Source organism: Demetria terragena DSM 11295 (assembly GCF_000376825.1).
GTDB classification, from domain to species: domain Bacteria; phylum Actinomycetota; class Actinomycetes; order Actinomycetales; family Dermatophilaceae; genus Demetria; species Demetria terragena.
In genome coordinates, this window is sequence record NZ_AQXW01000004.1 from 1,941,249 (window position 1) to 1,998,919 (window position 57,671).

The window sequence follows — 57,671 nt, forward strand, 5'->3', positions numbered from 1 at the left end:
AACGTCCTCGGCGGAACCGCCGGCCATCATGCCGTAGCCATTTTCTAGGCCCCAGATGCCACCGGAGACACCGACGTCGAGATAGTTAATGTCGTGCTTGGCCAGCAGGTCGGCATTGATCTGATCGTCAGTGAACTTGCTGTTACCGCCATCAATGACCAGGTCGCCCGCGGACAGCAGGTCGGCGAGCTCAGCGACGGTCTGTCGGGTTGGGTCTCCGTGCGGCACCATGACCCACACAATGCGCGGGGCTTCCAAGGCCGCGACCAAAGCCTGCAGGGACTCCACATCACTGACCTGCGGATCGCGGTCGTAGCCGACCACGTCGTGACCTGCGCGGCGGATGCGCTCGCGCATGTTTCCGCCCATTTTTCCGAGACCGATCAAACCCAACTTCATGTCTAGCTCCTTGCTGTGGTGACCCGCGCGGGTGGGACGGAAACGAGAGACGTCAGCTGGCGAACCGTACGGGCATCAGCACATAGCGATAGCTGTCATCAGATTCGCCATCACGTTCCTGCTGACCCGAAATCACCGCCGGACGACCAGCGGGTTGAGTGAAAGACAACCGGGTAAACGGCTTACCCAAGACGCCCAGACCGTCCAGCATGAACTGCGGATTGAAAGCAATCTCAACTTCGGGTCCGGTCAACTGACATTCGAGCGCTTCGCTGGCCTGCGCGTCATCTCCGGTGCCGGCCTCGATGGCCACAACGTCATCAGCGAACCGCAGCCGAACGGGCGTATTGCGCTCGGCAACCAGGGATACCCGCTTGACCGCCTCGGTCAGGCGGGCCGTGTCAACCACGGCGACCGTGTCAACGCTCGCGGGGAACAGTGAGGTGACCTTGGGGTACTCGCCATCGAGGAGGCGCGTGGTGGCACGGCGCTGACCGGCCTCGAAGCCCACCAGGCCATCTCCACCGGCTGCCGTCCCCAGCGCAATCTCAACCGAACCGGCGGCGCCGAGTGCCTTAGCGGTGTCAGACAAGGTGCGAGCGGGAATCAGGGCCGCATGGCTTGCGTCTGTTGCACCGGGATTCCAGGTGAGTTCACGCATGGCCAGGCGGTAGCGATCAGTGGCCAGCAGGGTGACCTTCTCACCCTCAATCTCGACCCGGACACCGGTGAGAATGGGCAAGGTGTCACCGCGATCCGCGGCAATGGAGACCTGAGCTACTGCTTCGGTAAACAGATGTCCATCGATCGACCCGGACGCTTCCGGGGAAGTCGGCAGGGTGGGGTAGTCGTCGGTCGGCATCTGCTGCAGGCTGAACCGGCTCGAACCACAGGTCACCTGGACTTTGGAACCCTCGCCGGAGATGTCGACTGGTTGGGCCGGCAGGGAGCGTGAGATGTCGGCCAGCAGGCGGCCCAGGACAAGAACAGTTCCGGGCTCCTCAACCTGAGCATCGACCCGCACCCGGGCAGAAACTTCGTAGTCGAAGGCGCTGAGGGTCAATCCATCCTCAGTCGCTTCGAGTAGGACGCCTGCCAAGACGGGCACCGGGGGTCGCGGGGATAGTCCGCGTACGACCCAGGTGACGGCTTCGGCCAAGACGTCGCGTTCGACCCGCAGCTTCACGTTCAAACCGTCCTCTGTCACGTTCACGATGGTTGGGGGCAGGCAGGTTGTCGGATAACGCACCCGCCCGTTGCCTGACTGGAAGTCCAGTGCAGGTCCCTGTGACCCTACCTGTCGTCCACCGGGTCATGACAAGGAACCACGGTCTGGAATAGGTGGCCGGTCGTGGCAGCACAGATGTACGTGGGACGGAAACAACCTTGGATAACTAGTTAGTCGTGGTAGTCGGCACTGTGGAAACTGTGGATAACCTCGGCCCGCAGCGAGATACAGGCATTGTCTGCTGTGGACGGGTGGGGGACAGCGGCTGTGGACGACTCGGTCGCCCTGGGGATGAATGTGGTGGTCCACATTGAGCCCACAGGCTCGTGCACATGCACGCGGCCCGCGTGCACAGGTTGTCCACCGGCTGTCCCCAATGAAAGTGGTGTGACAGAAGTGATGAGGGTGAGCCAGGGTTGGTCGTGAGACGGTTCCCCACAGTCGTTATCCACACCTGTGGATAACGAAGTGAAGTGGTAGTTAGCGATGGCGTTCCACGTCCAGGTCGCCATCGGGAAGGGCAGGGGAAAGCCCGGAAACGCCCGCTTATCCCCAGATGGTGAAAGTTATCCACAGAAGGTGTGGACAACCTCCAAGATCATGATGCGGCAGACGCGGCGTCGCGGCGGATCTGACCAGTGAGTTCGGTGATCTGGTCGTAGACAGGCTGCTTGCTGCCCATCAGGCCCTTGATCTTGCGCTCAGCGTGCATCACCGTTGTGTGATCGCGGCCGCCGAACTGTTGCCCAATCTTCGGCAAGGACAACTCAGTGAGCTCACGACAGAGGTACATCGCGATCTGCCGGGCGTTGACCAACGTGCGGGACCGGGAGGAGCCACAGAGTTCCTCAATACTCACGCCGAAGTAGTCAGCGGTCTTCGACATGATCTGCGTGGTGGTGATCTGCCCGGCACGTGGCGAAGGCTCGACATCCTTGAGGGCTTTGACGCTGGCGCTGAGGTCGACGGCCTGACCGGCAAGCGAGGCATACGCGGTCACCCGGATGAGTGCGCCTTCGAGTTCGCGGATGTTGCTCGGGAACTTGGATGCAATGAGCTCGAGTACGTCATCAGGAACCTTCATCTGCTCTGCGCCGGCCTTCTTGCGCAGGATTGCGATTCGCGTCTCGAGGTCGGGTGGGGTCACGTCAGTTTGGAGGCCCCACAAGAACCGTGAGCGAAGTCGTTCGGCAAAGCCCGACAGGTCCTTGGGACCTTGATCGCTGGTGAGCACGATCTGCTTGTCGTTGTTGTGCAGGGCATTGAACGTATGGAAGAACTCCTCCTGCGTTCCATCCTTGCCCTGCATGAACTGGATGTCGTCGATGAGGAGCAGATCGACATCATCGCGGTAGCGCTTCTGAAAGCTGGCAGCTCGACCATCCTTGACCGAGTTTATGAAGTCGTTGGTGAACTCCTCTGAGTTCACGTACCGCACCCGCATGTGCGGGTAAAGGTTGCGCACATAGTGGCCAACGGCATGCAAGAGATGAGTCTTACCCAGTCCGCTCCCGCCGTACACGAACAGCGGGTTGTAGGACTTCGCCGGGAGCTCGGCCACCGCGAACGCTGCCGCGTGCGCGAAGCGGTTGCCGGCGCCGATGACGAAGGTGTCGAAGGTGTATTTGGGGTTGAGCCGAGAATCCCCGGTGTCTGCGGGCAGGGTGGTGACCGGTGGGCGTGGCACCTGATCGGTGGAGTCATCGGTCTCGACGGTCAGCGGCAGGGTGTGGGCATCCACATCGCCGTCGGCATCGGGAAGCTCATCGAGCTCGTCCGCGGAGTGCCGCAACTGCGGGTCAACTGTGACGGCCAGCCGAATCTCGAGGCCCAACTGCTCGCCCAAGTGGGTACTCACCGGATCGCGAAGAGCGTGCTCGATGGCGTCTTTCGTGTGATCGAACGGCACCGCGAGAAGCGCGGTGTGGTCAACCAGACCAACCAGGCGAGTCAGGCGAAGAATCGCTCGGTCGCGAGCGCTGATTCCTGCCTCGTCCAGAGCGAGCATCGTGGAGTGCCATACATGTGCGAGGTCTGGCTGCTCATTGCTCACGCGGTCTAGATCCTTGGGTCGAAGCGGAACTGATCAAGTGACGGTGACCGACGGAGGGCACACTGCCGTCCACAGACCTTATCCACAGGCTGTGCATGACGGGCGTGGGGAGTGTGAGGACGGTGTGAGTCAAAAGCCGGAAGAGGTCGACGCTAACAAGGTGGTCGGCCCTGAGGCAACAAGGTGGGAAGGATTCTCGACGCTCGTCGGCGTGTCGGCGCGACATCGTCCGATTTTTGCGCTCGAGTAGACAGGTTTGGTCAGGGACCGAAGGTGTGGGCGCGAGTTTGACCTTGGCTTCCAGCGACCCGTACTCTGGCGGAGCCGTACGTGTCGCGGCCGCTCTCGCATGCTCATGTGACTGACCGGGGTCCAACCTGAGGAGTTTTTCTTCAGTGGTGACGCCCTAAGGAAGCCCGTGGGCCTACGACTGCGGCTGCGCTCGATCCACACGGTGTCTCGGCGCTTGACGCCGACCTGAGCCGACGAACCTTTTCGGAGAATAACGTGAGTAAGCGCACCTTCCAGCCCAACAACCGCCGCCGTGCGAAGAAGCACGGATTCCGTCTGCGCATGCGGACTCGCGCGGGCCGCGCAGTGCTGGCCTCGCGCCGGTCCAAGGGCCGCTCAAGCTTGTCGGCCTGAGGTCCGACCGGCACCGCCGGTCGGCGTCGCCTGTTGTGCTACCCGTCGCGCACCGATTGCGCCGCCCGGACCAGTTCCGCACGGTGCTCAGAGGTCGTGACGGAAATCAGCGACTGTCCGGTGGTCGTGCCGGTGGTGATCTCATGACGGTGCATGCCGTGCGCCACCCATCGGCATCCCCTGAGCCCTCCCCGCCGCGGGTGGGCTTTGTCGTGTCCAAGGGCGTCGGAAATTCGGTGGTGCGTCACCGCACTCAGCGTCGGTTGCGTCATCTGATGCTCCGTCGACTGCCGGAACTCGCGGATCGAACCGACATTGTGCTGCGTGCTCACCCGTCGGCTGCGAACGCGAGTTCGGCCGACCTCGACCACGAACTCGATCGTCTCCTGACTCGCGTCTTAGACCGCATGGCTCGGGGCGGTGGCCCGCATGCGTAGCGCCAAGGCTGAGCGATCAACAGAGCAGGACGACGTGGTCGGACTATCGCGCCTGCTGATTACTCCGCTGGTGGTGATCGTGCGGTTCTATCAGAAGTGGATCTCTCCGATGACGCCGCCAACGTGTCGTTTCACGCCAAGTTGCTCCGCCTACGCGCTGACAGCCTTGCGCCGTCATGGTCTTCTTCGGGGAACGTGGCTCGCGATCCGCAGAGTTCTGCGCTGTCATCCCTGGAACCCTGGTGGCGTTGACCACGTTCCACCACGTACGGGGCATCGTTCATCGACCCCAACCACGTCCCCTGGCTCGACGATCGAGTCTGCTCAGCCTGTCTTGAGGAACACATAAATGGGCTTTATCGACACCGTGCTTTTCCCGCTCGAATGGTTTGTTGCGGTCGTGATGGTCGGCTTCCACAGCCTAGTGACCGCGCTCGGGATGCCGACTGATTCGGGTTGGTCCTGGGCGCTCGCGATCGTTGGTCTGGTCGTGGTGCTGCGCGTTCTGTTGATCCCGCTGTTTGTGAAGCAGATCAAGAGTTCCCGGCGGATGCAGCTGATCCAGCCGGAGATGCAGAAGATCCAGAAGAAGTACAAGGGCAAGAAGGATGCCGAGTCTCGTCAGAAGATGACTGAGGAGACGATGGAGCTCTACAAGCGGACGGGCACCAACCCGATGGGATCGTGCCTGCCGATCCTCTTGCAGGCTCCGTTCTTCTTCGCCCTGTTCCGGGTGCTCAACACCCTGCCCGCCATGGCCAGTGGTAGCCGAGAAGGCATTGGCCCCCTCACCCAGGAACTCGCCGCGTCGGCGGAGAATTCGACGCTGTTTGGGGCCCAACTGTCGAGCACCTTCATGAACAGTGAAGGAGCCGCGACCAAGATCGTCACGATGGTTCTCATCATCTTGATGTCGCTGTCGATGTTCCTGACGCAGCGCCAGTTGATGACCAAGAACATGCCCGCCGCGGCGCTCGACAACCCGATGGCGAAGCAGCAGAAGATCATCATGTATGTGATGCCGCTGGTCTTCTTCATCACCGGCCCGAACTTCCCAATCGGTGTGCTGATCTACTGGTTGGTCACCAATGTGTGGTCCATGGGCCAGCAGTTCTACGTCATTCGCCGGATGCCGGCTCCCGGTTCGGCAGCGGAGAAGGCGTTGGAAGAGCGGAACCGCGCCAAGGGCAAGATCACCAAGAAGGAATCCATCCCCGGTTTGACGGATGAGGCCGACGCGGAGCCGGTCGCGGCACCGGGTAGAGCCACGGCGACAGGCGTCACTGCGGGTAAAACCTCGGGACAACGCGTCCAGCCCAAGCGCAACAACAATAAGAAGAAACGAAAGCGCTAGATCCACGATCTTTGCCGATGTCGGTGCCTCGAGCCCGACTGACTTTCCCTGGAGAGAACATGACTGACCAGATGGAATTGGACCAGGCGCAGCCCGATGATGCGTCCACCCCGGAAAACGTCACGCCGGGAGAAGACGGGCCCGCAGCGGGCTCGAACTCCTTGGAACACGAGGGCGAGATCGCGGCGGACTTCCTTGAAACCCTGCTCGACATCACGGACCTCGACGGGGACCTTGACGTCGATATCGACGGAGATCGTGCGGCGGTAGCCATCGTCGATAGCGAGGATGGCCGGGTTCCGCGCCGTCTCGTCGGAAGCAATGGTGAGGTCCTGGAAGCACTACAGGAACTGACGCGCCTTGCTGTGCACGCAGAGACGGGCGAGCGCTCGCGCCTGATGTTGGACGTCGCCGGCTATCGGGCACAACTCCGTACTCAGTTGGTCGAACAGGCTGAGGAGACCGTTGCCGAGGTCAAGAAATCGGGGCAGCCGATTCCCATGGATCCGATGTCGGCCTTTGAACGCAAGGTCGTCCACGACGCCGTTCTCGCGGCCGGATTGAAATCCGAGTCTGAGGGTTCCGACCCGAACCGCCACGTCGTCGTCCTGCCGCACTGAGACCACGTTTCACGTGGAACACGTCGACCGATCCATGGATGAGCCGTGTCCTGACCGCGTGACGGAGCTGTTTGGGGATCGATCGGATCTCGCGTACTCGTACGCGCGGCACCTCGCCACGACGGGTGTCGACCATGGTCTTCTCGGACCACGCGAGATACCGCGGATGTGGGACCGCCACCTCTTGAATTGTGCGGTCATGGCACCGGCACTGCCTCAGGGCGCCACCGTGGCTGATATTGGTTCCGGCGCTGGCTTGCCGGGTCTGGTCTTGGCGATTGCCAGACCGGACATCGCGATGACGCTGGTGGAACCACTGCAACGACGAACGCGATGGCTCACGGACGTCGTGGCCGACTTGGGTTTGGAGGTCGAGGTTCGTCAGGCGAAAGCCGAAACGCTGTGGGACGTGCTAAGTGTCGACGTCGTCACCGCACGGGCTGTAGCATCCCTCGGCGAGCTCGCGAGAATGTCTCTTCCACTGCTGTCGGTGGGAGGGTTGATGATTGCGATGAAGGGTGATCGAGCGAGCGATGAGGTGGCTGCGGATCGCGAGACCCTGACCTCGCTCGGCGTGTCGAGTATCGACGTGACAACGTGGGGCCACGGAGTCACGAGCGAGCCAACCACAACAGTCATGATGACCTTAGGAAGCGAAGCGCCTCGGTGGCGCAACCCGGTCGGCGATGGTCCGGCTCGTACGGCCGCGCGGAAGAAAGAACGCCGTAAGACGAGGTCCGCACAGCGACGGCAGACGGATCAAGGGTGAGACGGGAATGAACATGGTGAGTGCCACCCCTGTGGGTTGGCCGGGTCGTGCCTTGACTGAGGCGATGGCCATCAAATCTGGCACGCCAATCGGTTGGCAAAGTGTGAACGCGCCGACCTCCGCGTTTCACGTTCCACGTGAAACCGACGAGACCTCACCCGTAGAGGCCTTACCTGTAGCGGCACCCACGGTCGCGTCGACGAACGCGCGTCTCCCGCAGCCAACCCAGCCCAGGGTTTTGACGGTTGCCAATCAGAAGGGCGGCGTCGGAAAGACCACAACAACGGTCAACGTGGCGGCATCGCTGGCATTGGCCGGATTGCGGGTCTTGGTGATTGACACCGACCCGCAGGGCAATGCGAGTACGGCTCTGGGTATTGATCACCACAGTGAGGTGCCCTCAATCTATGACGTGCTCGTCAGCGATCTTCCGCTTGCTGAAGTCGTTCAAGAATGTCCCGACATTTCGGGGCTATTCTGCGCACCAGCCACGATTGACCTGGCCGGTGCCGAGATTGAACTGGTCTCATTGGTGGCTCGCGAGCAGCGTCTTGCTCGCGCCCTGCGCCAGGTCCTCGATGGCGAATCACGGGCCTACGACTATGTCTTCATTGATTGTCCGCCCAGCCTCGGACTGCTGACAGTGAATGCCTTTGTGGCAGCCCAAGAGGTCCTCATCCCGATCCAGTGCGAGTACTACGCACTTGAGGGGCTGAGCCAGCTACTCAAAAATGTCGAGATGATCCGGACCCACCTCAACCCAGACCTGCGGGTTTCGACCATTCTGATGACGATGTACGACGGCCGGACGAAACTGTCGGCGCAGGTGGCGGACGAGGTGCGTACTCACTTCCCCGAACTTGTCTTGCAGTCGACCGTTCCACGCAGTGTCCGGATCTCCGAGGCGCCCAGTCATGGGCTGACCGTCATGAGCTATGACCCCAGCAGTACGGGTGCGTTGTCCTACGCCAACGCGGCTCGAGAGTTGACCGAACGCCAGTCATGACCGACTGCGGATGAGCCATCCGGCCCGACTAGGCTCACTCCGACGGTGGTACGGGGCGACGTGACGGCATAACGAAGGATAAGAACGTGGCAGATAAGCGACGAGGACTCGGCAAGGGCCTTGGTGCACTGATCCCCAATGGACCGACCGGCGTTCCCGGGGCGGCTCGTCCCAGCGACGTCTTTTTCGCCGAACGTCCTGGTGAAGTCGCCGTGGACGAGCTGCAAGGTTTCACGGGAAACAATGAACCGAGTGCGCTTGAACCGGTTCCGGGCGCCACCTTCGCCGAGCTGCCAGTAGGTTCGATTCGACCCAACCCTCGACAGCCACGGCAGGTGTTCGACGAGGACGACCTGGCGGAACTCGTTCACAGCGTCCGAGAGATCGGCATTCTCCAGCCAATTGTGGTGCGCCCGGTGGAAGCCGAAGACGCCGAGTACGAATTGGTCATGGGTGAGCGACGCTGGCGCGCTACTCAAGAGGCGGGTCTCGCGACCGTTCCCGCCATTGTTCGGAGCACTGCGGATGAGGACCTCCTACGCGACGCGCTGCTGGAAAACCTGCACCGCGCACAACTGAACCCGCTGGAAGAGGCGGCGGCCTATGGGCAACTCCTCGAAGACTTTGGCTGTACCCACGACGTCCTCGCGGATCGCATCGGCCGGTCGCGCCCACAGGTGTCGAACACGCTGCGCTTGTTGAAGTTGCCTCCGCTGGTGCAACGACGAGTCGCCGCTGGTGTGTTGAGCGCCGGTCACGCTCGCGCACTCCTTGGCCTGGGTGATGCCGCGGCGATGGAGCGCTTGGCACAACGGATCGTGGCTGAGGGTCTGTCCGTGCGGTCGGTGGAAGAGATCGTGGCACTCGGCGGAGACGATGATTCGCCGCTACCCCAGCGCCGCCAACGCGCGCGCGCTGATCATCCTGAACTCGACGATCTCGCCTCGACACTGTCTGATCGTCTCGACACTCGCGTCGCCGTGAGTATGGGAAAGAACAAGGGCAAGATCACCGTGGAGTTTGCCTCACATGATGATTTGCAGCGGGTGCTCGACTTGCTTGGTCTACCCACCCAAGCGCATCAGTAAATGACTAGACCATCGCGAAACCTGTTGGGGATAAACAGGATTCGATGATCTAAGAAGAAAGTCCCCGGTCGATGTGCGACCGGGGACTTTTGTGGTGTGGAGGACCGTTAGCCGATGAAGTCGGACAGTTCCTTCACCAGTCGTGGCTTAGGGTAGGCGCCGACGATGCTCTTGACGACCTCGCCATTGACGTAGACGTTCATTGCCGGGATGCCAGTGATGCCGTACTTCTGCGACGTGGCCGGGTTTTCGTCAGTGTTGAGCTTGACGATCTCGAGCTGTTCGCCGTGCTCGGCGGCAATCTCCTCAAGGATGGGTGCCACCTGACGGCACGGGCCGCACCATTCTGCCCAGAAATCGACGAGTACGGGCTTGCCGCTCTTGAGGACATCCTCGTCAAAGCTGGCGTCGGTGACATTCTTCAGGTCGCTCATGGGAACCCTTTCAGGTGAGTGGGAGCTTGCAGGGGTAGGAGGTTAGGCGGAGGCGCCGACAGGAGCGGCGGCTTCAACCTGGTGGTGGGCGAGCCATCGCTCGGCGTCCAGACTTGCGGAACATCCGGTGCCGGCAGCGGTGATGGCTTGGCGGTAGGTGTGATCGACTAGGTCACCGCAGGCAAAGACTCCGGGCTGCGAGGTATTGGTTGAGCGTCCCTCGACCAGAACATAACCCTCCTCGTCGAGGTCGACCTGTCCCGTGACGAGCTCACTGCGGGGTACGTGCCCGATCGCGATGAACAGGCCGGAGACCGCCACGTCGCGGGTTTCGCCAGTTTCGGTGTCGCTGAGTGTGATTCCGGTGAGTTTGGCGTCACCGTGGATCGCGCTGACCTGGCTGTTCCACGCGAAGATGATTTTCTCGTTGGCAAGGGCCCGATCGGCCATGATCTTGGATGCGCGGAGCTCGTCGCGGCGATGGATGACGGTGACCGAGCGGGCAAAGCGGGTCAGGAACATCGCTTCCTCGAGGGCGGAGTCACCGCCGCCGACGACCGCGATGTCCTGATTCCGGAAAAATGCCCCGTCACAGGTGGCGCACCAGGAAACTCCGTGGCCTGACAGTTCCTGCTCGCGGGGGAGACCAAGCTCTTTGTAGGCCGATCCCATGGCCAGGATGACCGACCTGGCGTGGTGTGTCTCGCCCGATCCGGTCACAACGGTTTTGATGGGCCCCGACAGATCGACAGACTCGATGTCGTCCCGAACCAACTCGGCACCGAATCGCTCGGCCTGGCCGCGCATCTGTTCCATCAGCGCCGGTCCCATGATGCCGTCTTGGTATCCCGGGTAGTTCTCGACATCGGTGGTGTTCATGAGCGCACCACCCGCGGTCACCGAGCCTTCAAAAATCAGCGGCTCCAGGCTGGCGCGTGCCGCATAGATCGCAGCGGTATAGCCGGCTGGTCCGGAGCCAATGATGATCAGGTTGCGCACCGGAGCAGTCACGGTGTTCCTTCCAGGATGATGATCGGGGCGGTGATGGCCGGGTTTCGGTCATCACCTGACTCAACGCATCCTAGGCTCCGGAGATTCCGCCACTGACGGGTGCCCGGCGATCAAGCCACCGTGGTTGGCCCGGCGATCCGTCCATCAGCGTTTTCGCAGGTCCTCGCGACGACCCAGGCCCTGCTTTTACCGTCCTCGGTCACCACGACGATGACGGCAGGCTTGCCTTCAAATGTCGCGACGTCGACCGCGATCTTGTCCGGGATCGAGTTCCCAGTCATGCTGCGCAAGCAGGTCACCACGCCGTCGGGCGTGGTGAGCGTGGTCTTCTTCAGACTGCTCGCCGCGGGTGCGCTTGACGGCTTGGCATTTTTCAGGGAAGCCGCTTGAGTCGCCAAACCAGACTTGGTGTAGTCGCGACCTGAAGTCTGGATAGTGAATCGGTCCTGCGCGTCCGAGGCGTTTGGACCACTCGAGGTCGGGGCGTTGGCTACCGGTGCCGAAGAACTCCCGCTCAGGGCCTGATACCCGGCGAGTGCACCGATGCCAATGGCCGCGGCAGCACCAACGGCGGCCAAGGGCCGTAACCACGTCGGCCCGCGACGACCAGGGTGGGCAGAGGATGAACCTGCTGAATCCGCATGGGATCGAGCCACGAGCGGGCTGACGTTCGACTGATCACCCGAGCGTTGCTGTTGCTCGCGTTGTAGAGCGGCAGTGATGTCGTTCATCACGTGATCGGGCATGGGTCCCGGGTCGGGGAGCGAGGCCAGGAGCTCACGCACGCCCGTGGGGTCCTGCTCGTCATCGGACGAGCTCCCCGTCGGGGTGTTAGGCGTGTTCACCGTTGAACCTTCCATTGGGCTGACCAGACACGAGCAGTGGCCGGTAGGACCGTCCGCCGTGGGTTCGGACACTGCGGACGAGACAGTTCTCTGACGCGGTGAACACCGAGTTGGTTCCCTCGTGTTTCCACATCTTGATTTTTGTTCTCCCGGACCCCTGTCGAGCCGAACGTATGGGGCCGTCTGCGGGCTGAGATGGTGGGACGGTTGGCGCAGGTTCCGCCGTTGGCGGGTGTTCAGTCATGGGGGCGGGGCTCAGCCGGGCAGGGGGTAACTGTCGCCGTGTTTGTCCCGCAACAACTCGGCCAGAGCCGTTCGACCGCGCGCACAGCGGGATTTGACGGTGCCTTCGGCGACCTCGAGAACCTGGGCGGCTTCGGCCACGCTCAGGCCTTGCATGTCGACCATGGTCAAGGCGAGCCGCTGGGCTTCGGGGATCTTGCTGAGCGCCTGCTGGACATCCAATCGGATGTCGACGGCACTGTGGTGGTCATGCCGGTCGGCCAGGTCGTAGTCGGGCAACTCGCTGGTGGGCTTGATCCGCCGCAGTCGGTCTAGGCAGGCATTGACGATGATGCGGTGTAGCCAGGTGGTGACTTGGGCGTCTCCACGGAAGCTATCTGCCCGGCGAAATGCGGAAATAAAGCCGTCCTGGACGGCATCGGCAGCGAGTTCAGGGTCGCGACACGTACGTAGCGCGACGGCCCACATTCGATCCTTATGCCGCGCGAAAAGTTCTCCGAACGCGTCCGCATCGCCGGCGCAGTGTTGCGCCAGCAGATCGCGATCGGAGCGCTCATCGCTCATGAGAAGACGGAGACCTCGCCAATCCGGGCGCGGTTCTGGCCGGAGTCCTGGGTGCCGAGCTTGGAGACGCGAACAATGACGTACTGCACCTTCGGGGCGCTGGTCGCAGAGACAGTCTGCTTGCCATCGCCTGAGAAAGTGCCCATCTCGTCGCCTTCCGTGGGGTTGTCCGCGGTGAGGACCGTCGCATCAATGGCGGCGCCGTTGACGTCTACGGTCACTTTACTGACCTTGGTGGGCTTTCCGAGGTTGAGCACGAGGCCCGGTCCCCCGTCGGAGAAGTCCTGGCTCCGGTAGTAGCGGGTTTCCCACACGGTCTCTGGGTCGTCGTCGATCACGTTCTCGGCTTCCCAGCCATGCTCGTTGCCGGTGCCACCGGGGGCAAAGGTGCTGACGCTGGCCACGTCGACTTCCTTGGCGGGGGTTGTCTTGGCCGAAGGAGTCCCGGACTGTGCCGACTTAGTCGCTGTCGAGGGCTGCGCGGCCTGGTCGGTGTCTTCCGAGGGACTGAACAGGCCACGGAGGCCAAGGAAACCCAGGAATAGGGCGAGCACCACGACCGCGGCAACAATCGCCAAGGCCAGGCGACTGGAGCGACTGTCTGGTTCTTCGGTGCCATGGGCCAGGAGCGGCAACGGTGGCTCGAGGTCTTCTTCGTGGTACGGGTCCGCGTTGTAGTGCTCGGGCTCGCTCTGCGAAATCGGATAGGCGGACGTCTCGTCCTGATCGAACTGTGGACGCCGACCGATCATTGTCGGTTCGTCGTCCTGGTCCAGGGAGCCGGGGTCGGTCGAATCATGGTCGGTTTGTCCGATGGCGTCCTTGGAGGCGATCGAGGCTCCGGTCATGCTCGTCCCGGTCGCGAGGCGGCGGCCATCACGGGAGGGTTCTCCGGCTTCGGTAGAACGCCCGCCGGCACCGTGGACTCGCTCGGCCGACCAGGGCGAGAGTTGGCGTGCCAACTCGCCCGGCGTGCGTGGACCTTCATCGGCGCTCAGCACCGTGCGGCACAACGTGTCTAAGTCACCAGGAACGCGACCGACGAGTTCGCTAGGCGCCGGAAGTTGGCCGTCGGCGCGGCGGTCGACGGATTCCACGCCAGGCATATCGGACTCGCCGGGCCAGCGCGCGGTGAGGCCGGCATACGCGACTCGCACGAGCGCTCGTACGTCCTGACGGGAGGCGCTATCTCCGTCGTCGTCATCGCGGCCCATGAGGGCAGCGGCGACGGCGACGCCACTGACTTGCACAGCGCCATCGGAGGAACGCAGCACCTCGTGCGGGCTCAAGGTTTGGTGGTGAAGGCCACGCTGCCGCGCGGTTTCGAGCGCGACGGCGGCTTCACCAACGATCCGTCGGACTTCCTCCGCGGGCAAGGTGCCCTCGCGGAGCAAGGCCGCGACGGAGTGGGAGTGGTGGGTGGCCTCGGTGATGACGTAGGACACGGTGGGTTCTGACTCGGTGCCAACATCGAGTACCTGTGCCAGTCGACGATCTTCGACGCCCGCAATGCGTCGTGCTGAGTCCAGAGCGGCAGAGGCGTGGGGGTGATCGGCGGCAAAGACAGTCACCGTCGTTTCGCGCCCTAGGGTGCCGTCGCTGGCCACCCACTGCTCGACACCGTTCCTGCTGGACAGCGCCTGCTGCAAGGTATAGCGACCGCCCAGGACAGTGCCGCGGCTGATGCCGTCCACGCACAACTCCTTCACTGATGGATGACGTTCATCGGGCACTGCAGGCCCGCGCTGACCCCATGCCGTCCGCGCCATCCTAGGTGAGACAAAGGACGACTCCGGGACGGCACGCGGTCAGCGCCCTCCTCGGCCTGGAAGGCGGCGAACGACGGGCCGCACCAAGTCCTCGATCTCGCTGACTCGCATGATGCGCGCGCACCAGACGTAGATGAGCAGGAATATCGGACCGGCGATGAGCACGACCAGGACGGAGCCCGGCTTGCCGTCGGCGCCAGCGGCGCGCATCAGCGCGACGATCCCGAAGGCGAAGCCCGCTGCGATGAGCGAGGCGACCAGGAGTCGCACATAGGTGCGGACCACGTCGCCAATCATGATTCGGCCGGTCCGACGTTGCAGCCAACGCAACCCGATGATGCCTTGAGCGGTGTTGCTGAGGGTGAGGGATAAGCCGATGCCGACACCGACGTAGTGGTCGGGAAGCACCAGACAAGACAGGGTGATGACCGCGGCGAGGCTGCTGGTGATCACTTGCATCCAGAACGGCGTCTTGGCGTCTTCATAGGCATAGAAGGCGCGCTGCACCATGACGCAGAGGCCATATGTCGTCAGACCCAACAGCATCGGAACCATGATCGAGCCGATGGCCCATACGCTGCCGGCGCCATAGAGCATCGTGATGAGCGGTACGGCTAGGACGATGCCGCCGACGGCGCAGGGAATGGTTGCCACCCCAATGAGGCGCAGGCCTTCGCGCATATCCCGGCGAACCAGCGGGTGATTCTGAGCATTCGCGGCTTTGGACATGCGCGTGAAGAGTGCGGTGACCAAGGACACGGTGAGCAGCGAGTGCGGCAGCATGAACAGCAGGTACGCGTACTCCTGGGCGCCCTTACCGGGCTCCCCTGCCGCCTGGGTGTTGAGCACGTTGGTCGTGATGACCAGGCCGAGCTGCTGCAACACCACCGCGGCAAAGGCCCAGAGCGCGATCTTGGACGTTGAGCGGAGACCGACGCCGCGCCACCGGAAGTTGGGGGTGAAGCGGTAGCCGTCCTTGGCCAGCACCGGGATGAGGCATAGCGCTTGCAACACGATGCCGAGGGTCGCCGAACCCGCCAATACCCAGACCATCGAAGCGGTCCAGTCCTCAAGCGGCGCCTCGTGCGGCATGGCCATCAGGAAGTAGACGAGCCCAGCGATTGCGACCACATTGGCGAGCGCCGGTGCCCACATGAAGGCGCCGAAGCGGCCGCGGGCGTTGAGCACCTGGCCCAGAAGTGCGTAGACCCCGTAGAAGAAAATCTGTGGAAGGCAGATCAGGGCGAACGAGGTACCGAGTGCGAGCCGGGAGTCACTGGCGGACAGGTCATACAGGCGATAGAGCAGTGGGGCTGCGAGCACACAGACCGCTGTCAGGACACCAAGAATGGTGAAGGCAAGCGTCAGGAGCCGGTCGGTATAGCCCTTGCCACCATCCTCATGCCGCAGTGCCTTAGTGATCTGTGGGACGAGGACCGCGTTGATCACGCCGCCGGCCAGCAGCAGATAGATGATGTTGGGCAAGGTGTTGGCCGTCGACCAGGCGTTGGCAGCGGCAGTTGTGGCGCCGATGGCCGTGACTTGCAGAACGCCACGGGCCAGTCCAAGGACACGAGAGACGAGGGTTCCGGCGGCCATGAGCGCGCTAGCTCGGGCCAGCCCACGGCGGTCGTCGGATGATGCCCGAGTGGGGGCATCCTGCTCGGCGGGTGCTGCGTCCTGCGCTAGGTCGGGTCCGGTCTCGGGGGCTTCGCTGGCGGCCTGTGCGACCTCATCAACGGTGGCGAACGAGTCGCTGTGTCCGGCGTACCACTCATCGCTGAGTCGGTTGGGCAACGCGGTATGCCACTGCGTGCCGATGTCGGTGGCGTCCTCGACGCCGTGGGCCACCTCCCGGGTTGCGGTGTCCACGGCAATCCACTCCGAGAACTGTGCCCCCAGGGACTCGGCGATGTCGTGCTGAGCCGAGGGAAATGTGGGTGGCTGAGGGGAGTAGAGCTGACCCAGGCTTGGCTTGGGCGGGTCGCTAGTCATCGTCACTCTCTGGCGGCTGGTCCGGTATGGGACCCGGCTCCGGATCGCGGCGCGGAGTGCGCAGGCTGCGATAAATGCCGACCACGAGGATAGGTCCGGCGACGGCTCCCAGGACCCAGTAAAGCCATGAACCGGTGGGACGCACGGTGAATTGCAGTTGTGTCGGCGCGTCGTCGGCGGGGCCCAGTGGCATTCCGGACGGAGTGCTCAGCGTGGCGTCGACGTTGACTTTCCCGGAGGACAGCGCCTTGAAGTCCACGCGAACGGTGTCGCGGGTGTCAGCGCCAAGAGTGAGCGGTTCAGGTTGATCCGGGACTTCGAGAATCGCCAGCCGTGGCTCCAGCGTGAGACGCACATTGCGGAGCCCGCGGTTGAGACCGTTGACGACCGTGACGCCGATTTCGCTCTCATCGGTGAAGAAGTTGATCGAACCGGGACGTACGGAGATCTTGGCGGGCATCTCGCGCAGTGCGGTACCGAGCCGGTTCAGGGCGGTCTGGTGGGCGGTGTTCTGCCCGCGCCAGCGCACGGAGGAGAGCTCGTCGTAGGCCGCCGACCAACCCGCTACGACGTCGCCGGAGTCCACGAGGATCGTGCCCATGTCGTTGAGGAGCCGCCGGTCAGAGGCCGCACGGTCCAAGGAGTCGCGGGTGATCGGGCTCGCGGGGGCATCGCGGCTGGGGTTGGGCGACTGAAGGCGCGCCGACGTCGGGGCGCGGGCAGTTTGGCGGAGTGGCGCCGCCGCGGATGCACCCTTCAACCACGGCACATCCACGGACGCGCGGATGAGGGAGGACACCGCCTCGGGGGCCGCCTGGTCGAGGCGTGGCGCAAGGGCGAGAAGGTCGCGATTCTGGGTGCTTGATCGGGCCATCGCCAACGTTGTGGCGAGGTAGCGCTGAACGCGTTGACCGTCACCGCCTTCGCCGTCGCGGTCAAGCAAGCGGGACACCCGCTGGTCGTAGCCCAGTACGGGGGTTCCATTGGTGAGGCGATGGGCCACGCCAGCGCGGTCGTCGGCGACTTGGCTGCTGGGGAGAAGGGTGGCCGGGGCATCGCTGTTGCGGGCGCCGCGCCAGGCGCCGGTGATGCTGGTGAGCTCTGCTTTCGTCGGCTGGGTTGCGGGCCAATTGACCACGATGTTGCTCATGGAGGCGTTGGCCGGGCTGAGCTTTCGATCCAGGAGGCGGCGTACAGATTGCTCCCCACCCGCTTTCTGGAGGGCGACGACGTCAGGATCGCCGTACGGCAGCCACCACAGCGATTGGGCTTCGCCGCGGTTCACCAGGCGTTGTCGCAGGTCGGTCACCAAGGTGTTGACGGAGGTGTCGTCGGCCGGAGGCATGGTCGGCAGCGAGCTGGAGGACGAGGACGGCGAGGAGGACGGTGGGCTCGTGTCGGACTCGGTCGGGGTACCTGATTCAGATCCTCCGCTGGGATCCGGCGTACTCGAGGGCGTCGGAGAGCCGGTGCCCGTGGCGTCCGTGCCCGGCGAGGTGGCGCCGGAATCCGTCGGATCTGACTCCTGGGGCTCCGACGCGGAGGGCGTCGGCGTGGCGGAGGGTGTCGGCGTTTCGGTGGGATTGCCCTCGGGCTCGGAATCTGCGGCGGGCAGGTCCGGATCCGGAGACATCGGCGGTTCCACCATGCTCGGGTCGACCAGCCAGGTCACCGGCAAGCCCCGAAGATCGCGCATCAATCGGTCAACAGCCGACCCGGGTCCGATCGCCCGACGCCAGGCGGCGAGCCGAGTGGCGCCGGTACTGCTGAACAGGTTGGGGTCGGCGGGAAGAGTCAACGGCACGACCCAGCCGACGGTCACGGTGGACGGCGGCGTCTTTCCTGCGCCATCCCACGGAATGACCGTCGGGAGGGTCATCTTGGCGGGCGCGCCAGCGGCGTTACCGTCGGTGACGCTCAGCGTGGCCGCGAGATTGGTCTGCGCGGACACCTCACTGGGCAACTGATCGGCCTGAATCGACAGCTGGAAGGGCACGGACTTGCCAGGCTCGAGCGGCCGGTCGAGGACGGCCTGCCCGACCTCATCCGTCGCTGCGGATCCGGACCCCGACATCCAGTCGTCAACGTCGGATCGGGTCGTGAGCCGGGCGTCATCAAGGCGCAGCCGAACCACCGGTTGCGCAATCGCGTCGTTGCCACCGTTGGTGATGCGCCCGATGATCACTAGCGAGGTGTCGGGCTTGGCGACCGCCGGGGAGACCGAGCTCACGGTGATGGAGGAGGTGACGTCCTCCGCTGTGGCCGGGGTCGTACTGGCTTGGCTGAGCGGGATCGAGAACCCGAGGACCAGGATCAACGTCGCGAGGACGGACAGCAACGCGGCGCCCGTGCGTGGCGCGCCTCCGAATCTGGTGCGCACAGGGGTCAGGCGGTCCCGGCCAGGCATACCCAGGCCGTTCGCGCGATGCGCCGCTCGTTGGGGAAGGTCAACTGGCGTTGAACGGTGTCCAGGCGGAACCACTGGGCGTCGATGGCCTCATGGTCGGGGTCACCTTCAACACTGATCTCGCCGCCCAAAGCCTCCAGGAGGTAGTGATGGACCATTTTGTGGATGCGGTACTCGGGAGTGGTGAACCAATAGTCAATCGTGCCGAGCGTGACCAGGGCTCGGCCGTGAATGCCGGTTTCTTCGGCCACTTCACGTACCGCGGTCTCGACCAGGGTCTCCCCGGATTCGACGTGCCCCTTGGGCAGACACCACTCGAGGCGACCGGCCCGATTGCGCCGCGCGATGAGCGCGATGTAGGCGACGCCGTGGCGTACATCGATCACCACACCACCGGCGGACCGTTCCTCCACAGCAGCCAACCGCCGCGAGGCGCGGTGGCGAGGCAGTTGGAGGGTCATTCCGACACTGTAGCCAGCGAGTCTGATGGGCGTGCTGTGTCTGCGGGGTCCTGTCCCACCCACCGATAACCGGGTGGCACGGACCGGGTCGTTCACGGCCTACCCTGTCCGGGTGCCTGATCGTCCCGACGCTCTGACGTTGTTGCAACGCGCAACGGCTCATCTCGCCCCGCATTTGCCCGTGCTCACCGACCTTGGTGAGCGGTTCACCGCTGCCGGGCACGAGCTCGCGCTGGTGGGCGGACCGGTGCGCGACGCTCTCCTCGGCCGCGCGATCGTCGATCTGGACCTCACCACCTCGGCTACTCCGGATGAGATCTTGGCGTTGCTGGAGGAGTGGGGCAGCGCGACCTGGGATGTCGGCCGCGAGTTTGGGACGATCGGCGCCCGACTTCGCGACGTCGTGGTTGAGGTGACGACCTACCGGGCCGATGCCTATGACCCGAGTTCCCGCAAGCCGGTCGTCGCCTTCGGCGACAACCTGGATGACGATCTCGCCCGGCGCGACTTTGCGATCAATGCGATGGCGATGCGGATCCCCGACCTGACGTTTGTCGACCCCTTCGACGGGTTGGGCGACCTCCTGGAGCGGAGGCTGCGTACCCCATCGACTCCGGAGATCTCGTTCTCCGATGACCCGCTGCGGATGATGCGCGCGGCACGGTTCGTGGCCTCGCTCGGGTTTGTGGTGACCGAGGACGTTCAGGCCGCCATGTCCGATATGGCCGACCGGATCGCCATCGTGTCAGCTGAACGAGTTCGCGACGAGATCACGAAGTTGATGCTCGCGTCCCGCCCGGTTGATGGGTTGCGCCTGCTGGTCGACACCGGCCTTGCCGCTCACGTCCTGCCGGAGTTGCCCGCGCTGCAACTCGAGGTCGATGAGCACCACCGGCATAAGGATGTCTACGAGCACTCCCTCATCGTGCTGGAGCAAGCCATCGCGCTCGAGGGTCCGCGCGAGGTCCGGGAGGTGGGCGAGGTCGAGCCGATCGAGGGTCCGGATCTCGTCCTTCGCCTCGCGGCGCTGCTGCATGACATCGGTAAGCCCGCCACCCGGCGTTTCGAGGCCGGTGGCGGGGTGTCCTTCCACCATCACGAAGTGGTGGGCGCAAAGATGACCCGCAAGCGCCTGCGGGAGTTGCGTTTCGACAAGGAGACGATCAAGGCGGTCACCCGGCTCGTCGAACTGCACCTAAGATTCCACGGCTACGGCGGCGGCGAATGGACCGACTCGGCCGTCCGGCGATACATCACCGATGCGGGACCGCTGCTGGGTCGGCTGCACCTACTGACTCGTTCAGACTGCACGACGCGCAACCGTAAGAAGGCTGAGCGCCTCGCGCGCACCTACGACGATCTCGAGCGCCGGATCGCCACGTTGCTGGAGGCTGAGGAGCTGGGCAAGGTGCGCCCGGAACTCAATGGCAACCAGATCGGTGAGGTTTTGGGCATCGCACCGGGGCCGGTGCTCGGGCGGGCATACCAGCATCTGCTGCAGGTGCGCCTGGACGAGGGCCCGATTGGCGAGGACGCCGCCACCGAGCGGTTGCTTGCCTGGTGGGCCGACCAACCCGAGGCTACTCGGTGATCAAGCCCTGCTTCGTGAGCCAATCGAACGCCACGTCCCCGGGCTCCCGACCATCGACATCGATCTGTCGATTGAGCTCGAGCAAGACATTGTTGGTCAGTTTGGCTGCGACGGGAGCGAATAGCTCCTTGATCTGCGGATAGGCCTCAAGCGTCTTGTTCGCGACGACCAGGGATGCGTTGTACTTGGGGAAGTAACTCTTGTCATCCTCAAGGACCTTCAAGTTGAGCGCCTTGATCCGACCGTCCGTCGTGAAGACTTCACCGAAGGTGCAGAGCCCGTTGCCGGTTGCGGCGTAGATGGCGCCGGTGTCGAGCGTCTTGACTTGGTTCTTCTTAATCGTGCTGCCCAGCGGGAGGCCGTACTTCTTGAGCATGGGCTCGAAGCCGTCGTTGCGGCTGGCGAACTCAGACTCCACGCAGAACGTGCGCTCGGCCTGCGGCACCTTCTTCATGTCGCTCATCGTGTTGAGGCCGTATTTTTTGGCAACCGAGGACTTCACGGCCATGCCATAGGTGTTGTTCAGGGGGGCGGAAGGCAACCAGCGCAAGGCATTCTTCTTGGCGTCCTCGTCGCGGACGGCGACATACTGCTTGCGTTCGTCGGGGATCGGATCGGTATGCCCGAGGTAGTTGATCCATCCCGTTCCGGTGTACTCCCACATGATCTGGATGTCGCCCTGCACCTGCGCCTGACGGGCACTCGAGCTTCCGGGGATGTTGGTGAGGTCGGTGACGGTGGCGCCCGCCGACTTCAGCATGATGATTGCGATCTTGCCCAACAGGATCTGCTCGGTAAAGTTCTTCGAGCCGATGGCGATCTCGGCGCCGTTCAGCGGCTTGACGTCGCTGACGGCACCGGAGAGTTTGCCGCTGGGGACGAAGCCGCCGGCAGAGCCAAGTCCACATCCGGTGAGCAGCATCGCCCCGGCCGTCAGGACGACGCCGCTTCGGCGTAGGCGGGCAGGGGTCCTCATCAGCGCATTCCTTTCGGGGTGGCGGCGAGTTCCATGAGCCGACCGAGCCAGTCGATGATGAGCGCAAGTGCGGCGATGAGTACGGCACCGCTGACCAGGACCGAGGTTCGGTCCAATTCGATCCCGGTCTTGATGAGCGAGCCAAGGCCGCCAGCGTCGATGAAGGTACCGAAGGCCGCGGTCCCGGCAACCAGCACGAGGGTGGTGCGAACACCGGTCATGATGATCGGCACTGCCATCGGCAACTCGATGCGCAGTAGGACGGCGAACTTGGACATCCCCATGCCCTGCGCCGCTTCGACCAGCGTGGGGTCGATCGACTGCAGCCCGACGATGGTGTTGCGCAGGACGGGCAAGAAGGAGTAGGCCGCCAGCGAGATGACGGCGGTGGTAAACCCGAAACCGATCCACATGGCCAGCAACACGATGACGCCAATGACCGGAGCAGCCTGGCCCGCGTTCGCCACGGCAATAACCGGCCCGGAAAGTTTGCGCAACGCCGGCCGGGTCAGGGCGATGCCCACCGGAATCGCGGTGACGAGCACGACGATCGAGGTCACGACGGTCAGCTTCAGGTGCTCCACCGTCAGCGTGCCGACGTTTCCCCAGTCCAGGATGCGTGCCTCGATATCGTCCAGCGTGGTGGTGGAGCGCCAGAAGATCCAGCAGCCCAGGATGATGACCACCAGGATCGGGATACCGGCGATGGTGGGCAGATTGGCCCGCAGGCCACCTTTGGTCGCGCCCGTTTCCTCGACGGTGGTGGTGACGATCGAGGGATCGGCCGTCATGGTGAGGACTCCTCGCCGGAGGCTAGTTCAGCCTGTTCGTTCACGGCGCGTACGTGATCGGTGACCTGGCGGAAGGTCACGATGCCCAGATATTCATCGCGCTTACCGGTCACGACAATCCCGTCGTGATTGGAGGTCAGCATGGCGTCGAGTGCATCGTTGAGGGTGGCCCGGTGGTCGACCGAATCCAAGTCGGCGTTCTTCACCTGAATAGGGCCGTTCAAGTCGCGGCGCCAGAGCCAGTCGACCGGGCGGTCGCGATCATCCAGGATGACGACCGAGCGGTGCCCAGTCTGCTCAGCGCTGGCCCGGGCGTCCTCGCCTGACGATCCGAGTCTGGCGGTGGCTTGCGGTTGGATCTCCAGGTCCCGCACTCGGGCCAAGGTCAGGGACTTCAGGGATGAGCCCGAGCCGACGAAGTCTTCGACGAACTCATTGGCCGGTGCGGCCAGGATCGCCTCGGGGGTGTCGTACTGCGCGATCTGAGCCCCCTCCCGCAAGATGAGGATGCGATCACCCAGCTTGAGCGCCTCGTCAATGTCGTGCGTGACGCAGATGATGGTTTTGTGCAGTTCTTCTTGGATGGACAGCAATTCGTCCTGCAGGCGTTGGCGAGTAATGGGGTCCACCGCGCCAAACGGTTCGTCCATGAGCACGACCGGGGGGTCGGCAGCCAGCCCACGGGCGACACCCACCCGCTGCTGCTGACCACCAGAGAGTTCACGGGGGAAGCGGTGCGCATAAACCTTGGGGTCGAGCCCGACGAGGTCGAGGAGTTCCTCGATGCGCTCGTCGATGCGCGACGTTTTCCACTTCAGCAGCTTGGGGACCATCGCGACGTTCTGCGCGACGGTCAGGTGGGGAAACAGCGAGCCGCCCTGAATCACGTAGCCGATGCTGCGGCGCAACTCATCGACATCCTTAGTGCCGATGTCTTCGCCGTCGATCGTGATCGAACCACTGGTGGGGTTGATGAGCCGGTTGATCATCTTCAAGGAGGTCGTCTTGCCACAGCCGGACGGACCGACGAACATGACGGTTTCGCCAGCGGGAATGTGCAGCGACAGGTTGCCGACAGCCGGGGCCTTCTGGCTCGGGTACTGCTTGACGACGTCGGTGAACCGGAGTTCGGCACCGCTGATGGCATTGGTGTGATCAGGCACGGATACCCCTGGAGATGGTGAGTCGGCCGAAGAACAGCAGAGCAAGGTCGAGCAGCATCGCAAGGATCACGATGCCGATGGTGCCAACTAGTGCGCTATTGACGGCGTTGGCGCCGCCAATGCGCGACAGGCCGGAGAAGATGGATCCACCGAGGCCGGGGCCGAGTGCGTAGGCACCAATAGCGGCCACGCCCATAGACATCTGGGCTGAGACGCGCAGTCCGGCCAGGATGACGGGCCAGGCGAGCGGAAGGCGTACCCGCAAGAACTGTCCGGCTGGATTGAGGCCCATGCCCTTGGCGGATTCAAGCAATTCGGGTTTGACGCCATTGAGTCCAACCACCGCATTACGCAGGATCGGCAGAATGGCGTAGAAGGTGACGACAGCGATACTGGGTTTGGCGCCCACCCCGAAGATGACGAGGGCGACACCGAGCAGCGCAAGGCTTGGGATGGTGAGCCCGATCGCCGTGATCGCATTGGCAATGCCCGCCAGCCGCGGCTGGGAGACGATCAGCATGGCGAGCGCGATGGCAATGATCGTCGCGAGAAGCAACGACTGGACGACCAAACTCACGTGTTGGTACGACCGGAAAAGGATGTCAGCCCAGCGCTCGTCCAGGAAGTCGCGCATGGGCGTAAACCTTCCGGTCGGGGGCACGACACCCGAAGGCGGGTGACGTCGAATTTCCTTACTAAACTAGTCGCAAAGCAAAGAGTGCGTGGATATTCGCGGACACGCTGCGAAAGGTGTGAGGTCGAGATAGAATTCGCGATCCGCAGACGATCAGGGATTCAGCGAGGGACTCAGGAATGACTCGACCGGCCGCGCCGTCACGGCCATCGCCGATGAGCCGTGGAATCCACGAGCCTCTCCACCCGGCGGTGACCGGCAGCATCATCGGAACGATCGGCGCGACGGCATTTGTGTTGATCAACCGCAGCGAACTGCCCGGCGCCTGGCCAGAGATCGCTCTCGGCGCCTGGTTGGTTGCGCTCGCGGTCACCATCTTCGCCGTTTTTGTGCGCCCGCGCCGGCTCACTGACCCAGGGCCGCCCGGTCCCTATGCCGGGCTGATTTACAGCGGCAGCATCGCGGGGATGCTCGCTTTGATGGCCATCGGGCGGGTCGTCCTTGATGCCGTGGATCGACCAGAGTTACAACCAGCGGTGGTCGTCATCGCGGTCGGCGCACACTTCGTGCCGTTTGCGAAGACGTTCAATGTGCCGATCTTCGCGACCCTTGGTTGGACGGTGACCGCGCTTGGCGTGATCGGATTGCTGAGTGGGCTGATTGGCGGTGCGGTTCCCGCCGCCGTGGCCGCCACGCTCACCGGGATCGTGATGCTCACGGCAATCGCCAGGTCCGCGTGGACTCAGTGATCGTGGGTGGTGACCGCACTGCCTAGGCATGGCGAGGTCACACCCACGTTCCCTGACGCGCCCTTCCGGGCCGGCAGCGACAGAGGTCAGCGCGGTTCGTCACCCGCAATGAACGCCTCGACCTTGGCCCGGCCGAGGGAGTCTTCGCGCTGCTCCGGCGGTGACTTCATCAGGTAGGAGCTCGCGGACAACAGCGCGCCACCGATTCCGCGGTCCTTGGCGATCTTCGCGGCGCGGATCGCGTCGATGATGATGCCGGCGGAGTTGGGGGAGTCCCATACCTCGAGTTTGTATTCCAGGTTCAACGGCACGTCGCCGAAGGCGCGGCCCTCAAGGCGCACATAGGCCCACTTGCGGTCATCGAGCCAGGCGACGTAGTCGGACGGGCCGATGTGGACGTTGCGGTCATCGGTCTTGTTGGCCAACTCGCCGGACAGGTTGGAGGTCACGGCCTGGGTCTTGGAGACCTTCTTGGACTCCAGGCGCTCGCGCTCGAGCATGTTCTTGAAGTCCATGTTGCCGCCAACGTTGAGTTGGTAGGTGCGATCCAGCACCACACCACGGTCCTCAAACAGGCGGGCCATGACGCGGTGGGTGATCGTTGCGCCGACCTGGCTCTTGATGTCATCGCCGATGATCGGGACGCCGGCGTCTTCGAACTTCTTGGCCCACTCCGGGTCGCTGGCGATGAAGACCGGCAGTGCGTTGACGAAGGCGACGCCCGCGTCGATGGCGCACTGCGCGTAGAACTTGTCGGCCTGCTCGGAACCCACGGGAAGGTAGGACACCAGAACGTCGACCTGCGCGTCTTTGAGCGCCTGGACGACATCGACGGGCTCGGCGGCGGACTCCTCGATCGTCATGGCGTAGTACTTGCCGATGCCATCGAGGGTCGGTCCGCGCTGTACCTCGACGCCGGAGGTCGGGACGTCGCACAGCTTGATGGTGTTGTTTTCGCTGGCCCCAATGGCCTCGGCGAGGTCCTTGCCGACCTTCTTGTCGTCGACGTCGAAGGCGGCAACGAACTTCACGTCGTTGACGTGGTAATCGCCGAACTTCACGTGCATCAAGCCGGGGACGGTCGCCGACGGGTCGGCGTCTTTGTAGTACTCGACGCCTTGCACCAGGCTGCTCGCGCAGTTCCCGACGCCGACGACAGCGACTCGAATGTTGCCCATGTGTTGTGTCCTTTCCCGTGCCGGCGGACCGGCGGTTGGTCGTGCGATCAGTCCGTGTCAGGTGGTGCGGAGGTGTCGATCGTGCGGTCGGCGTTGGAGTACGCCGTGCGCTCGGTCTCGATCAGCTCGGATAGCCAGCGGATCTCGCGCTCCTCGCGCTCCAACCCATGCCGGTGCAATTCAGCGGTGTAGGCGTCGGCGCGTTCCCGTCGCTCCTTGGCTTCGGTGCGGGCAGCGTCCAGACGCTGCTCCAGTCGGGAACGGCGACCTTCGAGAATGCGAAGCCTGGCATCGCGGGAGGCGCGCCCGAAGAAGGCGAAGTGCACGTCGAAGGAGTCGTCCTCCCAGGCTGTCGGCCCGGCCCGGTCGAGTACGGCTTGGAAGTGTTCTTTGCCTTCGGCCGTCAATTCGTAGGTGATCTTGGTACGCCGCCCGGTGGCCGAGTCGCCAGAGGTGCTGATCCACGCGCGGTGTTCGAGGGTGCGCAGACAGGGATACAGCGACCCGTAGGACACCACCCGGAAAGCGCCGAGCACACCCGTGAGTCGCTTCCGCAGTTCGTAGCCGTGCATGGGGCTGTCTTGCAGGAGTCCCAGGATGGCTAACTCGAGCATGGCGGCACGGCGGGATGCGACCACGCTGCACCTCTCCACCCGTCGGAAATCCCGACTTGACCTAACAAAGTCGAAGTTTGTGAGTTCGACGCTACCACGGATATATCGCACCGATATGTCCCGTGTGTGGTTGGACCTCCCAGCCGAACCGAACCCTGTCGTCAGGGATGGGGGTTACCCTGGATTGGGGTCTCGGTGCCTCACGTCCTGCCGCATGGCTTCCGTTCACGAAGGATTTCTGTGTCCGACGACGATCTCGACCCCACGGCTGAGGTTCCCACTCAACCCGACGATGGCGACGGCGCTACCTCGACGACCCGCCGCGGTCGGCAGCGCAAGAAACATGGCCTCGCCTATAAGATCCTGACCCGCTCGGCCATCGGTCTGGCGACCCTCGCCGTGATCGGCATGGTCGTGTTGTTCGTGCTCTATCAGCGCACGGAGATCCCCCAGCCCAACGAAGACGCCCAGCGCCAGGTCTCTGTCCTCTACTACGACGACGGCAAGACCGAACTCGCGCGCTTCAACAACACCACGCGCGAGGACGTCCCCATCTCGCAGGTGCCGCAGCACGTCAAGAACGCCTTCTTGGCTGCCGAGGACCGTGATTTTTACGACAACGACGGGGTGTCGTTCACCGGCATTGCGCGTGCGGTGCTGGCCAATATCAAGGGCGACGAAGTCCAGGGTGGGTCGACCATCACCCAGCAGTACGTCAAGAACTACTTCTTGTCACAGGACAAGACGCTGAACCGCAAGGTCAACGAGGTCATGATCTCGGTCAAGATCGACCGCAAGTTGCCCAAGGACGAGATCCTGCAGAACTACCTCAACACGATCTACTTCGGTCGCAATGCGTATGGCATCCAGGCCGCTTCACAGGCGTACTTCAACAAGGACGCGAAGGAACTCACCGTTTCCGAAGGAGCCTTCCTCGCCTCGATCATCAACAGCCCCTCCAGCCTCGACCCGGCCAGTGGCCAGGAGGCACGTGACCGGGCCAACGGGCGCATGGTCTACGTCTTGGATGGCATGGTCGACGAGGGTTGGCTCAGTCAGGCTGAGCGCGACAAGCAGCGGATGCCTAGCTTCGTGGATCGCAAGAAGCAAACCATTCCGGGGCCCAACGGGTACCTCCGTGACCTGGTCGAGAAGGAGTTGAAGGGCCCGCGTGGCCTGACCCAACAGGACATCGACCGAGGTGGCCTGCGCATCACGACCACGATTAACAAGAAGGCGCAAGCCGCTGCGGTCAATGCCGTGAAGGAGCGCCTCCCCACGACGCCGGAGGCTAAGGACCTGCACGTGGGGCTCGCGGCGCAGCGGCCGGATGATGGCGCCATTGTCGCCGTTTATGGAGGTCGTGACCCGGCCAAGGAAGCGAACAATGCGACCTTCCAGCAGATGCAGGCCGCGTCGGGTTTCAAGGTTTTCGGTTTGCTGGGCGCGCTTGAAGATGGCATGACGCTGCAGACTCAATATCTGGGCAACAGCCCGATGAAGTTCCCGGGCTACGGTGCGCGCGGCGCGACCAACTTCGCTAACCAGAATTTCGGCAATATCAACCTGCGCCGGGCGACCGCGAATTCGGTGAACACCGTGTTCTTGGGCCTCAATCAGGACATCGGCCCGAGCACGACCAGGAAAATGGCGATGCAGGCCGGGATCCCGGAATCATCGTTGGGCAAGCCCACGTTGGCCAATGTCCTTGGTACCGACTCAGTGCGGGTGCTGGACATGTCGACGGCATACAACACCATTGCCAATGAAGGCGAGAAGGTCACGCCGCACTACATCAAGAAGGTGACGTCGGTTACTAGTGACTACACCTATGAGGCAAAACCGGCCAAGAAGCGTGTCTTCGATAAGGCGGTGGCGATGAACACCCGCGCTGCCATGGAAGACGTCGTGAAGTACGGATCTGGGCGGCAAGGGACGACCGGTCTCGGTCGCCCGGCGGCAGGTAAGACCGGTACCGCCAGCGCTAACCGTGCGGTGTGGTTCAACGGCTTTACCCCGCAACTCACCGCATCGGTCGGCATCTTTAAGTCGACCGACGGGGGTAAGACCACCGAAGAGATGACCAACATCGCGGGCATCCCCAACCTGACCGGTGGCACCTTCCCGACCGAGATCTGGACGGCCTTCATGAAGGCAGCGTTGAAGGGCGAAAAGGTCGAGAAGTTCCCAGAGGCACCGCGTCTGACGAACTCCTTCAGCCCCACGACCCAGCGCACGACTGACCGGCCGCGGACCAGAACGACCACGGAGGAGGAGAGTTCCTCCTCCTCGAGCTCCTCCTCCTCGAGCACGTCGTCCTCGAGCTCGACTTCGTCGTCCACGAGCACCTCCTCGAGTACGTCCACGAGCAGTTCGTCGGCGCCGAGTTCGACCAGTTCGGAGCCGCCGCCGTCGAGTTCGACACCCCCGCCGCCTTCGACGACCCGGCCGGAGCCCACTCGACCGCCGTTGCCGACCCGACCGACCCGACCGACGAGGCCACCGGAGCCACCAGATCCGCCGGCTCCGGACGCCACTCCACGGGCGCCGGCCCGGGACGGCGTCGAGGCCGGCCCCTAGGCCAGCCGGTGTCTTTGGAAATCCCGAGTCGATCCGAGCGCATCGCGGCCGCAGGAGCCGAGGCCATCGGCGGGCCGGTGGGTCGCTATGCACGGGTAGGACAGCGGGCTTGGGTGCCTGCTGCGGCCACTCTGTCGGCGCTGTCCAGCGTCCTCGTCGCGGTCGGCGTACTGCGAACGAATCACTGCCTGCAGGAAGGGTGGTCGACGCCCGGATCGCTGTGGCGGATGTGTTATTCCGACCTGCCCGCCGCCGCGAACGGGTTGCCGCCCAGCAGTCCCTACTCGGTTGGTCAGTCGGGTGAGACCCAGCCGGTCCTGACAGCGGTACTGACCTGGGTCATCCAACACCTCGCGCCGGGCTCGGCTGGCTTGGGCCGACAGCAGTGGTACGTCGCGATCGCAGCGGTCCTGGTCGTTCTGTTTCTCGCGGTGACGATCACCGCTCTCGCCTGGATGCTGCCGACTCGACCGTGGCGGGCAGCTTTTGTTGGCTTGAGTCCGCTGCTGGTGACCTCCTCGTTGATCTCGTTCGACCTGTTCGGCGTCGCGCTGATGACGGTCGGCCTCGCGGCCTGGGTGCGCGGTCATCCGCGCGCCGCCGGGGCGCTGCTCGGCGCGGCGATCATGGCCCGCAGTTTTCCCGCACTCGTCTTGGTCGCGATCGTCCTGTTGGGCTGGCAGGCCGGCCAGCGGGCTCAGGTGCGCGCCGCACTCGCCGCCGCCGGGGCCACGATCGCGGTATGCCTCGGCTTGGCCGTGGCGCTCGGCGGCAACCCGCTGGACCCTTACCAGGCATGGCTGGGGCAGGGCGCGACGTACGGCTCGGTGTGGCTCGTGGTGGACATCGTGGGCGTCGCCCTCCCCACGTGGCTGCTCACCACCGTTGCTGTGGCGGGCCTTGGCGTGGCGCTCATGGTCGGGAGGCGCCTGGCGCGACGAGCGAATCCGCCCACGGTGGCGACACTGTCGCTCCTCATGCTGGCGATCGTGATGCTGACGGGTAAGAGCAACTCGTTGCAGTCGGCGCTCTGGCTGCTCCCGCTAATCGCCGCGTCACTGCTGCCGTGGCGCGATTACCTCATCTGGGTCGGTATCGAGCTGATGGCCTTCGCCGCGACCTGGCTATATGTCGGCCACGGCTTCGACTCACAGAAGTCGTTGCCGGCCCCGGCCTACGTCTTCTTCTCGAGCTTGCGACTGCTGGCCCTCGCTGTCCTTGCGTGGCGAGTTTTTGACCTGGAGGCCCGGTCGCGAAAGTCCTCCAGGGTGGATTAGGGCCCCACGGGTGGCTCCCGCTACTCTGGTGCGGTTCCCGGTGTCGTTATCCACAGACCACTCGCGCTGTCCAGCGCGATGTCGGCGGGTGCTGGCAAAGTATGACTAGGCCAAGCACAAGACGACTCCGAGACGCTGCAACCCTCCTGTCACGGAGAGACCGTGACCGCCAAGACCAAAGGAGGTGGGTTCCCGCATGCGTCAGTACGAACTCATGATCATCCTCGACCCCGAGTCGGACGAGCGCAATGTTCAGCCTGCGCTGGACAAGATGCTCGGTGTCGTCACCAAAGACGGCGGCTCTGTCAACAACGTTGACATCTGGGGACGTCGCCGATTGGCCTATGACATCCAAAAGAAGTCTGAAGGCATTTACGTCGTGGTGTCGTTGACCGCTGAGTCAGCTACCGCCCAGGAGCTCAACCGTCAGTTGGGTCTCAACGAGTCGGTTATGCGCACCAAGGTGCTGCGCCGCGACGCGTAACGCTGCTTAGACACCATCGTTTTCACCTGAAGGGGAACCACTCATGGCTCAAGGCGACACCCCGATCACCGTGGTCGGCAACCTCACCAGCGACCCGGAGTTGCGCTTCACCCCGAACGGGGCAGCGGTCGCAAACTTCACGATCGCTTCCACGCCGCGGACCTTCGACCGGCAGTCCAACGAGTTCAAGGACGGCGAAACGCTGTTCATGCGCTGCTCCGTATGGCGGGACGCGGCTGAGAACGTCGCCGAGTCGCTCCACCGGGGCGATCGTGTTTTGGCGACTGGCCGACTCGTGTCTCGTTCCTGGGACACCCAGGAGGGCGAGAAGCGCACCGTCATGGAGATGCAGGTCGACGAGGTCGGCCCGTCCTTGCGGTGGGCCAACGTCAAGGTCAACAAGTCCCAGCGCAGCAGTGGTGGCGGCAACTTCGGTGGCGGTCAGCAACAAGGTGGCGGCGGCCAACAGCAGGGCGGGGCACCTTCGGGTGGCCAGCCCCAGGGTGGCGGTCAGCAAGGCGGCGGTCAGCAGGACCCGTGGGCCAGTGGTGGCCAGGGTGGCTCTGGTGGCGGTCAGCAGAGCGGCGGTCAGCAAGGTGGCGGCTGGAGCACCGGCCCCTCCTACGACGAGCCGCCTTTCTAAGGCCCGCTGCTCCACACGGTGTGGCGGACCAGTCCGCGGCACCACACAACTTCGAATGTCAGCTCATCCCGAGCACCTGCTCGGGCTCTCATCACAAAGGAGAGCACCACGATGGCCAAGCCCGTAGTGCGTACCAAGCCCATCAAGAAGAAGGCCAACCCGCTGAAGGCGGCGAAGGTCGAGTCGATCGATTACAAGGACACTGCGCTGTTGCGCAAGTTCATCTCCGACCGCGGCAAGATCCGTGCGCGTCGGGTTACCGGTGTCTCCGTCCAGGAGCAGCGCCGCATCGCCCTCGCGGTGAAGAACGCTCGCGAGATGGCCCTCCTGCCCTACTCCAGCTCGGCTCGCTAAGCCCTGACGACGTTTTCCGCTCGTGTTCTCGCGGTCGCTAGATCGCGAGAATCCCAGGGGACTCAGCAAAGGAAAGACTCATGAAGGTAATTCTTACGCACGAGGTCGCGCGGCTCGGTACTGCTGGCGACATCGTCGATGTGAAGGACGGCTACGCCCGCAACTACCTGGTGCCGCGTAGCCTCGCGACGCCGTGGACCAAAGGCGGCCAGAAGCAGGTCGACGCGATCAACCGGGCCCGTGAGGCGCGTTCGGTGAAGTCGCTCGATGACGCCAAGGCGCTCAAGGGCACGGTCGAGGCCCAGGTGATCAACATCAGCGCGCGCGCGGGCGAGTCCGGCCGCCTGTTTGGTGCGGTCACGACCGCCGAGATCGCGACCGCGATCAGCGAAGCCGGTGCTGGCTCGGTGGACCGTCGCACGATCCAGATCGAACAGCCGATCCGTACCGTTGGTGGCGCTGAGGTGCAGGTGCGCCTGCACCCTGAGGTGTCCGCCACGGTCAAGCTCAACGTCGTACGCAGCAAGTGACGTTGACTGACTAATCGCGCAGACGATCGGCCTCGTCCCCTTGTGGGGGCGGGGCCGATCTTCCGTTCAGGCGCCGACGACGAGCCAACGGTCTGTGCGGGCCCGCAGCCACAGTGCGATCAGGCGGAATGCCATGAAGGCGGTGAACGACCACCAGAGGAGCTGGAGGGAGCCGATACCACCGTCGGCCGTGTGCGCGCGCACCAGCAGTAGCACGGGCAGGTAGGCGACCAGCACGGCAACTTGCACGACAGCGAGCGCGAATCCGTCGCCGGCGCCGATGAGTACGCCGTCGAGAACAAACACGAGCCCGGCTATCGGCTGGCCGAGAGCGACCACCACGAGGGCCGCGGCGAGCGCATCGCGTACGGCCTCGTCTGGGCTGAACAGGCGCGGCAGGACCTGGTGCAGCGCGAGGATGATGCCACCCAGGACGACTCCGGCCCACCAACCCCACCAGAGCATGATGCGGGTGGCTTCTTTGGTCCCAGCGACGTCACCGGCGCCCAGCGACTTTCCGGTGAGAGCTTGCCCGGCGATGGCGAGTGCATCGAGCGCAAAGGCGAGGAATCCGAAGATCGTCAGCGCAACCTGGTGGGCGGCCAGGGGGGCATCGCCGAAGCCGGCTGCGACCCACGTGGTCAGGAGGAAGGCTGCGCGGAGCGCGAGTGTTCGCACGAGGAGCGGCAGGCCGCCCCATGCGGCGTGCAGGACGCGGCCGGGGTGCGGTCGCAGGCTGGCGCCTTCGCGGCGAGCGCGGCGTACGACGATGATGAGCAGGCCGGTCGCCATCCCGGTCTGAGCGATGACGGTGCCCCATGCGGCGCCGGCGATGCCCATTCCCGCGGGGTAGACCAGGAGATAGTTGAGCACCACATTGACGCCGAAACCCGCGACGGCGGCGACGAGAGGCGTCCGGGTGTCTTGGAACCCGCGCAGGACCCCAGTGGCTGCAAGGACGACGAGCATGGCGGGGAGTCCAAGCGCGGACACGCGGACATAGATCGTCGCCTGGTCGAGAACTTCGGGGCTCGCGCCGAAGGCGGAGCAGATGGGACGGGCGAAGACCGCGAGCACCAGGGCGGCTCCGGCACCGATGACGGTCGCGAGCCACACCCCGTCGAGTCCTGCTGACAGGGCCGCGAGCGGTCGTCCGGCGCCGATCTGGCGGGCCACCACGCTGGTGGTGCCATAGGCCAGGAACACGAAGATGTTGGCCGCCGTGAGCAGCGCCGCGCTCGCGACGCCCAGTCCGGCGAGGGGCACGGTCCCGAGGTGGCCGACGATGGCTGAATCGGCGAGCAGGAACAGTGGCTCGGCGACCAGGGTGAGGAAAGCGGGCACGGCGAGCCGGAGAATCTCGCGGTGCGGGTGGACCGAATTCGACACCGCTGCAGCGTAGTTCCGGACAAGACCGGTGTTCTCACTGGTGTCTTCGGCGAGCTGGGGGCCGCTCAAATCTCAATATGTGAGACGACATCCGCGTCCGAACACTCCTCGGCGTGTCGTTCGAAGTTACACGGATGTTATGTGCTACTTGTCCCCGGAATGGCGGGGTGATGCCCCGACCTTCCCGGTAGGAGCTTTCGAATCCCTATCTTCCCACCTGTCAATCGGACACGCCGAGTCACACGAGTCTCGTCTTTTCACATGCGTCGCAATTGGGCATCCTGGGGGGCGTGTTCATTGCCGGTCCGGGGCGGCAGTGACCGCTGGCGAAAGGCCACTTGGAAATTCCAGGTCGGTCCCGCATGACCCAACCTGACAGCAACGATCGAAAGGCTCCCGGATGCCGACGGCTGCTCCACGGCACGTGCGTACGCACCCCTCACGATCGTCGACCCTTCGTCATGCCGTGGCTTGGCGTCGCGGAACCGTTGTCACCGCCGGCGTCGCGGTCGTCGTGCCCGGTGCGGTCGGCGCCTGGGGATCGCCGACGGCAATCGCTGCGCCCACTACGGCGCCCACGATCACCCCCAAGGCAGCCCCGAGCGCGCCAAAGGCACCCACCCAGATGCCTGTGCTGCGTTATGGCGCAAAGGGTTCGGATGTTCGGGTCTTGCAGCAGCGCCTGGGCGCGGTGAGCGTTGACGGCAGTTTCGGCCCAGCCACGTTGGCCGCAGTGAAATCCTTCCAAGGGAGCAAGAGCCTCTCGGTCGACGGCATCGTGGGGCCCAAAACCTGGAAAGCTCTGGGCGCCGCACCCGGCAAAACAACCCCGAAAGCGGAGCCATCGTCGCCTTCAGGCACCTGCTCCGTTCAGGTCGTGCGCTATGGCTCCACTGGCAGCGCCGTCAAAGAGCTGCAGTCGCGTCTATCCATCAGCACCGATGGCAACTTCGGCCCGGGCACCTTGACGGCGCTGAAGAAGTTCCAGTCATCGAAGGCGTTGTCCGCCGATGGCGTGGCTGGCCCCAACACCTGGAAGGCGCTCGGCGGCTACCCGTGCGGTACGTCCTCCACCCCGAGCACGCCAAATAAACCCAGCACCCCGACGCCAGACGCACCGTCCAAGCCGAGTTCGTCGGCGACCGGACAGCGCGTGCTGGACATTGCCAAGAAATACATCGGCATCGACTACGCCTATGGCGAAGAGTCCCCAGAAGCGGGATTCGACTGCTCCGGCCTGACGCAGTTCGTCTACCGCCAGGTTGGCGTCGAGTTGCCGCGTACCTCCGCGGCGCAGTCACAGTTCGGCGCTGGGGTCGATCTCAACAGCCTCCAGGTCGGCGACCTGGTGTTCTTCCACTCGCCGATCCGCCACGTCGCGATCTATGCCGGCGACGGCTTGATCCTCGACGCATCCCAACCCGGAACCTCGATCTCGATCCACAAGATGTGGGTCCCGCCCGTGAAGGCCATCCGGGTGGTGTAGCGGTCTCGCGATCGTCTCGCCACCTGTGCCAATGCACCCGAACACGACGTACGAAGAGAAGGAACGCTCATGAGCCGCCCGGCACCTCGCCATCTGAAACAGCAACCAAGTTTGGTCGCTCGCGCCGTCCCCGTGGTGACCAGCCGCCGTGGCACCGCGCTCGCGACCGGTGCGGCGCTGTCCGTCCCGACGACTGTGGGCGGGATTGCCTTGGCGGGTGCAGCGGACGCGTTCGTTCCGCAGGCGGCCTCGGCACCGGCAGCTGCGCAGACATACGTCAAGACGGCGGCAGCCAGCAAGGTCACCGTGCTGAAGTACGGCGCTAAGGGTTCGCTCGTCAAGACCTTGCAGAGCCGCCTCAAGATCTCCCAGGACGGCAGTTTTGGTCCGGCAACCCTGACCAAGGTGAAGGGCTACCAGAAGTCCAAGGGTCTTAGCGTGGACGGCGTGGTCGGCCCGAACACCTGGAAGGCGCTCGGCGGCTTCCCTGGCACGACCACAGGGGCCAAGCCCGGCAATGCCTCCGCGCCCAATGAGTGCTCAGTGAACGTCCTGCGCTATGGCGCCAAGGGCTCCTTGGTCACGACCATGCAGAAGCGGATCAAGGCGACGGCTGACGGTAGCTTCGGGCCCGCGACGTTGTCGGCGGTGAAGAAATACCAGAAGGCCAAGGGCCTCAGCGCGGACGGCATCGTCGGGCCCCGTACTTGGTCTGCCTTGGGCGGCTTCCCGTGCGGCAGCGGCGGTGGTGGTGGCGCTGGCGGCGACACGGGCACACCGCCCAGCAGTTCTGGCGCCCAATACAAGTTGCCGTTCCCGGCGGGAGCCTCCCACAAGATCACCCAGGGCCCGATGGGATCGTTCAGCCACAAGGACAAGTACAGCAAGTACGCCGTGGACTTTGGCATGAGCACGGGGTCCAGCGTGGTCGCTTCGCGCAGCGGCTCGGTCTACAAGGCCAGTTGGGATGCCTACGGTGGCGGTAACTCGGTCATGGTCAAAGACTCCTCGGGCTACTGCATGCAGTACAACCACCTGAGCAAGATCAGTGTGGGTCAGGGGCAGAACGTCACGCAGGGTCAGCGCGTCGGCTCAGCCGGATCGACGGGTAATTCCACCGGCCCGCACCTGCACTGGGGCTTGGTGACCTGCAGCGGTTATGTGTCGGTCGAGGTGCCCAACTCGGTCGAGCGCGGGACCTCCTACCCCAGCGGTGTGATGGCGACCAGCCAGAACGGCTGACTAGACCACCAGGAGCCTACGGATGCTGATCCGTAGGCTTCTGGCATGCCTGATGACTCATCTGCCGCGATCCGCCCGACCCGTTGGGAGCAAGCCGGTGTCGGCAGGCGGGGTTACGGTGAGAAGTTTGCTGGCCTCATTCGGGCCGGCAAGGACGTAGAAGGCGAGGCCCGACTCGCTGATGCCCTGGCGCCGCGGGCCGCGACCATCCTCGATGCAGGTTCGGGCATGGGCCGAGTCGGTGCCGCACTGCAGCGCAGGGGTCATCGGGTCATCGGGGTCGACCTTGATGAAGAGTTGGTCGCGCAATCGAGGTCGACCTATCCGGAGTTGCCGGTGGTTCAGGCGCGTCTTGATCACCTGGCGCCGGAGGTGCTGCACGAGCGTGGCTTCCCGACGGCGTACGACCTGATCGTGGTCGTGGGCAATGTGATGATCCTCCTCGCGGACGGGACCGAGCAGTTGGTGCTGCGCCGGTTGCGCGCGTTGCTGGTGCCCGGCGGTCGGATCCTGGTCGGATTTCATACGAACGCGTGGCCAGCGAACTCTCGGACCTATCACCCGGATGACTTTGTTGCCGATGCGCGAGCCGCCGGTTTGGACCTCGAGCAGCGCTTCGCGTCCTACGACCTGCTGCCCTATGTGGCCGGTACCGATTACGTCGTGACGGTGTTGCGGCGAAGCGGTGAATCGGCGTCACCGAGTGGCGCCACCGAAGCGGTCTAGGCCAGGTGGAGGGCACGCGGGGTGCGTGTGACGAACGTGGCCTGTGGGTAATTCGGGCACTTGTCAAACCCGTGTCCAGATGGCTCAAACTTTCTTTTGTGCACAGGGTGTGGATCACGTTGTTGCAGGTCAGAGGCCTGGACGCGGCGGTCGGCGCACGTTATCCACATGGTTGTCCACTGGTCGTCCACAGCGACGCGCGGGGTTGTCCGCATGTTGTCCACAGGGTTATCCACAGACCAATGGGGGTGGGGGCTCGAGGCGTTGGGCGTGTCGCCCTCAGGGCGCCTACCGTCCGTGAAGTCCCGATGCACTGTCAGTGGTCGGTGGTGTGATCGGGGCAGTAATCAGTGGGGCGGGTGATTCCCGTGTGATGTGACGAGGAGGCTGACGCTGGTGTCGATTGCGGAGCTGGAGAACGCGTACGGCCCGCCGCAAGGTGAGCCGCCCTCGGAGGAGCGCGTACCCCCGCAGGACGTCAGCGCTGAGCAGTCGGTGCTCGGTGGCATGTTGCTCTCTAAAGACGCCATTGCCGACTGTGTCGAGGCAGTGCGGGGCACCGATTTCTACCGTCCCGCGCACGAACTCATCTGGGACGCGGTCATTGACCTCTACGGTCGTGGCGAGCCGGCCGACGCGATCACCGTGGCCGATGAACTCTCCAAGCGCGGCAACCTCAGCCGCGCGGGTGGGCAGGCCTATCTCCACCAGCTGATCCAGGGCGTACCGACCGCAGCGAACGCCGGCTACTACGCACAGATCGTCGCCGAGCGCGCCGTGCTGCGCCGCCTGGTCGACGCCGGGACGCGCATCGTCCAGATGGGCTATGCCACCGGCGGCGGCGATGTCGAGGACCTGGTCAACGCCGCGCAGGCCGAGGTCTACCAGGTGGCAGACCGGCAGGGCAGTGAGGACTACGTCCGCCTCGGTGACGTCATCGAGCAAGCTGCCGACGAGATCGAGGCAGCCTCCTCGACGTCCGGTGAATTGACCGGCGTGCCCACCGGCTTCAACGATCTGGACCAGCTCACCAATGGCTTGCACGCGGGTCAGATGATCGTGCTGGCAGCTAGGCCAGCTATGGGCAAGGCGCTCGCTCTCGACACGCCGCTGCCGACTCCCGACGGCTGGACCACCATGGGCGAGGTCGAAGTCGGAGACGAGCTCATCGGCGCTGACGGGCTGCCAACCCGGGTCGTCGCGGCCACCGAAGTTATGCGCGCGCGACCGTGCTTCGAGGTGGAGTTCTCCGACGGCACGGTGATCGTGGCGGATGAGGAGCACCAGTGGTTGACGGACAACCGTGCGAGCCGCCGTTCGGAGCAGGCCGCCAGGGACGGACGCAACCGGATGAAGAACCAGCGGTCCCTTCCGGCAGTCCGCACCACTCGGGAGATTCGCGAGACTTTGCGGACCACGGCCGCCGAGCGTCGCCTCAACCATTCGGTGCGACTCGCTGAGCCGTTCATCGGCTCAGAGCGCGACCTCTTGGTGCCCCCGTATGTTCTCGGTGCCTGGCTGGGTGACGGCACGTCGGCATCAGCTCAGATCACGACAGCCGACGACCAGATGATCATGCTCCTGGAATCTCAGGGTCTCGTGGTGACGCCGCAGGTCGCGACGATGCGCTACTCGATGCGGTTCCCTGTTGATGAGGTTGCGGAGCGTGAGTGCGTGGTCTGCGGGGTGGCGTTCGTGCCGCACACGTCGCAGATCAAGACCTGCGGCCGGTCCTGTGGGGGCCGGGCCAATACGGTCTCGGCGCGGTCGAGCGACCCACGTTGCCCCGATTGCGGTCGCGCATCCTCGGGCATGCGTCGGTGTGGCGCTTGCCATGCTCGTCACGGCACGGTGCAAGCGTGCCTTCGCACGATCGGGGTGTTGGGTGACAAGCACATCCCCGCGGACTACCTCAGAGCGTCCGAACGCCAGCGCCGCGAAATCCTGGCCGGCCTTCTCGACACCGATGGCACGGTGACTCGTGAGGGGTGTGTGCAATTCACAACGACCTCACGGCGGCTCGCGACTGACGTCCACGAACTGATCACCAGTCTGGGCTACCGGTGCGGCCGGTTCACGAAGCCGGTGAAGGGCCGGAGCGTGGAGTCCTCCACGGCCCATACGCTCACCTTCTCCAGCGATGAGGACGTTTTCTGGCTCGATCGGAAGAACCTCCTGCATAAGGACAGGAGGTCGCGGCGGTTCCAGCGCCGGAACTCCCAGTTCATCGTTGATGTCCGTCCAGTTGAGTCGGTGCCGGTGCGCTGTGTCGAGGTCGACAACGACAGTCACCTCTACCTCGCGTCGCGGTCGATGATCCCGACCCACAACTCGACGCTGGGTCTAGATATCGCCCGGGCCGCGTCGATCAAGAACGATCAGGCGTCGGTCATCTTCAGCCTGGAGATGAGCAAGTCCGAGATCACTATGCGTCTGCTGTCCGCTGAGGCGGGAATTCAGTTGCAGCACATGCGAAAAGGCACGATGCGTGACGAGGACTGGACCAAACTCGCCACGACGATGGGCCGAGTGTCCGAGGCGCCGCTGTTCATCGACGATTCGCCCAACATGTCGCTCATGGAGATCCGCGCGAAGTGCCGGCGGCTAAAGCAGACCAACAACCTCAAACTGGTGGTCATCGACTATCTGCAGCTGATGTCATCCGGCAAGAGGGTGGAATCGCGCCAGCAGGAGGTATCAGAGTTCTCCCGCGCGCTGAAGCTGCTCGCTAAGGAGATCGAGGTCCCGGTGATCGCGATCAGCCAGTTGAACCGTGGTCCCGAGCAGCGCACCGACAAGAAGCCGCAGATGAGTGACCTGCGCGAATCGGGTTGCCTCACCGCTGACACGCGCCTGCTGCGGGCTGACACCGGTGCCGAGGTCACGATCGGCGAGCTCGCCGCGTCCGGTGAGAAGGACGTCCCGGTGTGGGCACTCGACGACTCGTTGCGCTATGTCGCCCGTCCGCTCACGCACGCTTTTTCAACCGGGGTCCGTCCGGTGTTCCGGATGACGCTGGCCTCGGGCAAGACGGTGCGAGCGACCGAGAACCACCGCTTCCTGACCTACGACGGGTGGGAACATCTCGGCGATCTGCGGACGGGTAGTCGCATCGCGGTGCCACGCCACATACCCGCTCCGGAACGCCATGACCAGTGGGAGGACGACGAGCGGATCGTGCTCCTGGCCCACATGATCGGTGACGGGTCGTTCGTTCGGAAGCAGCCGATTCGTTACGCAAGCATCGACGAAAAGAACCTCACCGCGGTCACCAAGGCGGCGCTTGTTGGCTTTGGCGTGAAGGCGGTGCGAGACGACTACGCCGCAGCTCGGGTGTCCACGCTGCGGCTTCGAGCCCCGTACGCGCTCGGACACGGCAAGCGCAACCCGATCGCAGCATGGCTCGATGAGCTGGGGCTGTTCGGTCGGCGCAGCCACGAGAAGTTCGTGCCTGAACCGATGTTTCACGCCTCGAAGCGGCAGATCGCGCTCTTTCTCAAGCACATCTGGGCAACTGATGGTTCGGTGACGGTCAACAAGGCTGGGACTGGGGGTCGGATCTATTACGCCTCGACGTCGCGACGCTTGGTCGATGATTTGTCGCAACTGCTCCTGCGCTTCGGAATCTCGACGCGCACAAGGGTGACGCGCAAGGCCGGCTATCGCGACGGCTACACGATCGACATCAGTGGTGCCGACAGTCAGCGACGATTCCTGCAGGAGATCGGCGTGTTCGGAGCGCGTGACGCCAACGCCTCGCGCCTTCTTGAGATCGTGCGGGTGACGAAGAGCAACCCCAACACCGACACCGTGCCTGACCGAGTGTGGAGCACGGTCAAGGGCGTCCTTGCCGAAAAGGGCATGACTCACCGCGAGTTTGCCGTCGCCATGGGCACGCAGTTCTGCGGGTCGACGATGTGGAAGCACTCCCCGTCCCGGGAACGACTCGGGCGGGTGGCGCAGGTGCTCGACAGTGCTGAGCTCGAGTTGCAGGCAGTCAACGATGTGTTTTGGGACGAGGTTGTCGACATATCCGCCGACGGTGTCGAGGAGGTCTTCGACGCGACCGTCCTCGGCTCGCACAACTTTGTCGCGAACGGAATCGCCGCGCACAACAGCATCGAGCAGGACGCCGACATGGTGATCCTGCTGCACCGTGAGGATGCCTTCGACCGGGAGTCTGAGCGGGCCGGCGAGGCGGACTTGATTGTAGCCAAGCACCGTAATGGTCCCACCGACACGATCGTGGTGGCCTTCCAAGGGCACTACAGCCGGTTTACCAACATGGCGCAGAGTTTCTAGACCCGTGTTGTCGAGATGTAGCGAAGATTGGACAAACAGGGGATGTGTTCAATCTTCGGGCCATTTCCTCGACACCCGTCGTTCCTAGGCCCGAATCTGACCGCACCCGGTCGTACTGCGCGAGACTTGGTGGATGGGAAAATCGGTTGAGGTGGAGTTCGACAGCCAGGTGCCAGTGCGTCTGGCCAGTGCTGCGCGTTCGTTCGCGGAAGTGCATGAGCACCTTACGGCGTGGTGCTCCGACCACACTTCGCGTGCGGCGGTGCGGATTTCGCCACACGACGGCAGCGTGCTCGAGGTCGTCACCCAGCGACCCAGCGACGCGTTGCCCTTCGAGTGGTCGACGAAGTTTGGACATGCGGTCCACGATCTGAGGTCCGGACTGGACCACCTCGTCCAGCAGTTGTGTCGCTTGGAAGGTCAGCAACCCACGGACCCAAGGAAAGTGCAGTTCCCCATCGCCGACACAGGAGAGCAGTGGCGCAACGCTCGGCGTTGTCTACGGCCAATGCCCACGTCGCTTCTTAGTCGGATCGAGGGTCTTCAACCGTGTAGGGCAAGCGGTGATTTGGTTGATGGCTTGGTTCTGCTCAACCAGCTGGCCGTTCGAGACAAGCACTATGAACTCACACCGCTGATGGTGCTCCCCATCGAGCCCGCTCTAGACAACATCGAGCCCTGGCCAGTAGAGCTTGTTGATGAGGTCGACTGGGAGGCGGCCGACGTGAAGCTGCACATCAGTCTGGCTGCCAGTGGTGACGTCAGAGGTCTGAAGGGGATCCTCCCGATTGGTTACACGCCGATCCTGATCGTCAAGGGGAAGATGGCGCCGCTACTGGATGTGATGCCGTGGCTGCATGCCGTCACGCACGCGGTGGTCGACACCGTCACAGTTGGTAGTAGTTCCAGGTTGCGCCCGCCGGCGCCGGTTTGGGCCGCCTTCCCGTTGGACGGGGCCGCGGCATCCATAGAGGCGTGACTACATCGCTCTCGATGACGGGACTCGGGTCACCGCCTACTTTGCACACGAACACAGCCGGTGCCCATCTATGCAATCTAGGACCCGTGTCGCGTGCAGTCCTACGTGCATCTCGACACGTGGCGCTCAAGCGATCTGACTTATACGCCCTGCTGTGAGGCATGCTGACGAGCTCAAGGCCTCGATGTGTGCGCGTCAAGACAAGGACCACGTCGGCACCCTGCTGTCCGTGGAGTATGTGTCGGACCTGGGCCAAGCCGAACCCGCACTCGTTCATTGATTTGCCAAGCACCTATCGGACGACTACAGGGTCACCCTCAAGGAAAGCCCCGAAGACGCTGGCGATAAGGAGCGGCTGCGATGACAAGTTGTTCCTCGTGCCGGCGAGCTATGAAGCCCTTGAGGAAACGGTCTCGGATAGCGGTGGCCGTCTAAGGTCACTGGATGACGTCCTACCCCGATGTACTGGATGATTTAGTCAGTAGCGGAGCCATCGCGGGGGACTGGCCCCCCGCCCTTCGAGCGGCAGATCCTGAAATCGATGAGAAGCTCAAAGACGTGCTCGCGAAGGTTGAGTTCACGGCGCCGCTCCTGCCCGCCTCAAAGTGCATGTGGAGGGCGTTCGAGCTTCCACTCTCGCGGGTTAGAGTGCTGATTTTGGGACAGGACCCTTACCCCAATGCGGAGCACGCAGTCGGTCTGAGTTTTTCGACCGGTAGTGGCGGGCCGATCCCCGGATCGCTTCAGAACATCTACCGCGAGCTCTACGGTCCGCGGACCAGTTGGCCCGCAGACGGTGACCTATCCGACTGGGTCAACCGAGGCGTCATGCTTCTGAATCGTGCTCTGACGCGTCCCGTGGGCCAGGATGCGCGTCCAAAGCGACACGTTGGATGGTGGCGGCCATTGGCCGTGGCGACGTGCCGGGCGATTGCCCGTGAAGCCGCGACTCGGCCCATCGCGGCCCTCCTGTGGGGAGTCCCCGCTCACAGGATGCGTGAGCACCTCGGCTCCGACGTAAAGATCTTCGCGAACAGCCACCCCTCAGGGATGTCGGTCACCCGGCCATCAGGAAGCGAACGACCCTTCCGAGGATCGGAACCGTTCGCTGCTGTTGATGAGTGGATGGTCAGTCGGGGGGAGAGCAAGGTTGGGTGGGCTGTCCGAAACACGACCGGAGTCACTCATGACTATCCGTCGATCTCGGGGTGATCTGCAGAAGGAACGGCGCCTTCCCGACGTTTACACGCTCCGTAACCCTGCCGATCTGTGCATAAGGACCGCGTGTAGCGCCCTAGACAAATGGTGATTTGGTTCAAGTCTCGGGCGCCTGTGAGACCTCGGACGACGAGCGCCTAGGGCACGTCGAAGCGGTGCGGGATGGCGTCCTTGCCATCTCGGTAGGGCGTGAAGCCCATGGCGGAGTAGTAGGCCAAGGCAGCGGAGTTGTCGGCGCCGATGGTGGCGTCGATATGCCTCAGCCCGGCGGCTTGTGCCGCCGCCAGCGACGAAGCGAAGAGGCGACGGCCTAGTCCGCTTCGACCTGCGTCAGGGTGGATGTGCGTCCCGATGATTCCCCACCCCTCGGCCACGTCGTACGGATTGCCGGGCCACGCCCGATTGAGCGACTGAAATCCAACAACCGTGCCCTCCTGCTCTGCGACGGTGCACGCCACCCGGTGCTTCAGGTCTAAATAGCGTTCCCGGACCTGCGCGACATCGACCGAGCTAGCGCGCAAGCCTGCGCGGAAGATCGCGTTCTGTATCTCAGCCATGTGCTCAGCATCTGCGGTGCGTGCTGGTCGAATCTCGATCATGCTTGCCATTGTGCTGGAGGGGCCGAGCAGGCGACCGACGCTGGGTTGCCCGGGATGGTCGGGTCGTAGGGTTGCGTCTATGACCAGCGAACTCACCGACCGCCAAGAAGTGGATCACCAATACAGCAGCGAGGGGCGGCTACAGACGCGGTCACGTCTTTGGGCGCCGAGCCCTCCCGGTGAGTCGCCACAGGACCTGGCCATCGCGGCGCTCAAGGCGGCTAAGGTCGACTCAGTCCTTGAGATCGGCTGCGGCCGTGGTGAATTCGCGCAGCGCATGAGGGATGAACTCGCAGCGGACGTGCTCGCGACTGACCAGTCGGAGGCCATGGTCGAAGCGACCACGCGTCGTGGCGTTGCCGCGCAGGTCGTGAACGCTGACGAATTGCCATACGAGACAGGCCAATTCGACGCCGTCGTCGCGATGTGGATGCTCTATCACGTGCCAAACCTGCATCGGACTCTGACTGAGGTGCGACGTGTTCTCAAGCCAGGCGGCGTCTTCGTGGCTGTGACTAACGGGCGCGATCACACCGCCGACCTGCGCCGGGAGGTCGGCCTCGCGCCACTTGAGACACAGTTCATGACCGAAAATGGCAGCCAAGCGCTGCGCCGGCATTTCGATCATGTCGACCTGACGAAGACCACGGGTGAGGGGATCGCCGATCACGCAACCGCCTGCGCGTACATCGCGACGTTCGCGCCCGAACGGGCCGATCAGCTGCCCGCCTATGACGGCACTCGAACCTTCACTGGCAGTGGCGCGGTGTTTGTCGCGCACTGAACAAGCGACCTTCCACGGCGGTGTGGCGAGAATGTAGTGATGATGTAGCGCCCTCCCAGACGATGGCTGAGTAACGACAGATCGGCTAATCCAAGGAGAGCAGAGCTTTGTGCACTGACCACGAATCCTCATTCAACCCAAGCCGTCGCATGGTCCTGGCCACTGGCGTAACAACCGCTGGCATCGCCCTCGGCGGCATCATTTCGGCCGACGAAGCCCTCGCCGCGTCCTACGTGCGGCCCGTCAAAGATCACAACAAGCACCCGATCTCGGCGGCGTACAAGAAGCCCGGCAGTTGGGCCGCTGGCTATCACACCGGTGTCGATATCGCCTGCCCAGTCGGCACTCCCGTCTACGCCACCATCGCTGGCGATGTCCGGACTGGCCGGGCAGCGTGGGGCGCCGCGTACGGCACCATGGTCCTGATCAACGACAACGTGGATGGATCCGACTGGGGCTACTGCCACCTGTCGAAGGCATCGGTGAAGGATGGTGCCAAGGTGAAGACCGGTCAGTTGATCGGCTACTCGGGCAACACCGGCAACACCACCGGCCCGCACCTGCACCTAGAGCGCCGCCCCCGCTATGGCGGCTACGGCACGGACAAGAACCCCAACCTGTGGCCCTGACCCCACGATGAATCAGCCCCGGCACGGTCAGTGCGACCAATGAGTCGCGCTGACCGTGCTATTGCGTCAGCCGCCGGCCGAGCCCGTGCTTCAGTGATGTCGCGAGCGCTCCGAGGGCCGACGCGTCTCGGCCCAACGCGCCGGGCAGAACCCTCGTGTCGCGATTGATGGGCAGGGTGTTGGCCGACAGAGCCAAGGACAGGGGTGGCTCGATGTAGTCGTACGCCGCGGACATCGCGCCGCCGAGGATGATCGCTGACGGATTCAGAACATTTGCGAGTATCCCGGCGGCGCGTCCGACCCAGCGGCTCGCTTCGGTAATGACGGTAAGGACAGCGGGATCGCCGTCATTCAGCAGTACGAGCGCCTGCCGCAGCGACACCTCGCCGTGAGCCTGAGCGATCGAGTCCAAGATTGCGGGCACTCCCGCCAGTGTTTCCAGGCACCCTCGGCCACCGCACCGGCAGAGCGGCCCGTTCGGGTCGACGCTGAGGTGCCCGAGGTGTCCGGCCGCTCCGGTGGAGCCGTGCGTCAGGCGACCGTCCGTGACGACGGCTCCGCCCACCCCGGAATGGAGCTTGAAGTACAAGAAGTCTCGGATCTCTCGTCCCGCGCCCCAGCGAAGTTCGCCATAGGCGGCGAGCTTCGAGTCGTTGTCGATGAGAACCGGAAAGCCGGTTGCATCGGTCAAGTGTTGGCGAACGTTGATACCGCTCCATGCAGGGAGCAGGCTGCCAGCAGAGGCCGATCCTGACTGCCGGTCAACTGGCGTCGGCACCGCAGCGGTGACCCCGACGATCGCGGACCTGTCGGATCCTGCCTCATCGAGCAGTTGTTGGAGAACGCGCTTTGTCGCGGCGGCCGCTGCTGCTGGGGTGTAATCCTCGGTCAAGGACACCTCAGCACGCGCGGCGATTTCGTGCGTGGCATCGGCAATGACGCCCCGCACGTGGCGCGCACCGAAGTCGAGGCCAACGCCCACGCCGAAATCCGGATTGAGCGCGAGTCGCGTCGCAGGGCGACCCCTCTCACCACTCGACGTCGGATCGCGTTCCACCAACAACTGTGAAGTCAGCAAGTGTCCCGTCACCCGGGACACGGTGGACCTCGCCCAGCCGGTCTCCTTCATGAGCTCATCGCGCGTGAGCGGCCCGAATTGGGCGAGGACATCGACGAGCCGCCTCAGTTGGGGCTCGCGAACGGCTGCGACAGATTCCATGCCCGCACAATATCTGCTCAGTGAGTCATAAAAAATCCGTCTAGCGTTTGTATTTTGACCGTTGACGAACAAAATACACCGCCCTACTGTTCCCACATCCGCACCCAGCATGAGCAGCTAGTCGTAGATGCGGTCGTCGAGGAGGACGAAGTGAAGTACTCAATGAAACGCACGGCTGTTGTGGTCACCGCGACGGCGGCGCTCGCGCTGTCCGGGTGTAGCGGCAACGGCGGCGGCAGCGGCGCGTCGGGCAAGTCGAAAGGCGGTGACCCCGGTCTGATTCTGGCGATCTCCGGACCGCTCAGCGATCCGTTCTTCGGTGCGTCGAAGACGGGTGCCGACGCAGCTGCAGAGGACCTCGGGTTGAACTACGAATACGTCGCAGGCAAGGACTTCACCGACATCGTGTCGGTATACAAGAAGCTCACCGAGGCGGCCATCGGACGCAAGCCGAAGGCCATCGTCATCGGCAACTACTTCCCGGACACGCTGAGCCCGCTCATCAAGAAGGCAACCGACCAGGGCATCGCCGTTGTCGTCACGAACTCCGGCCGAGACTCCTGGCGCAAGCTCGGCGCCATCGGTTTCGTGGGGGAAGACCCGCAAGCGATGGGCGCCGCTGCTGCAAAGCAGGCGCTCAAGAAGGATGCCAAGCGCGGATTGTGCGTCAACCAGGTGCAGGGCAACCCCACAACCGAAGCCCGCTGTGATGGTTACATCAAGGCGTTCAAGAAGGCCGGTGGCTCGGCCAAGATGTTGCAGGTGTCCAGCGAAGACGGGCAGAACAACTCCAAGATCCAACAGGTCGTGGCGGGGGCGTTGAAGTCTGATCGGTCAGTCGATCACGTGTTCACCCTCGGCGCTGGCCCTGCGATCGCAGCCGTCGCCGCTGTCAAACAGGTCTCAAAAGCTAGTTCCATCGGCGTCGGCACCACCGACCTGTCGAAGGCCGATCTCCAGGCGGTCAAGGACGGTTCTCTCGATTTCGTCATTGACCAGCAGCCCTTCCTTCAGGGGTACTACGGCCTCCTCGTCGCCAGCCAGTACTTGAAGTACGGCGTCCGGCCCGCCGCCGAAATCTCCACGGGTCCGCTCGTCATCACCAAGAGCAATGTGGACCGCGTGCTCGAGGTCGGGGACAAGTACCCCGGAATCCGCGGCGCGAGCTGATCCTGGCGAGAAAGCCAGACTGAAAGGAAGCACCATGACAACCCAATCCGACCCACCTCAGGCCGCGGTGGAAGCCGCAGCCCCGCTGACTCCCACGGGCTCGAAAGCCACTCCTGCCGTCGACGATCGCTGGCAGAAGCGCAGCCTCCCCGGCAGGATCGTCCGGCGACCTGAATTCGGTTCGGCGCTGGTCACCATCGCGATGATCGTGTTCTTCGCCGTTGTCGCGGGAGGGGGCGGCTTTCTGAGCACGTCCGGCACCGCGGGATGGCTCAACACCGCCGCCGAACTCGGAATCGTCGCCGTCCCCATCGCGCTGCTCATGATCTCGGGAGAATTCGACCTCTCGATCGGCTCGACCGTCGGCGCCTCAGGGATCCTCGTCGCCATTTCCACCGGCCAGTTCGGGCTTCCCATCGGAGTCAGCGTCGTCCTCGCGCTGCTGCTCGGAGGTGCCGTGGGCTTGCTCAATGGGCTTCTCGTCAATAAGACCGGCATGCCCTCCTTCATCGTGACCCTGGCAGCGAACTTCTTTCTGCTCGGCATCGCCCTCGGGCTGGCGCGGCGCGTTGCCTCCACCAGCACGGTCTCGGTGGTCTTCGATGGTCCAGCGCACGGCATCTTCGCCGGGAAGCTGGGCGACTTCAACGCATCCATCTTCTGGTGGATGGCGATCGCGGTCGTGGCTGCGTGGATCCTTGGGAAAAAACCGTTCGGAAGTTGGATCTACGCGACTGGCGGCAGTGCAGACTCAGCCCGCCGGGCAGGCGTACCCACCGCTCGGGTGAAGCTTCTGCTGTTCGTCACCAGCGGCGTCGCAGCCGCGCTCCTTGGCGTCATCACCGCGGCCCAGGACAACGCCGGTAACGCCGTGTCGGGGCAAGGATTCGTGTTCCAGGCCCCCATCGTCGCGGTGATCGGCGGAGTGTTGCTCACGGGCGGGTACGGCTCAGTCCTTGGCGTCTGTTTCGGCGCAGCCATCTACGGCATCGTCAGCATTGGCCTGTTCTACACCGGTTGGAACACCGACTGGGCCCCCGCCTTCATCGGAGTTCTGCTCGTACTCGCCGTTCTGGCGAATTCCTACATCCGGGAGGCCGCCCTTTCCAACCGGTCAGTTCGGCGAAAGGCAGCGACCTCATGACCACGCCCATCATCTCGCTGGTCCAGGCCGGTCGAACCTTCGGAGGGGTGACCGCCCTGGCTGAAATCGACATCGACCTCTACCCGGGCGAGGTCCACTGCCTCCTTGGAGACAACGGTGCCGGCAAGTCCACTCTGATCAAGCTCCTGTCCGGAGTGCACGCCCTCTCCAGCGGTGCAATGCACCTCGACGGGGAGTCGGTGCGACTAGCTTCGCCTCGTGAGGCCCAGAGCCGCGGCATCGCAACAGTTCACCAGGACACGGGTGCGATCCCGCTGATGAGCGTGGCGAAAAACTTCTTCCTCGGGGTTGAGCCCACCCGCGGACGGGGCCTGTTTAGCCGCTTCGACACCAAGAAGGCGAACACCATCGCGCTCGAACAGATCCGCGCGATGGGCATCACCCGCGTCACGGACGCCGACCAGCTGGTCGGAACGCTGTCGGGCGGTGAACGGCAGGCACTGGCGATCGCGCGAGCGAGCTATTTCGGCGCGAAAGTCCTCATCCTCGACGAGCCCACCTCAGCCCTGGGTGTCAAAGAGGCGACCGTGGTGCTGCGTCAGATCGAGAAAGCTCGAGAAGACGGCATCGCCGTGGTCTTCATCACCCACAACGCCACCCATGCCATTGCGGTGGGGGACCGATTCTCCGTGCTCATTCAGGGGCGAGTGGCGGCCCAGTTCCTCCGCGGCCAGATGACGCGTAACCAGATCCTGGACCTGATGGCGGGCGGCGAGGAAAGCCTCGACCTGTTCGACCGCATGGAGAGCTGATGGCCGCGACATTGTCGGAATGGGTCGACTCAGCCGAATCCCGTGCCTACACGATCCAGTTCCAGCGCATCGAGCAACTGCTTGCTGGGATCAGCAATGTTGGATCGATCTCAGCTGATGTGCGAGCTCGCGCCATGGGCGTGACACCTACTGAATACGCATACCACCAGGCGATCTTCCAAGCGCGCGTACGCCGCGCCAAGTCAGAGCTGGATGGAGAGGTGCTCGATCGCGTCCGTACTCTCTGGCGCGGCAAGACCATTGTGTGCTTTGGGGACAGCATTACCGCTGACCGCCAGTCGTGGGCCGAGATTCTCGCCGGGGCGCTAGGCCCGCACGTCAACGTATGCAACCAGGGCAGAGCCGGAGACACGACGGCGGATCTGATTGCCCGGTTCCAGTTCTCGGTCGCGCCGCAGAAGCCAGATGCGGTCGTCGTGCTTGTCGGAACCAACGATGCCCGTCGGTTCAGTGCGGACGTCGATGGCGCTTCGGGTTATGGCCCCATGGCGATCAGCGATGAACAGACACGACTCAATCTCATCGAACTCGATCGCCTGATCTCGTGCGTCTCGCCCAGAGCTGGATTGTGGATGGCCCCCCCGCCCGGAATCGATGAGCGTATTCAGCAGCACCCCAGTGGTCGGTTGGCGTTCTCGCAGTGGCGAGCCGCTGACCTGGCGAGTAAGTCACAGCTCGTGCGCGACCTGTTCCCCGCCGCGTTCGACGCCTCAGACGCTTTCGCACCCTCTGCCGAGGTTGGCCAATTCCTGCTGTCCGACGGTCTGCATCCCAACCTTGCGGGGCAGGTGTCCATAGCCCGCGGGGCGCTGGCATTGCTCGATCAACCGAGTTTTCACCGCAACGGTGCGGTGCAAGAAAGGAAGCCATGACCCGCTCGACAGGCAATAGGAGAGCTCTGACCGCCGCAGGAGCCACAGCCGTAGCGCTGTTTCTCGGCGGCGTAGCCGCCCCGGTTCAGGCAGCAGGTTCGGACGTCGTCCCCATCGACTTCAACGAGTTGTCGACCATCCCGAAGGACTCGCTTTCGGTCCAGGCGCGGGGCATCCTTCGAAATTCGAACAAGTACGCCGTGACCACGTGGTGGAACACCGTCAAGGATTACGACGCGCAGGATGCCTCCCCGTACCTGAACTTCGGCGGCGCCAACGAGAAGAACATCCGACCCCCGGCAGCGCAGGCGATGGGGCTCGCCACGTCCATCAGGCTCGGCATCTACGACCCGAAACAGACCGGGGTGTCGACCGCCACCGCGAAGGCGATCACGACCCGGCTCATCTCCAGCCTCGCCCACACGCATTACTCGAATGCTGGAGGTTGGGGTACGAAGAATCCTCCGGGAGGCGCGGGCGGGTCGCTCGGCTGGCAGACAGCCCTCTGGGCCAGCGAAGCAGGCAACGCCGGCTGGATGTTCTGGGACTATCTCTCCGCCCAGCAGCGCACGGAGGTGAAGAACATGGTCGAATCCGAGGCCAACCGCTTCATCGGCTGGACGCCGCCGTACTACCGCTCTGTCGACGGCAAAGTCCTGTATCCCGGTGACACCAAGTCCGAAGAACTTGCGTGGGATGCGAACATCCTCGAGCTTGCCGTCGGGATGATGCCCAACCACCCCAATCACGACCGCTGGATGGACAAGCGGATCGAGCTGAACCTCGCAGCCCATGCCCGCCCGGAAGACCTCTCTGCAGCCAAGCGCGACACGGTCGTCAATGGCAAGAGTCTCGGCCAGTGGCTCAAGGGCACCAACGTCTACGACGACGGGACTGCTGTCAACCACAGTCGCATCCACCCTGCCTACATGCTGTATCCCTTCATCACCGCTAACGGTGTGCTCAACCAGGGCCTTGCGGGGAAAGCCACCCCGTACGCGGATCTACGCGGCTTCCCGGTGGTCTACAAGGCGCTCGCCGATCTGAAGTGGACCCCAGGGCCCGCTCCCGCGCAGTACGCGGTCGATTCCACTCTGCCCAAGCAGATCGACGCACCGGGCGGCACCATCTACGCCAATTCATCGACGAAGGCGGGCGACCCTTCCGACATCTACTATCCGCAGGCCAATGACTGGGGCTTCGGGAGCCGGATGGACTTCGCCCTCGTGGATCTCATCGGAGCCACCGTCTCCTACAACGGGAAGACCCTCGACCACATGACCTCCAAGGGCGGCGCCTATTGGGCGGGCGTGCATCTCGGCAAGCAGCTGAACATGCAGGCACGCTTCAGCGACGGGCACACCTACGCCAACGGAGAGAACACCTATGACGGCCGTGAGGAGATGGTCTCCGATCTTGCAGGACGAGCCGTGCTCCTGAGACTGCTCGGCGCCAACGGCAAGATCGCGCTCACCGCCGACGCGTTCTAATCGCGGGCGAGGGGGTGGTCATCTTGGCCGCCCCCTCCCTCTCGCGTTGACCAAGCCAGCGCTAGTTCGGGAGGCGGTCCCCGCTGGCGGCCGTGCTCAGCCATACGCCCGCGGCGGTGAGGGCGCCATTGCTCGCCGTTCCGAACCGAGCTGTTCGCCCATCGAGGGTCACGACCGAGCGATCGCCGACGACCGTGGCGTGCCGGTCGTTGAGCCGGATGGCTGTGCGCTCGCTGACTCCAAGTGCCATCGCGCGCGGGTTGCGGGCGGCCGCGCCGTACAGCACTCCCCACCGGTAGTTCGCGGTGAGGTTTGGCTCCAGGGTCACGCGGTTGACGAGCCCGAGTCCGGGTGCCCAGCGCTGAGCATCCCTGCGGAACAAGCGAATTCCCTCGTCCTCATAGTTTTCGTCCGTGGGGTTGGCGACCGTTGAATAGCGATCGGCCATCGCGGCCGTCATGGCGCCATCGGTCAAGACAACTGGTGCCCGCCGCGTCGCCGTGTGCACCGAACGGGCAAAAGACTTGTCTCGCAAGGCGGTTCCGAGCAACGACTGGTCGCCACCGGCGAAGATCACCCCGGCTGCACCACGCACAGCGCGTGCATCGACTCGGTCGCGCCCAGCGACCAGCACCTTGATGGGGCCGGTCCAGCCTGCCGAGGCCACTGCCGTTCGATAGGCCTGGGCTGCGGTGTCAGCAGTGAATTCGTCCGCATACCCCGCCGTCACGATGACCACCGGAGCCCGTGAGTGACCGGCGGTCCCGCGCACAAACGAGCGCAGTACGGGGCTGTCAGCCCGGGCATTATCACCACCGCCGAGCAACAACGTGGCCCGCCCGTCGTGCCTCAGGGGAGGCAGCGGTTTTGGCCGGAACGAGAGAGCGCGCCCATTCATCGTGACCTGTCGGCGCGCGCCGTCGTAGGTTATCGACTCCCCGGGCGCGAGCAGGTGCGTCAGCACATTGCGGGTGGACAGCGTCTTGTCGGTTCCCCTCCAGGACACCGGTGCCCGCGCGGTGCCGAAGTCGACAATGGCGACGGAGGACTGCCCGATGACCCCGGTGACAGTCTTCTCATTGCGCATCACCGGGGCGGTGGCGTAGTCGGCACCCAGTCCTACCTTGCCGCCCCTGCCATAGCGCTGCGCCGACTGTGCGGTGACGTTGAGCAGTCGACCGAACCGGCCCCGCTGGTAGAAGTGCTGATCAAAGATGAATCCTCGTGCACCGAAAGCCAACCCGCGGTCGTCGGTGCGCAACGTGTCGCCCCAACCCACCGTGACGGACGACCGCTGCAACCCCGTTTCGGGATACCCGTCCGGGGTGTATCCGGTGATCATCGAGCGTGATTCGACGGCGTTTCCGGCGCTGGTGCCGCTGATGACCACACCTCGCCGGTACGCGCGAGCCATCGCCGTCTCCGCCGGGGTGTTGGCCAACACCTTCATCGCCAGCACTTGGTCGCCGCCGAGAATGAACGCGCCATCGGTCGCTCGATTGTTGAACTGCTTGGAGTTCGCCGGATCGAGCGCATCGTCGCGATTCAGAAGCGGGAGCAGGGTGGTGCGGCAGCCGGTGAAGCGCGAGCGGTCCACTGTGGCCTCGCATACTCCGTTGAGCTCGGTGGCCCGAGTGCCCGCCTGCCGAAGGTTCTCCGCGCGATCCTCCGGGGCATCGCCATAACTCGAGGGCACCACCAAGAGGTCCACCGTCTTGCCCTGGGCCACGCGCGCCACCTGCCGGACGAGCTGGGTCATCGTGGTGGTTTCGTATCCGCCGCCAACGGGGATCAACGTCCGAACCGGGTCTTGCCGCCCGGGGGAACGATCCGTGCCCGCCACGGAGGGCGCCGAGACGAGGGTCAAACCCAGTCCCGTCGCGATGAGCGAGGCGTATATCCGATGCTGCAGGGTCATCTTGTCGCTCCAGGCGCTCGAGGGGATCTTCGAGGACGGTATCCCTGAAATCCGGCGTCGATACCCAGATTTGGACAGTTGTCTCATGGGAGTGCGCGCGGCGATCGTTTGCGCACTGATGTGGTTAGGCTAGCCTCATCGAATTCCCGGGGGCGGGTGAACAAAAGCGTTCCGTGAAGGGCGGTGGAAAGTGACGAGTGTCCCGGTGGCGCCGGCGACGCGTATCGAGACATCCCGGCCGGTCCTGGTGATCGGGATTCTTGTGTTGCTCGCCGCTCTTCTCATGTGCGGATTCTTTGTTGGCTCAGGCGGTTACACGGTCTCCGACGCCTGGAATGCGATCCGCGGCATCGGGGACCCGACCACGGTCGAGGTCATCCGCAATAACCGCGTTCCCCGCACGCTGCTCGCTGCGGTCGTGGGCGTCGCGCTCGGCGTGGCGGGCTCGATCATGCAGGGCCTGACCCGTAACCCGCTGGCCGATCCGGGCATTCTCGGCGTCAACGCTGGCGCCTACTTCGCCATGATCATCGGCGCGGTGGCGCTGGGAGTCAGCTCCACCCTCGGCTACATGATGTGCGCGCTCGTCGGCGCGTTTGTTGCCGCCACGACGGTGTATCTCATCGGCTCGCGCGGCATGGCGGGCGCCAGCCCAGCCAAGCTCGTCCTCACCGGTGTGGCCGTGGGGTCGCTGTTCTCCGGCATCGGCTTCGGTCTGACGATGATCACGCCGCAAGCCTTTGACCAGATTCGTGGTTGGCAGGTCGGCACCCTCGATGGCCGCAACTGGGAAGAACTCAGCATCGTCTGGGCTCCGATCCTGGTCGCCGCGCTGACCGCCCTCTTCCTCATCCCTCAGCTCAATGGCCTCGCACTCGGCGACGACCGGGCCCGCGCCCTGGGCGTACCGGTCACCCGCGTGCGAGCCATCGGCTTCGTGCTGGTCACCGTGTTGTGCGGCGCGGCGACGGCGGCGGTTGGCCCGCTGACCTTCATCGGGTTGATGGTGCCGCACGCCGTACGCACGATCTTTGGCCCGGACAATAAGTGGCTGATCCCGGTGAGTCTGGTGGTCGGGGCCATCGTGGTGACCGGCGCCGATGTGCTCGCCCGAATCCTCACCCCGTCCGAACTTCCGGTGGGCATGGTCACCGCGTTCCTTGGTGCTCCCGTCTTGATCTATCTCGCCCGCCGACGAGGGGTGGCTGAGCTATGACCGACTTTGTGGCTGGTCTCCCGGCGAAGGAAAAATCAGCCAGCGCTCGCTGGCCGGGCCGAATCCGATTCTTGCGCAACAAAACCGGCTCACTGAGCGTCCGAGTCGACATCAGTGCAGTCCTGGCCAGCCTGCTGTTGACCGTCTTCGCACTCCTAGTCTCCGTGTGGTCGCTGGGGGTCAGCACGACCGACACTCCGAGTCTCGGCATGCTCAAGACGCTGCAGGTTCTCACTGGGCAAGTCAGTGGCGACGCCGCCGACCATGTCGCGACCGTTCTGCCGTCGGTGACGATCGCGCTGCTTGGTGGCGCGTCGCTGGCGCTGTCTGGGGCGATCTTCCAAACGATCACTCGCAATCCCCTCGGTAGCCCCGACATCATCGGCTTCACGACGGGAGCCAACACCGGAGCACTGGTGGCATTGTTGGTGATTGGCGCCGGATCCACGGGAGCCACCGCCGGCGCACTCATCGGAGCGCTGGGAACAGCAGTCGCCGTCTACCTGCTCGGGATGCGCCCCGGTAGTAGCAGTACGACGCTCATCGTGGTCGGCATCGGTATCAGCGCCATGCTGATGGCCTTCAACGGCTACCTGATCGCGACCTCCAACGTGCAGAACGCGGCGGCGGCTGCCTCCTGGGGCGTCGGCAACTTGGCCGACCTGGAGATGTCCGAAGTTGTCCCGGTGCTCGTCACGTTGGCCGTGTTGGTTCCCGCACTCATCTACATGGCGCCGCGTATGCGCATGCTCGAGTTGGGTCACGACTCGGCGCAGAGCAAAGGCGTCGACTCCCAGCGCACCCAACTCCTTCTGCTGCTGATCGGCGTCGGCTTCGCGGCGGCGACGACGGCCATCGCCGGGCCGGTCGCCTTTGTGGCCCTCGTCGCTCCTCAACTCGCGGCCCGACTCACTCCCAGCGCCGGGATCCCGCTGGTCACCTCGGCAGCGGTCGGTGCCGCGCTCCTGGTCTCCAGCGACGCAATCGCGCGCACCATTTTGGCTCCGGACACCCAACTCCCGGTGGGCGTGGTGACCACGACCTTCGGCGGCATCTACCTGCTCGGTCTGCTGATCGCGCAGTCACGAAAGAGGTCGGTATGACTCAGCAACCTTCGTCCGCCGGCCGACTCCAGGGACACGACCTTTCCGTCGGGTATGGCGACCGCAAGATCATCGACAACCTCGAGGTGGTCGTACCGGACGGCTCGTTCACGGTGATCGTCGGACCTAACGCGTGCGGCAAGTCGACGCTGCTGCGATCTCTCTCGCGATTGCTCGACCCGAAAGCCGGTGAGGTGCACCTCGATGGTGCCAACGTCCAAGCGTTGGGTGGCAAGGAGTTCGCGCGCGAAGTCGGTTTGCTGCCGCAGCAATCGGCCGCACCAGAAGGCATTACCGTCATCGATCTGGTCTCTCGGGGGAGGTTCCCGTACCAAAAAATGTTCCGGCAGTGGACCGACGAGGACCAGTCCGCCGTCGACTTCGCGCTCCAGGTCACCCGCCTGACTGACCTGTCGACCCGTGGCGTTGAGGCGCTCTCGGGTGGCCAACGGCAGCGGGTATGGATCGCGATGGCCTTGGCCCAAAAGACGCCCATCCT

54 protein-coding genes (2 of these 54 cut by a window edge) are annotated in these 57,671 nt (G+C 64.1%); 33 read left to right on the top strand and 21 right to left on the bottom strand.

Going from position 1 to position 57,671, the window contains the following annotated elements; translation table 11 throughout:
* The 3 genes from gnd to dnaA form a co-directional block, all read right to left on the bottom strand.
* Positions 1 to 399, bottom strand: partial view of a phosphogluconate dehydrogenase (NAD(+)-dependent, decarboxylating) gene (gene gnd / locus F562_RS0113730; RefSeq protein ID WP_018157543.1) — the beginning only. Its footprint begins 597 nt before the window's first position; only the first 399 of its 996 coding nucleotides appear in the window; it begins with the start codon at positions 397 to 399; its stop codon lies off the left edge, out of view.
* Between the two features lie 52 nt (positions 400 to 451).
* Positions 452 to 1,585: a DNA polymerase III subunit beta gene (gene dnaN / locus F562_RS0113735; RefSeq protein WP_026181279.1), complete on the bottom strand. Its 1,134-nt coding sequence runs from the start codon at positions 1,583 to 1,585 to the stop codon at positions 452 to 454.
* Between the two features lie 640 nt (positions 1,586 to 2,225).
* The gene (dnaA, locus tag F562_RS0113740; RefSeq protein ID WP_040385338.1) at positions 2,226 to 3,680 is read right to left on the bottom strand and encodes a chromosomal replication initiator protein DnaA; all 1,455 of its coding nucleotides are present in this window, start codon (positions 3,678 to 3,680) and stop codon (positions 2,226 to 2,228) included.
* A 507-nt stretch (positions 3,681 to 4,187) separates the two neighbouring features.
* On the opposite strand from dnaA, the gene rpmH reads away from it, so the two are divergent.
* From rpmH to F562_RS0113770, 8 genes are all read left to right on the top strand, one after another.
* On the top strand, positions 4,188 to 4,325 hold the full coding sequence (gene rpmH / locus F562_RS20650) for a 50S ribosomal protein L34 (RefSeq protein WP_083915556.1): 138 nt from the start codon (positions 4,188 to 4,190) through the stop codon (positions 4,323 to 4,325).
* A gap of 35 nt (positions 4,326 to 4,360) precedes the next feature.
* Positions 4,361 to 4,762 carry a ribonuclease P protein component gene (gene rnpA, locus F562_RS19265; RefSeq protein WP_083915557.1) on the top strand — a complete coding sequence of 134 codons (402 nt, stop codon included), beginning with the start codon at positions 4,361 to 4,363 and terminating at the stop codon, positions 4,760 to 4,762.
* Positions 4,755 to 5,111, top strand: a complete 357-nt coding sequence (gene yidD / locus F562_RS20655; RefSeq protein WP_083915558.1) for a membrane protein insertion efficiency factor YidD — start codon at positions 4,755 to 4,757, stop codon at positions 5,109 to 5,111. The genes rnpA and yidD overlap by 8 nt, the downstream gene beginning before the upstream one ends.
* On the top strand, positions 5,112 to 6,116 hold the full coding sequence (gene yidC, locus F562_RS0113750; RefSeq protein WP_018157548.1) for a membrane protein insertase YidC: 1,005 nt from the start codon (positions 5,112 to 5,114) through the stop codon (positions 6,114 to 6,116).
* A gap of 59 nt (positions 6,117 to 6,175) precedes the next feature.
* A complete protein-coding gene (locus tag F562_RS0113755) occupies positions 6,176 to 6,736 on the top strand; it encodes a R3H domain-containing nucleic acid-binding protein (RefSeq protein ID WP_018157549.1) in 561 nt (186 codons plus the stop codon).
* 58 nt (positions 6,737 to 6,794) lie between these two features.
* A complete protein-coding gene (gene rsmG / locus F562_RS19270; RefSeq protein WP_245553652.1) occupies positions 6,795 to 7,505 on the top strand; it encodes a 16S rRNA (guanine(527)-N(7))-methyltransferase RsmG in 711 nt (236 codons plus the stop codon).
* A gap of 64 nt (positions 7,506 to 7,569) precedes the next feature.
* Positions 7,570 to 8,511, top strand: a complete 942-nt coding sequence (locus F562_RS19275; protein WP_156822665.1) for a ParA family protein — start codon at positions 7,570 to 7,572, stop codon at positions 8,509 to 8,511.
* An 86-nt stretch (positions 8,512 to 8,597) separates the two neighbouring features.
* Positions 8,598 to 9,599, top strand: a complete 1,002-nt coding sequence (locus tag F562_RS0113770) for a ParB/RepB/Spo0J family partition protein (protein WP_018157552.1) — start codon at positions 8,598 to 8,600, stop codon at positions 9,597 to 9,599.
* A 107-nt stretch (positions 9,600 to 9,706) separates the two neighbouring features.
* On the opposite strand, the gene trxA is transcribed toward F562_RS0113770, so the two are convergent.
* The 8 genes from trxA to F562_RS0113810 form a co-directional block, all read right to left on the bottom strand.
* On the bottom strand, positions 9,707 to 10,033 hold the full coding sequence (gene trxA, locus F562_RS0113775; RefSeq protein ID WP_018157553.1) for a thioredoxin: 327 nt from the start codon (positions 10,031 to 10,033) through the stop codon (positions 9,707 to 9,709).
* 42 nt (positions 10,034 to 10,075) lie between these two features.
* Entirely contained in the window at positions 10,076 to 11,044 is a 969-nt protein-coding gene (trxB, locus tag F562_RS0113780) for a thioredoxin-disulfide reductase (protein WP_018157554.1), read from the bottom strand.
* A 110-nt stretch (positions 11,045 to 11,154) separates the two neighbouring features.
* Positions 11,155 to 11,889 (bottom strand): hypothetical protein, encoded by a 735-nt coding sequence (locus F562_RS0113785; protein WP_156822666.1) that lies wholly within the window; start codon positions 11,887 to 11,889, stop codon positions 11,155 to 11,157.
* Positions 11,890 to 12,144: 255 nt separating this feature from the next.
* Positions 12,145 to 12,696 (bottom strand): RNA polymerase sigma factor SigM, encoded by a 552-nt coding sequence (gene sigM, locus F562_RS0113790; protein WP_018157556.1) that lies wholly within the window; start codon positions 12,694 to 12,696, stop codon positions 12,145 to 12,147.
* Entirely contained in the window at positions 12,693 to 14,390 is a 1,698-nt protein-coding gene (locus F562_RS0113795; RefSeq protein ID WP_018157557.1) for a protein kinase family protein, read from the bottom strand. The genes sigM and F562_RS0113795 overlap by 4 nt, the downstream gene beginning before the upstream one ends.
* 114 nt (positions 14,391 to 14,504) lie before the next feature.
* Positions 14,505 to 16,460 (bottom strand): murein biosynthesis integral membrane protein MurJ, encoded by a 1,956-nt coding sequence (gene murJ, locus F562_RS0113800; RefSeq protein ID WP_156822667.1) that lies wholly within the window; start codon positions 16,458 to 16,460, stop codon positions 14,505 to 14,507.
* Positions 16,453 to 18,840: a DUF6049 family protein gene (locus F562_RS0113805; RefSeq protein ID WP_156822668.1), complete on the bottom strand. Its 2,388-nt coding sequence runs from the start codon at positions 18,838 to 18,840 to the stop codon at positions 16,453 to 16,455. The genes murJ and F562_RS0113805 overlap by 8 nt, the downstream gene beginning before the upstream one ends.
* A 5-nt stretch (positions 18,841 to 18,845) precedes the next feature.
* Complete coding sequence (locus F562_RS0113810; RefSeq protein WP_018157560.1) at positions 18,846 to 19,328, bottom strand: NUDIX hydrolase; 483 nt, start codon at positions 19,326 to 19,328, stop codon at positions 18,846 to 18,848.
* Between the two features lie 25 nt (positions 19,329 to 19,353).
* Here F562_RS0113810 and F562_RS0113815 point away from each other — a divergent pair, with 25 nt between their 5' ends.
* Positions 19,354 to 20,919 carry a CCA tRNA nucleotidyltransferase gene (locus tag F562_RS0113815; RefSeq protein ID WP_018157561.1) on the top strand — a complete coding sequence of 522 codons (1,566 nt, stop codon included), beginning with the start codon at positions 19,354 to 19,356 and terminating at the stop codon, positions 20,917 to 20,919.
* Here the strand turns inward: F562_RS0113815 and F562_RS0113820 are convergent.
* From F562_RS0113820 to F562_RS0113835, 4 genes are read right to left on the bottom strand one after another with little or no spacing between them, the layout of a single operon-like run.
* The gene (locus tag F562_RS0113820; protein ID WP_018157562.1) at positions 20,909 to 21,895 is read right to left on the bottom strand and encodes a glycine betaine ABC transporter substrate-binding protein; all 987 of its coding nucleotides are present in this window, start codon (positions 21,893 to 21,895) and stop codon (positions 20,909 to 20,911) included. The genes F562_RS0113815 and F562_RS0113820 overlap by 11 nt on opposite strands.
* Entirely contained in the window at positions 21,895 to 22,686 is a 792-nt protein-coding gene (locus F562_RS0113825; protein ID WP_018157563.1) for an ABC transporter permease, read from the bottom strand. The genes F562_RS0113820 and F562_RS0113825 overlap by 1 nt, the downstream gene beginning before the upstream one ends.
* Positions 22,683 to 23,849 carry an ABC transporter ATP-binding protein gene (locus tag F562_RS0113830; protein WP_018157564.1) on the bottom strand — a complete coding sequence of 389 codons (1,167 nt, stop codon included), beginning with the start codon at positions 23,847 to 23,849 and terminating at the stop codon, positions 22,683 to 22,685. The genes F562_RS0113825 and F562_RS0113830 overlap by 4 nt, the downstream gene beginning before the upstream one ends.
* Positions 23,842 to 24,483, bottom strand: a complete 642-nt coding sequence (locus tag F562_RS0113835) for an ABC transporter permease (RefSeq protein ID WP_018157565.1) — start codon at positions 24,481 to 24,483, stop codon at positions 23,842 to 23,844. The genes F562_RS0113830 and F562_RS0113835 overlap by 8 nt, the downstream gene beginning before the upstream one ends.
* A 251-nt stretch (positions 24,484 to 24,734) precedes the next feature.
* On the opposite strand from F562_RS0113835, the gene F562_RS20315 reads away from it, so the two are divergent.
* Entirely contained in the window at positions 24,735 to 25,232 is a 498-nt protein-coding gene (locus F562_RS20315) for a hypothetical protein (protein WP_169333391.1), read from the top strand.
* Between the two features lie 86 nt (positions 25,233 to 25,318).
* On the opposite strand, the gene F562_RS0113845 is transcribed toward F562_RS20315, so the two are convergent.
* Positions 25,319 to 26,410: an inositol-3-phosphate synthase gene (locus F562_RS0113845; RefSeq protein WP_018157567.1), complete on the bottom strand. Its 1,092-nt coding sequence runs from the start codon at positions 26,408 to 26,410 to the stop codon at positions 25,319 to 25,321.
* 47 nt (positions 26,411 to 26,457) lie between these two features.
* Positions 26,458 to 27,048, bottom strand: coding sequence for a PadR family transcriptional regulator (locus F562_RS19285; protein WP_245553654.1), 591 nt, complete (start codon positions 27,046 to 27,048; stop codon positions 26,458 to 26,460).
* Between the two features lie 216 nt (positions 27,049 to 27,264).
* Between F562_RS19285 and F562_RS19290 the strand changes: the two genes are divergently transcribed.
* The 6 genes from F562_RS19290 to rplI all read left to right on the top strand — a co-directional run bounded on the left by F562_RS19290 (position 27,265) and on the right by rplI (position 32,892).
* Positions 27,265 to 29,604 carry a transglycosylase domain-containing protein gene (locus F562_RS19290; RefSeq protein WP_051080174.1) on the top strand — a complete coding sequence of 780 codons (2,340 nt, stop codon included), beginning with the start codon at positions 27,265 to 27,267 and terminating at the stop codon, positions 29,602 to 29,604.
* Positions 29,605 to 29,612: 8 nt separating this feature from the next.
* A complete protein-coding gene (locus F562_RS19295) occupies positions 29,613 to 30,881 on the top strand; it encodes a glycosyltransferase 87 family protein (RefSeq protein ID WP_156822670.1) in 1,269 nt (422 codons plus the stop codon).
* A 196-nt stretch (positions 30,882 to 31,077) separates the two neighbouring features.
* A complete protein-coding gene (gene rpsF / locus F562_RS0113865; RefSeq protein ID WP_018157570.1) occupies positions 31,078 to 31,365 on the top strand; it encodes a 30S ribosomal protein S6 in 288 nt (95 codons plus the stop codon).
* A gap of 43 nt (positions 31,366 to 31,408) precedes the next feature.
* A complete protein-coding gene (locus F562_RS0113870; protein ID WP_018157571.1) occupies positions 31,409 to 32,008 on the top strand; it encodes a single-stranded DNA-binding protein in 600 nt (199 codons plus the stop codon).
* A gap of 111 nt (positions 32,009 to 32,119) precedes the next feature.
* Positions 32,120 to 32,362 carry a 30S ribosomal protein S18 gene (gene rpsR, locus F562_RS0113875; protein ID WP_018157572.1) on the top strand — a complete coding sequence of 81 codons (243 nt, stop codon included), beginning with the start codon at positions 32,120 to 32,122 and terminating at the stop codon, positions 32,360 to 32,362.
* Between the two features lie 80 nt (positions 32,363 to 32,442).
* Entirely contained in the window at positions 32,443 to 32,892 is a 450-nt protein-coding gene (gene rplI, locus F562_RS0113880; protein WP_018157573.1) for a 50S ribosomal protein L9, read from the top strand.
* Between the two features lie 66 nt (positions 32,893 to 32,958).
* On the opposite strand, the gene F562_RS0113885 is transcribed toward rplI, so the two are convergent.
* Complete coding sequence (locus F562_RS0113885; RefSeq protein WP_026181282.1) at positions 32,959 to 34,281, bottom strand: MATE family efflux transporter; 1,323 nt, start codon at positions 34,279 to 34,281, stop codon at positions 32,959 to 32,961.
* A gap of 400 nt (positions 34,282 to 34,681) precedes the next feature.
* Here F562_RS0113885 and F562_RS19300 point away from each other — a divergent pair, with 400 nt between their 5' ends.
* The 7 genes from F562_RS19300 to F562_RS19315 all read left to right on the top strand — a co-directional run bounded on the left by F562_RS19300 (position 34,682) and on the right by F562_RS19315 (position 44,228).
* Positions 34,682 to 35,767 carry a C40 family peptidase gene (locus F562_RS19300; protein WP_018157575.1) on the top strand — a complete coding sequence of 362 codons (1,086 nt, stop codon included), beginning with the start codon at positions 34,682 to 34,684 and terminating at the stop codon, positions 35,765 to 35,767.
* Positions 35,768 to 35,836: 69 nt separating this feature from the next.
* Positions 35,837 to 37,009, top strand: coding sequence for a peptidoglycan-binding protein (locus F562_RS21075; RefSeq protein WP_018157576.1), 1,173 nt, complete (start codon positions 35,837 to 35,839; stop codon positions 37,007 to 37,009).
* 45 nt (positions 37,010 to 37,054) lie between these two features.
* A complete protein-coding gene (locus F562_RS0113900) occupies positions 37,055 to 37,735 on the top strand; it encodes a methyltransferase domain-containing protein (protein ID WP_018157577.1) in 681 nt (226 codons plus the stop codon).
* Between the two features lie 396 nt (positions 37,736 to 38,131).
* Positions 38,132 to 42,037 (top strand): replicative DNA helicase, encoded by a 3,906-nt coding sequence (locus F562_RS0113905; RefSeq protein ID WP_018157578.1) that lies wholly within the window; start codon positions 38,132 to 38,134, stop codon positions 42,035 to 42,037.
* Positions 42,038 to 42,170: 133 nt separating this feature from the next.
* The gene (locus tag F562_RS0113910) at positions 42,171 to 43,016 is read left to right on the top strand and encodes a hypothetical protein (protein WP_018157579.1); all 846 of its coding nucleotides are present in this window, start codon (positions 42,171 to 42,173) and stop codon (positions 43,014 to 43,016) included.
* A gap of 154 nt (positions 43,017 to 43,170) precedes the next feature.
* Positions 43,171 to 43,296 carry a hypothetical protein gene (locus F562_RS21315; RefSeq protein WP_018157580.1) on the top strand — a complete coding sequence of 42 codons (126 nt, stop codon included), beginning with the start codon at positions 43,171 to 43,173 and terminating at the stop codon, positions 43,294 to 43,296.
* Positions 43,297 to 43,460: 164 nt separating this feature from the next.
* A complete protein-coding gene (locus tag F562_RS19315; RefSeq protein ID WP_018157581.1) occupies positions 43,461 to 44,228 on the top strand; it encodes a uracil-DNA glycosylase in 768 nt (255 codons plus the stop codon).
* 143 nt (positions 44,229 to 44,371) lie between these two features.
* Here F562_RS19315 and F562_RS0113925 read toward each other — a convergent pair whose 3' ends face one another.
* Positions 44,372 to 44,833, bottom strand: coding sequence for a GNAT family N-acetyltransferase (locus F562_RS0113925; RefSeq protein ID WP_211206460.1), 462 nt, complete (start codon positions 44,831 to 44,833; stop codon positions 44,372 to 44,374).
* A gap of 79 nt (positions 44,834 to 44,912) precedes the next feature.
* On the opposite strand from F562_RS0113925, the gene F562_RS20325 reads away from it, so the two are divergent.
* Positions 44,913 to 45,617 carry a class I SAM-dependent methyltransferase gene (locus F562_RS20325; RefSeq protein ID WP_018157583.1) on the top strand — a complete coding sequence of 235 codons (705 nt, stop codon included), beginning with the start codon at positions 44,913 to 44,915 and terminating at the stop codon, positions 45,615 to 45,617.
* A 107-nt stretch (positions 45,618 to 45,724) separates the two neighbouring features.
* Positions 45,725 to 46,246 carry a M23 family metallopeptidase gene (locus F562_RS0113935; RefSeq protein WP_281164110.1) on the top strand — a complete coding sequence of 174 codons (522 nt, stop codon included), beginning with the start codon at positions 45,725 to 45,727 and terminating at the stop codon, positions 46,244 to 46,246.
* A 58-nt stretch (positions 46,247 to 46,304) separates the two neighbouring features.
* Here the strand turns inward: F562_RS0113935 and F562_RS0113940 are convergent, their stop codons facing one another.
* A complete protein-coding gene (locus F562_RS0113940; RefSeq protein ID WP_018157585.1) occupies positions 46,305 to 47,465 on the bottom strand; it encodes an ROK family transcriptional regulator in 1,161 nt (386 codons plus the stop codon).
* Between the two features lie 54 nt (positions 47,466 to 47,519).
* Between F562_RS0113940 and F562_RS19325 the strand changes: the two genes are divergently transcribed.
* The 5 genes from F562_RS19325 to F562_RS0113965 are packed head-to-tail and all read left to right on the top strand — an operon-like array spanning position 47,520 to position 52,935.
* The gene (locus F562_RS19325; protein WP_169333392.1) at positions 47,520 to 48,635 is read left to right on the top strand and encodes a substrate-binding domain-containing protein; all 1,116 of its coding nucleotides are present in this window, start codon (positions 47,520 to 47,522) and stop codon (positions 48,633 to 48,635) included.
* Between the two features lie 34 nt (positions 48,636 to 48,669).
* A complete protein-coding gene (locus tag F562_RS0113950; protein WP_018157587.1) occupies positions 48,670 to 49,779 on the top strand; it encodes an ABC transporter permease in 1,110 nt (369 codons plus the stop codon).
* Complete coding sequence (locus F562_RS0113955; RefSeq protein WP_018157588.1) at positions 49,776 to 50,552, top strand: ATP-binding cassette domain-containing protein; 777 nt, start codon at positions 49,776 to 49,778, stop codon at positions 50,550 to 50,552. The genes F562_RS0113950 and F562_RS0113955 overlap by 4 nt, the downstream gene beginning before the upstream one ends.
* Positions 50,552 to 51,445, top strand: a complete 894-nt coding sequence (locus F562_RS20330; RefSeq protein WP_018157589.1) for an SGNH/GDSL hydrolase family protein — start codon at positions 50,552 to 50,554, stop codon at positions 51,443 to 51,445. The genes F562_RS0113955 and F562_RS20330 overlap by 1 nt, the downstream gene beginning before the upstream one ends.
* The gene (locus tag F562_RS0113965) at positions 51,442 to 52,935 is read left to right on the top strand and encodes a hypothetical protein (protein WP_018157590.1); all 1,494 of its coding nucleotides are present in this window, start codon (positions 51,442 to 51,444) and stop codon (positions 52,933 to 52,935) included. The genes F562_RS20330 and F562_RS0113965 overlap by 4 nt, the downstream gene beginning before the upstream one ends.
* A 61-nt stretch (positions 52,936 to 52,996) precedes the next feature.
* Here F562_RS0113965 and F562_RS20335 read toward each other — a convergent pair whose 3' ends face one another.
* On the bottom strand, positions 52,997 to 54,853 hold the full coding sequence (locus F562_RS20335) for a Type 1 glutamine amidotransferase-like domain-containing protein (protein ID WP_018157591.1): 1,857 nt from the start codon (positions 54,851 to 54,853) through the stop codon (positions 52,997 to 52,999).
* Positions 54,854 to 55,043: 190 nt separating this feature from the next.
* Between F562_RS20335 and F562_RS0113975 the strand changes: the two genes are divergently transcribed.
* The 3 genes in view from F562_RS0113975 to F562_RS0113985 are tightly spaced (each overlapping or abutting the next) and all read left to right on the top strand, a layout consistent with a single transcriptional unit that may run on beyond the window.
* Positions 55,044 to 56,069: a FecCD family ABC transporter permease gene (locus F562_RS0113975; RefSeq protein ID WP_211206461.1), complete on the top strand. Its 1,026-nt coding sequence runs from the start codon at positions 55,044 to 55,046 to the stop codon at positions 56,067 to 56,069.
* Positions 56,066 to 57,172 carry a FecCD family ABC transporter permease gene (locus tag F562_RS0113980; protein WP_018157593.1) on the top strand — a complete coding sequence of 369 codons (1,107 nt, stop codon included), beginning with the start codon at positions 56,066 to 56,068 and terminating at the stop codon, positions 57,170 to 57,172. The genes F562_RS0113975 and F562_RS0113980 overlap by 4 nt, the downstream gene beginning before the upstream one ends.
* Positions 57,169 to 57,671, top strand: the 5' portion of a protein-coding gene (locus F562_RS0113985) for an ABC transporter ATP-binding protein (RefSeq protein WP_018157594.1). The gene runs 367 nt beyond the window's last position; 503 of the gene's 870 nt are visible here — the first part of the coding sequence; its start codon is at positions 57,169 to 57,171; its stop codon lies beyond the right edge, outside the window. Before F562_RS0113980 ends, F562_RS0113985 begins: the two co-directional genes overlap by 4 nt.

What these genes read in the sequence shown, in the direction of transcription:
- yidD (WP_083915558.1), top strand. Translation starts at nt 4,755, where the DNA reads ATGCGTAGCGCCAAGGCTGAGCGATCAACAGAGCAGGACGACGTGGTC.
- yidC (WP_018157548.1), top strand. Translation starts at nt 5,112, where the DNA reads ATGGGCTTTATCGACACCGTGCTTTTCCCGCTCGAATGGTTTGTTGCG.
- F562_RS0113755 (WP_018157549.1), top strand. Translation starts at nt 6,176, where the DNA reads ATGACTGACCAGATGGAATTGGACCAGGCGCAGCCCGATGATGCGTCC.
- F562_RS19275 (WP_156822665.1), top strand. Translation starts at nt 7,570, where the DNA reads ATGGCCATCAAATCTGGCACGCCAATCGGTTGGCAAAGTGTGAACGCG.
- trxA (WP_018157553.1), bottom strand. Translation starts at nt 10,033, where the DNA reads ATGAGCGACCTGAAGAATGTCACCGACGCCAGCTTTGACGAGGATGTC.
- sigM (WP_018157556.1), bottom strand. Translation starts at nt 12,696, where the DNA reads ATGAGCGATGAGCGCTCCGATCGCGATCTGCTGGCGCAACACTGCGCC.
- murJ (WP_156822667.1), bottom strand. Translation starts at nt 16,460, where the DNA reads ATGACTAGCGACCCGCCCAAGCCAAGCCTGGGTCAGCTCTACTCCCCT.
- F562_RS0113810 (WP_018157560.1), bottom strand. Translation starts at nt 19,328, where the DNA reads ATGACCCTCCAACTGCCTCGCCACCGCGCCTCGCGGCGGTTGGCTGCT.
- F562_RS0113815 (WP_018157561.1), top strand. Translation starts at nt 19,354, where the DNA reads ATGGGCGTGCTGTGTCTGCGGGGTCCTGTCCCACCCACCGATAACCGG.
- F562_RS0113820 (WP_018157562.1), bottom strand. Translation starts at nt 21,895, where the DNA reads ATGAGGACCCCTGCCCGCCTACGCCGAAGCGGCGTCGTCCTGACGGCC.
- F562_RS0113825 (WP_018157563.1), bottom strand. Translation starts at nt 22,686, where the DNA reads ATGACGGCCGATCCCTCGATCGTCACCACCACCGTCGAGGAAACGGGC.
- F562_RS0113835 (WP_018157565.1), bottom strand. Translation starts at nt 24,483, where the DNA reads ATGCGCGACTTCCTGGACGAGCGCTGGGCTGACATCCTTTTCCGGTCG.
- F562_RS0113845 (WP_018157567.1), bottom strand. Translation starts at nt 26,410, where the DNA reads ATGGGCAACATTCGAGTCGCTGTCGTCGGCGTCGGGAACTGCGCGAGC.
- rpsF (WP_018157570.1), top strand. Translation starts at nt 31,078, where the DNA reads ATGCGTCAGTACGAACTCATGATCATCCTCGACCCCGAGTCGGACGAG.
- F562_RS0113870 (WP_018157571.1), top strand. Translation starts at nt 31,409, where the DNA reads ATGGCTCAAGGCGACACCCCGATCACCGTGGTCGGCAACCTCACCAGC.
- rpsR (WP_018157572.1), top strand. Translation starts at nt 32,120, where the DNA reads ATGGCCAAGCCCGTAGTGCGTACCAAGCCCATCAAGAAGAAGGCCAAC.
- rplI (WP_018157573.1), top strand. Translation starts at nt 32,443, where the DNA reads ATGAAGGTAATTCTTACGCACGAGGTCGCGCGGCTCGGTACTGCTGGC.
- F562_RS19300 (WP_018157575.1), top strand. Translation starts at nt 34,682, where the DNA reads ATGCCGACGGCTGCTCCACGGCACGTGCGTACGCACCCCTCACGATCG.
- F562_RS21075 (WP_018157576.1), top strand. Translation starts at nt 35,837, where the DNA reads ATGAGCCGCCCGGCACCTCGCCATCTGAAACAGCAACCAAGTTTGGTC.
- F562_RS0113900 (WP_018157577.1), top strand. Translation starts at nt 37,055, where the DNA reads ATGCCTGATGACTCATCTGCCGCGATCCGCCCGACCCGTTGGGAGCAA.
- F562_RS0113910 (WP_018157579.1), top strand. Translation starts at nt 42,171, where the DNA reads ATGGGAAAATCGGTTGAGGTGGAGTTCGACAGCCAGGTGCCAGTGCGT.
- F562_RS19315 (WP_018157581.1), top strand. Translation starts at nt 43,461, where the DNA reads ATGACGTCCTACCCCGATGTACTGGATGATTTAGTCAGTAGCGGAGCC.
- F562_RS0113925 (WP_211206460.1), bottom strand. Translation starts at nt 44,833, where the DNA reads ATGATCGAGATTCGACCAGCACGCACCGCAGATGCTGAGCACATGGCT.
- F562_RS20325 (WP_018157583.1), top strand. Translation starts at nt 44,913, where the DNA reads ATGACCAGCGAACTCACCGACCGCCAAGAAGTGGATCACCAATACAGC.
- F562_RS0113940 (WP_018157585.1), bottom strand. Translation starts at nt 47,465, where the DNA reads ATGGAATCTGTCGCAGCCGTTCGCGAGCCCCAACTGAGGCGGCTCGTC.
- F562_RS0113950 (WP_018157587.1), top strand. Translation starts at nt 48,670, where the DNA reads ATGACAACCCAATCCGACCCACCTCAGGCCGCGGTGGAAGCCGCAGCC.
- F562_RS0113955 (WP_018157588.1), top strand. Translation starts at nt 49,776, where the DNA reads ATGACCACGCCCATCATCTCGCTGGTCCAGGCCGGTCGAACCTTCGGA.
- F562_RS20330 (WP_018157589.1), top strand. Translation starts at nt 50,552, where the DNA reads ATGGCCGCGACATTGTCGGAATGGGTCGACTCAGCCGAATCCCGTGCC.
- F562_RS0113965 (WP_018157590.1), top strand. Translation starts at nt 51,442, where the DNA reads ATGACCCGCTCGACAGGCAATAGGAGAGCTCTGACCGCCGCAGGAGCC.
- F562_RS20335 (WP_018157591.1), bottom strand. Translation starts at nt 54,853, where the DNA reads ATGACCCTGCAGCATCGGATATACGCCTCGCTCATCGCGACGGGACTG.
- F562_RS0113980 (WP_018157593.1), top strand. Translation starts at nt 56,066, where the DNA reads ATGACCGACTTTGTGGCTGGTCTCCCGGCGAAGGAAAAATCAGCCAGC.